Below are 57,671 nucleotides of genomic sequence, written 5' to 3'. Positions count from 1 at the left end.
CTGGGCCTGGCGCTGGCCGGACTGGTGGCGCTGCGTCAGCTCCCCGTCTCCTCCATGCCGCGGGTCGATATCCCGACGCTCTTCATCAGCGTCAGCCAGCCCGGCGCCAACCCGGAGACGCTGGCGGCGACGGTGCTGGCGCCGCTGGAGCGGCGCATCGGCGAGGTGGCGGGCATCACGGAGATGACGGCCTTCGCCTCCAGCGGCAGCGGCAACATCATCGTCCAGTTCGACATCTCGCGCAGCCAGGCGGATGCGGCGCGGGACGTGCAGGCGGCGGTGAACGCGGCGCGCGAGGACCTGCCCTCCGGCATGCCGAGCCCGCCGCGCGTGCGCAAGATCAACCCGGCCGACGCGCCGGTGCTGATCCTGGCGATGACCTCGGACACCCTGCGCTCCACCGCGCTCTACGACGTGGCGGACAGCATCGTGGCGCAGCGGCTCTCGCAGGTTCTGGGCGTGGCGCAGGTGCAGGTGGGCGGCGCCGACCAGCCGGCGGTGCGCGTCGCCGTCAACCCGGACGCCGCCGCCGCCGCCGGCGTCTCGCTGGACGACATCCGCACCGCCATCACCAGCGCCAACGTCACGCAGCCGGTGGGCAGCATCGAGGGGCCGGAGCAGTCGGCCATGCTGTCGGTGAACGATCGCCTCAGCCGCGCCGAGCAGTACCGCACACTAGTGGTGAAGAGCGCGGACGGCGGCATCACCCGCCTCTCGCAGCTCGCCGAGGTGCGGGACGGCACGCGCTCCAGCCGGCAGGCGGCCTGGTTCAACGACCGCCAGGCCATCCTGCTGATGGTGTTCAAGCAGGCCGACGCCAACGTGCTGGACGTGGTGGCGGGAGTGAAGGGCCTGCTGCCGCAGATGCAGAAATGGGTGCCCGGCGGCGTGCACCTCTCCATCATGAGCGACCGCTCCGGCACCATCCATGCCAGCGTGGAGGAGGTGGAGTTCACGCTGCTGGTCACCATCGCGCTGGTGGTCGGCGTGGTGGCGCTGTTCCTGCGCCGGCTCGGGCCCACGCTGGCGGCCTGCGCCACCGTGCCGCTCTCCCTGCTCGGCACGCTCTTCGTCATCTGGCTGCTGGGCTACTCGCTCAACAACTTCTCGCTGATGGCGCTGATCATCTCGGTCGGCTTCGTGGTGGACGACGCCATCGTGATGATCGAGAACATGGCGCGGATGCGCGAGCGCGGCATGCCCGCCTTCCAGGCGGCGCTGGAGGGGGCGCGGCAGATCGGCTTCACCATCGTCTCGATCACCGTCTCGCTGATCGCGGTGTTCATCCCGCTGCTGGCCATGCCGGGGCTGGTCGGCCGCTTCTTCCGCGAGTTCTCCGCCACGCTGGCCATCGCCGTCGGCATCTCGGCGGTGCTGGCGCTCACCCTCACGCCGATGATCGCCGCCTATCTCGACCCGCCGCCCGGCCCCTCGGGCAAGGAGAAGCCGCCCGGCCGCTTCGGCCGCGCCTTCGAGGCGGCGATGGGCGCGGTGGTGCGCGGCTACATGCGCTCGCTCGGCGTGGTGCTGCGCTTCCGCTGGCTGATGGTGCTGGCCAATCTCGGCTTCGTCGCGCTCACCGTCTGGCTCTACGTCGTGGTGCCCAAGGGCTTCTTCCCGGAGCAGGACACCGGCCTGCTGGTCGGCAACGCCCAGGCGGCGCCGGACACCTCCTTCGCCACCATGGAGCGGCTGACCAAGGCGGTGACGAGGATCATCCAGCGCGACCCGGCGGTGGCCAGCGTCGGCGCCTCGATCGGCACCAGTTCCTGGAATGGCGGCACCAGCTCGGCCAGCTTCTACGTCGCGCTGAAGCCGCGGGAGGAGCGCGACGCCTCGGCCAACGAGGTGATCGCCCGGCTGCGCGCGCCGCTCGGGCGCATCCCCGGCGTCAACGCCTTCCTGCGCGCGCAGCAGGACATCTATATCGGCGGGCGGCCGGGCAACGCCTCCTACTCCTACATCCTGCTCGGCACCGACCTCGACGAGCTGCGCCAGTGGACCAACACCATGGTCGAGAAGCTGCGCACCGTGCCGGGCCTGGCCGACGTCTCCAGCGACCAGGAGCGTTCCGGCCTGGTGAACCGCGTGGTGATCGACCGCGACGCCGCCGCGCGGCTCGGCGTCGGCATGGACGACGTCAGCACGGCGCTCAACAACGCCTTCTCGCAGCGGCAGGTCTCCACCATCTACGGCAGCCGCAACCAGTACAAAGTGGTGCTGGAGATCGACCCGGCGCTGCAGCAGGCCTCCACCCAGCTCAACCGCCTCTTCGTGCCGGCCAGCGACGGCACGCAGGTGCCGCTCGGCGCGCTGGCGCATGTGGAGCGGGACGTGGCGCCGCTGCGCGTCACGCATCGCGGGCAGTTCCCGGCCACCACCATCACCTTCAACCTCGGCGAGGGCATCGCCCTCAGCGACGCCACCGCGCTGGTGCAGCAGGCCGAGCGCGAGGTGCTGCTGCCGGGCTCGATCCGCTCGCAATACGGCGGCAACGCGGCCGCCTTCAACGACTTCAGCCGCTCCCAGCCGCTGCTGATCCTGGCCGCGCTGGTCTCGATCTACCTGGTGCTCGGCATCCTCTACGAGAGCTTCATCCATCCGCTGACCATCATCTCAACGCTGCCGACCGCCGGGCTGGGCGCGCTGCTGGCGCTGCTGGCCACCGGCACCGCCTTCTCGGTGATGGCCTTGATCGGCGTGATCCTGCTGATGGGCATCGTGAAGAAGAACGCCATCATGCTGGTGGACTTCGCCCTGGAGCACGAGCGTACCGAAGGCCTGGGCAGCGCCGCCGCCATCCTCGCCGCCTGCCGCGACCGCTTCCGGCCGATCCTGATGACCACCCTCGCCGCGCTGTTCGGCGCCGTGCCGCTGGCGCTCGGCACCGGCACGGGGGCGGAGATGCGGCAGCCGCTCGGCATCACCATCATCGGCGGGCTGGTCGTCTCGCAGTTGCTCACGCTCTACACCACCCCGGTCATTTTCCTGATGCTGGACCGGCTGCGGCGACGCCGGACGTCCGCCCTTCCGGCGGCGGCGGAGTAGGGGAGAAAGGCCGGGAAAGGGGTTCCCCCGGCCCCTCCACCCTTCTTCTGCCCGCCCGGTCTTCCCGCCTGGGTCTTCTGCCCGCCTGGGTCTTTTGCTGCCGGGCACGGGCAGGGCGAGGCACCGCCGCCGGGCGGCTTTCCGTCCCCATGATTCTCAACCAATGCGTGGGTCTCCGATTCGGCCGGCTTGCGGTGCGCTCCGGCCCGCCGCAGCGCCGAATGCAGTCCCCTCGCGCAAGGTCCGGCCCTTCAACACCCGCCTTCCGCCACCAAATGATCCAGGGAGGCGATTTTCCCCAAGATTCGGCCTCGCGGAAACGTGCGCGACTTGGTAAATTCCTGGTGAAAGCTGCCCCGCACCCAGAGGTCTGCCTGGATGAGCATCGCTTCGGAAAGGCCCGCCATGACCATCGAGCTGAAGGAAGACCGTATCATGCGGCCTGTGCCTCTTGCCGAGACGTCTTCCCGCAGCGGCGGGCACGCGGCGGCGACTCCGCTCGCGGAAATGGTGCGGCAGGCGCGGCGCTTCGCCGAGGGGCGCCCGTCGCCGGCCCGCGGGCTGCTGTTCGGCCTGTTCTTCTCGCTGCTGCTCTGGGCCGCCATCATCGGCTTCCTGCTGGCCCTCTGAGCCGCCGCCCGGGCTGTCCAATCTGTGACGGCCCGGCGCCGGCTTTCCGACAAGCCCAGGCTGGCCCTGGAAGGGACTTGTCCGGTAGAGCCTCCCGACCAGGAGTCAGACCGACCATGTCCGTCGCCACACCCGCGCAGGCGCGCGAGCTCATCACGCTGGCCGTTCCCGTCCTGAACGAGGAACACTACATCGGCCCCTGCCTGGAATCCCTGCTGACGCAGGGCGATACCTTCCGGCTGGAGATCCTGGTGCTGGACGGCGGCAGCCATGACCGCACCGCCGAGATCGTGCATGCCCTGGCGGCGAGGCATCCGGAGATCCGTCTCGTCGAGAACCCGGCGCGCCTGCAGTCCGCCGCCGTCAACCTGGCCGCCCGGGTCGCCGCGCGCGAGTCGCGCGTCATCCTGCGCGCCGACGCCCATGCCTGGTACCCGCCCGGCTTCGTCACCGGCGTGGTCGCGGGCCTGCGCGCGCAGGATGCGACCTCGGTGGTGGTGCCCATGCTTACCGTCGGCCATCAGGGCATGCAGCGCGGCATCGCGGCGGCGCAGAACAGCCGGCTCGGCAATGGCGGCTCGGCGCACCGGCTCGGGCTGCGCTCGGAGTGGGTGGACCACGGCCACCACGCCGCCTTCGACCGGGCCTTCTTTCTCTCGATCGGCGGCTACGACGAAAGCTTCACCCACAACGAGGATGCCGAGCTGGACCAGCGCGCCCGCGCGGCGGGCGGCCGCATCTGGCTCTGCGCCGACCATCCCGTGACCTATTTCCCGCGCAAGGACCTGGCCTCGCTGGCGCGGCAATACGTGAAGCACGGGGCCGGGCGGGCGCGCACCCTGCTGAAGCACCGGCTGCGGCCGAAGCCGCGGCAGATGGCGCCGGTGATCGCGCTGCTCGGCAATGTGGCGGCCCTGCTGGTGGCGCCCTTCTGGCTGCCCGCCCTGCTGGTGCCGGCCCTCTATGCCGCGCTGTGCCTGGGCTGGGGTGCCGCGCTCGCCTTCCGCAAGCGCGATCCCTGGCTGGCGGCGGCGGGGCCGGCGGCCATGGTCATGCACATGGCCTGGGGTGTCGGCTTCCTGCGCAGCCTGCTGCGGAACCGCGGGCAGCGCGGCTTTGCGGTGCCGGCCTCGGCCAGCTGAGGCAGGCGGCGGGCGGCGCCCTCAGGAACCGGGCGCCGCGCCGGGAAGGGCGGGCGCGCTGGAAGCCGCCTCCCCGCGCAGGTCGAGCGTGACGCCCAGCCCGCGGCCGCCCGGCCCTTCGCCCAGCGTCACCTGGCCCCCATGCAGCCGCGCCACGGCGGCCACCAGCGCCAGGCCCAGCCCGGTGCCGGGCGTGTTGCGGCTGCGGTCGAGCCGGTAGAAGCGGCGCAGCACGCGCCCGCGCTCCTCCGGCGGAACTCCGGGGCCTTCATCCGCCACGCTCAGCACGGGGCCGGGCCGCAGCACCACATGGACCGTGCCGCCGCCATGGCCGAGCGCATTGTCCAGCAGGTTGGCCACCGCCTGCCGCAACAGCGCCGCGCTGCCCGGGATCGCCTGGCCCGGCGCCACCTCGGCGCGCAGGGCACGCCCGGCCTCCTCGGCCACCGGCCCATAGACTTCCGCCACTCCCTCCACCAGGGCGGAAAGGTCCACCGGCACGAAGCCCTCCCGCCCCGCTCCCGCCTCGGTGCGGGCAATGCGGAGAAGCGCGGCGAAGGTGGCGAGGATCTGGTCCAGCTCGGCCACGGCGCCTTCCAGCATGGCGGCATCGGCTTCCGCCGCGCGCGGCCGGGCCAGCGCCGCCTCCAGCCGCTGGCGCAGGCGGGAGAGCGGCGAGCGCAGGTCATGCGCCACGTCGTCCGTCACCTGCCGCACCTCGGCCACCAGCGCCTCGATGCGCGCCAGCATGGCGTTGATGGTGTCGGCGAGGCGGTCGAACTCGTCGCCCGTGCCGCTTTCGGGCAGGCGGCGGGCCAGGTCGCCGGCCATCACCGCACGGGCGGCGGTGCTGATGCCGGCGAGGCGCCGCTCCAGCCGCCGCGCCACCAGGAAGCCCAGCACCAGCGCCAGCAGCGCCGCCAGCCCGCCGGCGATCGGCGGCGTCCAGGCCAGGGCGGTGGCGGCCCGGTCCACCAGGGCGAGGTCGGTGGCGACGATCAGGTTGCTGCCGTCCGGCAGGATGGCGCCCAGCGCGCGCAGGCGGCTCTCCCCTTCCTGCGGCGACAGGGTGGCGAAGCCGCGCAGCCGCGCCGGGGCGCCGGGCAGCCGGCCGGCGATCGGATGACCGTTCGGCGCCAGCAGCAGCACGCGCAGCGGCCCGCCGCGCCGCGCATAGACCGCCGCCGCGTCCGCCAGGCCGCGCAGGCCATAGGTCTCGTAGTCGCGCAGCAGCCCCTCGGCATCGGCGGCCAGCACGAGATCGAGCTGCCGCCGCAGCGCTTCCTGCGCGCGCAGCCAGCCCCAGCCGGCGCCCAGGAAGGAGGTCACCAGCACCACGACGCCGACCAGCAGCGCCACGCGGGGCGCGAAGCTGCGCGGCCCGGGCAGCCGCAAGCTCAGCCGCCCTCCGGCGCGGGCGGCGCCAGGACGTAGCCGGCGCCGCGCACGGTGCGGATCATCGGCGCCTCGCCGCCGGCCTCCAGCTTGCGGCGCACCCGGCTGACATGCACGTCCACGACGTTGGTGGTGGGGTCGAAGGAGAAGTCCCAGACCTTTTCCAGCAGCAGGGTGCGCGTGAGCACCTGGCCGGGATGGCGCATCATGAACTCCAGCAGGCGGAACTCGGTGGGCAGCATCTCCATCGCGCGACCGCCGCGGGCCACGGTGCGGCGCAGCAGGTCCATCCGCAGGTCGCCCACCGCCAGCTCCGTCACCTCCGCCTGCGGCGCCGGGCGGCGGGCCAGGGCGCGGACGCGGGCGCGCAGCTCGGCGAAGGCGAAGGGCTTGGCGAGATAGTCGTCCGCCCCGGCTTCCAGTCCCTCGACGCGCCGGTCCACCTCGCTGAGCGCCGTCAGCATCAGCACCGGCGTGGCGATGCCGGAGGCGCGCAGCGCCCGCAGGATGGCGAGCCCGTCCGGCCCCGGCAGCATGCGGTCGCTGACGATGACGTCGAAGGGCTCGTTCAGGGCGAGGTAGAGCCCGTCCCTGCCGTTGCGCGCGACGTCAACCACGTAGCCCTCCTCGCCCAGGCCCTTGGCGATGTAGTCGGCCGTCGCGGCATCGTCCTCGATCACCAGGATGCGCATGCCGCGGCCTCAGGCGGCGAGGCTTTTGGAGACCTTCTCATAGGTCCCCTTGGAGAGGCCCGGCCGGGCCAGGATGCGCTCCAGCCCGGCGCGCATCAGGGCGCCGCGCGCCGCGTCCTGCCGCTTCCACAGCCCGAGCGGCGAGACCAGGCGCGCGGCCACCTGCGTGTTCACCGCATCCAGCGCGATCACCATCTCGGCCAGGAAGCGGTAGCCGTCGCCCGAGGCGTCGTGGAAGCGGGCCGGGTTGCCGGCGGCGAAGGCGCCGATCAGGGACCGCGCGCGGTTGGGGTTGCGCAGGTCGAAATCCGGGTGCCGCGCCAGGGCGCGAACGGCCTCCAGCGCGTCCGGCCGCGCGGCGCTGGCCTGGATGGCGAACCACTTGTCCAGCACCAGGTCGTCATGCCGCCATTTCCCGTGGAACGCATCCAGCGCCGCCTGCCGGGCCGGGCTGTCGGAATCCGCCAGCACCCGCAGGGCGGCGAGCACGTCGGTCATGTTGCGGCCGGCCTCGAACTGCTGCTCGGCACGGGCCAGGCCCTCGGCGCCCGCCGCTCCTTCGGCCCGCGCGAGATAGGCGAGGCTGGCATTGCGCAACGCCCGGCGGCCGATCGAGGCGCCGTCGATGCGATAGGGGCCGGTCTCCTCCAGTGCGCCGTGCAGCGCGGCGAGGCGTGGCGAGAAGCGGGTGCCGAGCGCGCCGCGCAGGAACTGCCGCATGGCGTGGATCGCCTCGGGATCGGCCACCGCCATCTGGTCGGCGACGAAATCCTCCGAGGGCAGCACCAGCGCCTCGGCGGCGAAGGCGGGGTCCTCCATGGCGCGGTCCAGCGCGGCGCCGAAGATGGCGGCCAGCCCTTCCGGCAGGGCGAGCGGCTTCTGGCTGCGAACCTCCTCGACCAGGCGCAGCATCTCGGCGGTCGCGTATTGCTGCGCCGAATCCCAGCGGACGAAGGGGTCCGTGTCATGCGCAGCGAGAAAGCCGAGTTGCTCCAGCGAAAGGCCGGAAAGCTTCACCGGCGCGGAATAGCCGCGCAGCAGCGAGGGCACCGGCTTCGCCGGCAGCCCCTCGAAGGTGAAGCCCTGCTCCGCCTCCTCCAGCAACAGCAGGCCGGCGCCGGGGAGTTCCGCGCCATCGGGACCGATCAGACCCATGGCGACGGGGATCGGCACCGGCTGCTTCTCCGGCTGGCCGGGCGTCGGCGGGGTGGATTGCGCCAGCGTCAGGGTGTAGCGGCCGCTGGCCTTGTCGAAGGCGTCGCGCACGCGCAGCGCGGGCGTGCCGGCCTGGGCGTACCAGCGGGCGAAGCGGGAAAGGTCGGTCCCCGAGGCGTCCTGCATGGCGCGGACAAAGTCCTCGATCGTCACGGCCTGGTTGTCGTGCCGGGCGATGTAGAGGTCCATGCCCTTGCGGAAATTGGCCTCGCCGATCAGGCGGCGCATCATCCGCACCACCTCGGCGCCCTTCTGGTACACCGTGGCGGTGTAGAAGTTGTTGATCTCGACGTAGGAATCCGGGCGCACCGGATGCGCCATCGGCCCCGCGTCCTCGGGGAACTGGGCGGCACGCAGGCGGCGCACGTCGCCGATGCGCTTCACCGCCGCCGAGCCCTGGTCGGCGCTGAAGTGCTGGTCGCGGAAGACGGTCAGCCCCTCCTTCAGCGAAAGCTGGAACCAGTCGCGGCAGGTGACGCGATTGCCCGTCCAGTTGTGGAAGTACTCGTGCGCGACGACGGTCTCGATGCCCTCGTAGTCCGCATCGGTCGCGGTTTCCGGCCGCGCCAGGATGTATTTGGTGTTGAAGACGTTGAGTCCCTTGTTCTCCATCGCCCCCATGTTGAAGTCGGAGACGGCGGCGATGTTGAAGACGTCGAGGTCGTATTCGAGGCCGTAGGTGTCCTCGTCCCAGGCCATCGAGCGCTTCAGCGAATCCATGGCGTGGCCGCAGGCGTCCTCGTCGCCCTTCCGCACATAGATGCCGAGCGCGACCTTGCGGCCCGAGCGGGTGGTGAAGCGGTCCCGCATGGCGACGAGATCGCCGGCCACCACGGCGAACAGGTAGGAAGGCTTCGGGTGCGGATCGACCCAGCGGGCCCAGTGGCGGCCGTCCGGCAGTTCGCCGGCGCCGTCGGGGTTGCCGTTGGAGAGCAGCACCGGGCAGGCGGCGCGGTCGGCCTCCAGCGTGGTGGTGTAGCGCGCCATCACGTCCGGCCGGTCGGGGAAATAGGTGATGCGGCGGAAGCCCTCGGCCTCGCACTGGGTGAAGTAGTTGCCGCCGGAAAGGTAAAGGCCGGAAAGCTCGCTGTTGGCCTCGGGCGAGATCCCCACCTCGGTCTCCAGCGTGAAGGCCGCCGGCACATCGGCGACGCGCAGCCCGCCGCCGGGCAGGTGGGCCAGGCGGTCGGCGCCGAGGGGGGCGCCATCCAGCCGGGCGGCGAGCAGTGTCAGCGCCTCGCCATCCAGCTCCAGGTCGGCCGCGGGCGCGGCGGCGGGATTGCGGCGCAGCGCCAGCTTCGCCTTCACCCGCGTCGCGGTGGGGTGCAGGGCGAGGTGCAGGTCCACCTGATCGACCAGAAAGGCGGGCGGGCGGTAGTCCTCGCGGCGGATGGTGGGCGGCGGGGATTGCGGTTCGGTCTCGGCCATGGCTCGCCCTCCGGAGATACGCGGGAAGGCCCGCAATATGGCCCCGCCGGCCCCGCAAGCCCAGGGGCGGGCGGGCGGGACTGGCGGGCGGGCGGGACTGGCGGGCGGGCGGGACTGGCGGGCGCGCGCATTCACCCTTCCCGCAACGGGGCCCGGCATGGCACCGTTTCCATGGTGGCCTGCGGAGAGCTGCGATGTCGCGCCTGCACGATTTCCGTGTTCTGACCTTCGACTGCTACGGCACCCTGATCGACTGGGAGAGCGGCATATACGACGCCCTGCAGCCGCTGCTGCGGCGTGGCGGCCTCGACCTCCCGCGCGACGCGGTGCTGGAGGCCTTCGCACACCATGAGTCGGCCCAGCAGGCCGAGACGCCGGCCATGCGCTATGCCGAGTTGCTCAGCCAGGTGCATCACCGCCTCGCCGACGAATGGGGCATCGAGCCAGACGAGGCGGGCGCCGTGCGCTTCGGCGCCTCGGTGCCGGACTGGCCGGCCTTCCCGGATTCCGCCGGGGCGCTCGCCTACCTCAAGCGGCACTACATGCTGGTGATCCTCTCCAACGTGGACCATGCGAGCTTCGCGGGCAGCCGCAAGCGCCTCGGCGTGGCCTTCGACGCCGTCTACACGGCCGAGGAGATCGGCAGCTACAAGCCCGACCCGCGCAACTTCCGGTTCATGCTGACCAAGCTCGGCGCGCAGGGGTTCGGACGCGGCGAGATCCTGCATGTGGCGCAGAGCCTGTTCCACGACCACGCGCCGGCCAAGCGGGTCGGCCTCGCCTCCGCCTGGATCGACCGGCGGCACGGCCAGGAGGGCTGGGGCGCCACCATGCCCCCGCCTTCCGGCGCCGGCTACGAGTTCCGCTTCGCCTCGCTGGCGGAGATGGTGGCGGCGCACCAGGCCGACGCCCTGGCCTGAGGGGTGGGGGGATTCTGTCCCCCGCCCCTTCCGCCTATGCTCCGGCCATGTCCCTCCCCGACAGCAGCGCCCAACTGGCGCAGCGCCTGAAAGCCGAGCGCGAGGCCCGCAACTGGTCGCTGGCCGAGCTGGCGGAGCGTTCCGGCGTTTCCAAGGCGATGATCAGCAAGATCGAGCGCGACGAGGTCAGCCCGACCGCGGCACTGCTCGGCCGGCTCTCGGGCGCCTTCGGCCTGAGCCTGTCGCAGATGCTGGCGCGCGCCGAGCAGGGCGGCGGCCAACTGGCGCGCGCGGCGGAGCAGCCCCTCTGGCGCGACCCGGAAACCGGCTTCACCCGCCGCGCCCTCACCCCCGCCGGCGGGCCGCCGACGCCGCTGGACCTGGTCTGGGGCGAGCTGCCGCCCGGCCGGTCGGTGGACTACCCGGCCGCCGCCTTCGCCTTCATCCAGGACCAGCAGATCGTGCTGCTGGAAGGGGTGCTGCACTTCACCCAAGGGGCGGCGCTGCACGAGATGGGCGCCGGGGACTGCCTGCGCCTCGGGCCGCCCGAGGCCTGCCGCTTCCACAATCCCGGGGATGCGCCCTGCCGGTATCTGGTGGTGCTGTTGCGGCGATAGCTCGAGGCCCGGCGGCGGAGCCGGGGGAGAATGAATTCTCCCCCGGAACCCCCTCTTCTTTTTTCTGTCCGTTTTGTTGCTCCGGCCGCACGCGCCCGCGCCGGGGGCTGGAGCAGCCCCGGCGACTGCGGCCGCGAGGCCAACTGGCAGAAAGAAGCTGGGGGTCTGGGGGAATTCCTTCCCCCAGCCTTCCCGTCACTTCAGCGGAAAGCCGAGATCCCGCAGGGCCGCCTTGAGCCCGTCCCGCCCGTGCAGCGCGGAGACGCGGCCGAGCCGCGCCATGACGCGGTCGGTCCAGCGATAGGCCTTCATCTCGTTGCGGGCGCTGAACTCGGCCAGCGCGGCATCGTACAGACCGCGCGCCCCGGGCTCGGCGCCGGCGTCGTACTGCTCGCGGTGCAGGATGGTGTTCTGCGGCAGGCGCGGCTTCACCTCCGCGCGGGCCTCGGGGTCGGCATAGCCGACGCAGAGGCCGAACATCCCCACCACGCCCGGCGGCAGCGCCAGCTCCGCCGCCACGCGCCGCACGTCGTTGCGCAGCGCGCCGATATAGACGGTGGAAAGGCCCAGCGACTCGGCGGCCACCGTGGCGTTCTGCGCCGCCAGCGCGGCATCCAGCGCCGCCACCAGGAAGGTCTCGAAATAGGGCAGCGCTTCCAGCGTGGCGCCCTCGGCCTCGGCCAGGCGGGCGTTGCGCGAAAGGTCGGCGAGCCAGACGAGAAAGAGCGGGCATTGGGTGATGTGGCGCTGGTTGTTCGCCACCTCGGCGAAGACCGCCTTGCGCGCCGGATCGGTCACCGCGACGACGGACCAGGTCTGCATGTTGGAGGAGGTGGCGGCGGATTGCGCCGCCGCCACCAGGGTTTCCAGGGTCCCCTCCGGCAGCGGGTCGGAGCGGTAGGCGCGGACGGAGCGGTGCTGCATCAGCGCCGCGATCACGTCGTTCCAAGGGCCGGCGGGCGGCAGGGCGGCCGCGCCGTAGCGGGCCAGGAGGGCATCATGCTGGTCGGTGCTCATGCCCGCCATTCTGCGGCCATTCCCGCCCCCGCCGGAAGGCGGCCTCAGACCGCCGGCGGGTTGAGCCGGGCGAAGGCCGCCTGCCGCCGGTAGGGAAAGGAGGAATAGGGCGCGGTGACGGCGCTCGCCGCGTCCGGCCGGGCGCGCTGGGGCAGCGAGCGGCAGGTTTCCTCGGCGACGGCATCGAGCGCCTCCACCACGCGGAGGAGCTGCTCCTCCTCGACCGGCGGGCCGAAGGCGGCGGTCTCGTGCAGGCGGCTGCCGGCGGGCAGCGGCGCGCCGCGCCGGAGCTTGGTGGCCTCGCCCAGCACCCGCCCCGAGGCGTCGTTGAAACAAACATCGGCGGCGTCGAAGAGGTTGACGCCCGCCTCCAGGCAGAGGTCCACGAGGCGGCGGGCCTCCTGGCTGTCGGAGCGGCCCCAGTGGCCGAGGAGCGGGCCGGCGCCGCCGAAGGTGCCGGCGCCGAAGCTGGGCGCGACGCCGATGGTGGTGGTCGGCGCGCCCGCCTCTCTCCAGCGCTTCGGCACGCCCGGAACGATGGCCGCGCTGGCAGGCCATGTGCGGCTCGGCTTCGGCTATGCGCGCGCGGTGGATGGCTGGCCGCTGCGCGAGGAAGGCGGCGGGAGGGTGGTGGTGCCGGCTTCCGGCCGCATCCAGGCTAGCGACGGCGAGGCGCTCCGGCACCTCGCGATCGATGGTGCCGGCCTTGCCCGGCTGGCCGCCTTCACCGTGCGGGACGACGTGGCCGCCGGCAGGTGGGTGCCGGTGCTCGAACATCTGAACCCCGGCGACCGGGAAGACTTCCACGCGGCCTTCCTCGGCCAGGGCGGCCCCCTTCCCGCGCGCGTCCGCGCCCTGCTCGACTTCCTGGCCGAGGCAGGCCGGGTCGGCTGACGGCGCGCGGCGGGCAGCCGCGCCGGAACAGGCTACTCGATACGGATGCCCGCGCGCTCCACCAGGGCGCCGTAGCGCTCGGCCTCCTGGCGCACCAGCGTGGCCGCATCCTCCGGGCTGCCGCCGCCGGGAAGGAACCCCGCCTCCTCCAGTCGCTGGCGGATGCCGGGCTCGGCCAGGGCCTCGTTCATCGCCGCGCTCCAGCGCTCCACGATGGGCTTCGGCAGGCCGGCCGGGCCCAGCAGCATGTACCAGACGGTGATGGCGTAGCCGGGGAAGCCGCTTTCCGCCACCGTCGGCACCTCCGGCAGGGCGGCGACGCGCGCTGGCGTGGTCACCGCGAGGGCGCGGGTGGTGCCGGCGCGGACATGCGGCAGGTGCGAGGGCATGGTGTCGATCGCCAGGTCCAGCGTGCCGGCGATCAGGTCGTTCACCACCTGGCCGGTGCCGCGATAGGGCACGTGCGTCATCTCGACGCCGGCGGCCTGGGACAGCATCTCCGCCGCCAGGTGCTGCTGCGTGGCCACGCCGGAGGAGGCGTAGTTCAGCTTGCCCGGGTTGTTGCGGGCGAACTCGATCAGGCCCTTCAGGTCCTTGTAGGGCGCCTTGGCCGGCACCAGCACCACCAGCGGCACGGTGCCGGCGAGCGCGACGGGGGTGAAGTCGCGCATCTGGTCATAGGGCGGGTTGCGCATCAGCGGCGCGACGACGGCCTGGGTGCTGACCGTGCCCATCACCAGGCTGTAGCCATCCGGCCGCGACCGCGCCACCGCCGCGGCGGCAAGCGTGCCGCTGGCGCCCGGCCGGTTGTCCACCGTCACCGGCTGGCCCAGCTTCGCCTGCAGGGAGGGAGCCAGCAACCGGGCGATGATGTCCGTTCCGCCGCCTGGGGCGAAGCCCACCAGCAGCGCGACCGGGTGGTTCGGGTAGTCGGCCTGCGCCCGCGCGGCGCGTGGGGCGAGGCCGAGCGCGGGGCTCGCCGCCAGTGCGCCAAGCCAAGTGCGGCGTGTCAGCATGAACTTCCTCCGGCGCGGGGTTATTGCCCCGCCGCATTGTTAACAGTGAACAACGGAAGCCTGCCCCCAAGCCGCACCAGGCGCCAAGAGGTTTTCTTTCCGGGCCGCGCCTTCGCGGGGTGAAAAAGATCGCATCGTTACAGCCGGGCCACGCCGGGCGGCCCGGCCGATGCCGGCGCTCAGCCCGCCCGTGGCAGGATGCGCCGGCGCATCAGGCGGCGACCCGTTTCCTCGAACCCGGCCTGCCGGTAGAGGCGATGGGCACGGGGGTTCTCGGCCTCGACCTCGAGATGAAGCGTGTTGATGCCGAGCCGCGCCGCCTGCTCCAGGGCGAAGCCCAGCAGGTGCCGGCCCGCCCCCTGACCGCGCAGCGCCGGCGCGAGGTAGAGGTCGTCGATGAAGCCGTCCCTCCCGCCATACTCGACGCTGTAGCCGAGGGTGAGGATGAGGTAGCCAAGCGCCTCGCCGCCCCGGCGCAGGATCCACGCGCGCGCCAGCGGCTCGCCCGCCGCCACCGCCAGGACGGCCGCCTCGCCGGCTGCGTCGAGCGGATGGCCGTCCTCGGCATGGAAGGCGCGCGCCAGGGCCAGCAGAACCGCTCCGTCCGCCGCGCCGGCCAGGTCAATGCGCAGTTCGGCATCCATGATCCGCTCCTCCAGGGGGAAGGCCCGGGGGAAAGCCCGGGGAAGGCCCGGGGAAGGAAGGCCCCCAGCTCCCCGCCTTCGCTGGTTGGCGCAGCCCCGGCGCGGGCACTGGAAAGCGAACCGAGAATAGAAGAGGGGGTGGATGCCGGGGGAGAGCGAATCCCCCCGGATTCACCCCCAGGCGGCCTGGCGCCGCGCGGCCGCCGGATGCGGCGCCGCCAGGAGCGGCCCGGCGCCGAACAGCTTCTCGCGATAGGTGCCGGGGGCATAGGCGCGCTTGTAGGCGCCGCGCTCCTGCAGGCGCGGCACCACCAGCTCCACGAAGCGCTCCAGCCCCTCGGGCATCACCGTGCGGGACAGGTTGAAGCCGTCCACATCCGCCTCCTCGGACCAGGAGATCAGCGCATCCGCCACCTGCTCGGCCGAGCCGAGAATGGGCGGCTGGCGGCTGCCGAGCACGAAGCGGTCGATCAGCCAGCGCTTGGTGAACACGCCGCCGGCGGCACGCTTCATCGCCTCGATGTTGGACTGGATCGCCTGCGATTCGCCGCCCTCGATCGGCTCGTCCATGCCATGGCGGGCGAAGTCGATGCCCAGCGAGGCGCCGGCATGGGCCAGGGCACCCTCGACGCTGGCATGGCGGCGATACTCCTCCAGCAGGTCCCGCGCCTCGGCCTCGGTGCGGCCGACAATGGCCGTGGCGCCGACGAAGACCTGGATCGGGCGCGGCGCGGCGCGGGTGCGCAGGTCCGCCACCAGCCTGGCCACATGGGCCTTCGCGCCGCCGTTGACGAAGACGCATTCCGCATGGCGCGCGGCGAACTGGCGCCCGCGGTCCGAGGCGCCGGCCTGGTAGAGCACCGGCGTGCGCTGCGGCGAGGGCTCGCAGAGGTGGATGGCGTCCATCCGGAACTGGCGCCCCTCGTGGCGGAAGGGGCGCACCCGCGCCGGGTCGGCATAGATGCCGGCGGCACGATCGGCGCGCACGGCGTCGGGCGCCCAGCTCGCCTCCCAGAGGCCGTAGACGAGGTCCATGTACTCGTCGGCGAGGTCGTAGCGGTCGTCATGCGCCATCTGGCGGCTGAAGCCCATGGCGCGGGCGGCACTGTCCAGGTAGCCGGTGACGATGTTCCAGCCGACCCGCCCCTGCGTCAGGTGGTCCAGGGTGGACATCCGGCGGGCGAAGAGGAAGGGCTGCTCATAGGCCAGGTTGCAGGTGATGCCGAAGCCGAGATGGGCCGTCGCCGCCGCCATGGCGGGCACCAGCATCGCCGGATCGAGCAGCGGCACCTGCACGGCGCTGCGCAGCGCGGCATCCGGGCTGCCGCCATGGACGTCGTAGATGCCGAGCACGTCGGCCAGGAACAGGCCGTCGAACAGCCCGGATTCCAGGGTACGGGCCAGCGAGACCCAGTGGTCCAGCCGGTTGTAGTGCAGGCTGGTGTCGCGGGGATGCGTCCACATCCCCTGCTGGATATGGCCGATGCAGGCCATGTCGAAGGCGTTCAGGCGGATCTCGCGCGGCATGGGCGCCTCCTGCGGCTTTTGTCCACCATCCGAGATTTTTCTTCACTATGGAAGATGAATTCGCCGCCCCTCCCTCAGGGCCTGCCGGTTGCAATCCGCCGGCCCCGGGTGTTTCTCGGCGGCCGAAACAACCAAGGGCCGAGAACACGATGCAAGGCTTCCTCCAATTCCGCCGCCGGCGCATGCCATCGGTGGCCATGGCGCTGTTCGCCGCCGCCGCCATCGGCCCGGCGCTTGCCGCCCGCCCCGCCGCGGCGCAGACGCTGCGCATCGCCATGGCGGGGGAAACCACCTCGGCCGACCCGCACAACTATGCCCTCGGCCCGAACACCACCCTCTCGCAGCACATCTTCGAGGCGCTGACGGAGATCGACGCCGACCTGAAGGTGGCCCCCGGCCTGGCCACGCGCTGGGAGCGGCAGGACGACCGCACCTGGATCTTCCACCTGCGCGAGGGCGTGCGCTTCCAGAACGGCGACAGCTTCGGCGCGCCGGACGTGGTCTACAGCTACTGCCGCATCCTCAACAATCCGGGCGAGGTGGTGCAGTCCTTCTCCCGGCTGGTGCGGCGGATCGCCAGGCTCGAGGTGCTGGACGAGCACACGCTGCGGCTGACCACCAAGGTGCCCGAGCCGCTGCTGCTGAGCGACATCAGCAATCTCTCCATTCTGCCGCGCCGGCTGGCCGGTGAGGCCAAGCCCGACTTCAACGCCGGTGAGAGCTGCGGCGTCAGCGGCCCCTGGCCGACCCCCGCGCAGTTCAACGACGGCACCGCCGCCATCGGCACCGGACCCTACCGCCTGGTCAGCTACACGCCCGGCGGCGCCATCATCCTGGAGCGCAACGACGGCTACTGGGGCACGAAGCCGGACTGGAAGACCGTGCGGCTGACCCCCGTCACCGCGGCCGGGCCGCGCCTCGCCGGCCTGCTGGCGGGCGACCAGGACATGATCGAGGCGCCCGCCACCGGCGACCTGCCGCGCCTGCGCCAGAACGCCGACTTCAACCTGGCCAACAAGCAGACCACGCGGCTGATCTTCATCCAGCTCGACACCGCCCGCAGCCCCAGCCCCTTCGTGCAGGGCGGCGACGGCCCCAACCCGCTGCAGGACGCCCGGGTGCGCCAGGCGCTCTCCCTGGCGATCGATCGCAAGGCGATCGAGCAGCGGGTGATGGACGGCGTCGCCACGCCCGCCACGCAGTTCCTGCCGCTCGGCATGGTCGGCACCATCCCCGACCTGCCGGTGCTGCCCTACGATCCGGCCAAGGCCAAGGCGCTGCTGGCCGAGGCCGGCTACAAGGACGGGTTCAGCCTGACCTTCCACGCCACCAACAACCGCTACATCAACGACGCCCGGCTGGCCCAGGCCCTGGCGCAGTACTGGAACCGCGTCGGCGTGAAGGTGGAGCTGGACACCATGCCGAGCGCCGTCTTCTTCGGCCGGCGCGGCAAGCGGGACTTCAGCGCCTCGATGGGCGGCTGGTCCACCGACGCGGACGAGACGATGCTGTTCTTCCGCTCCTGGCTGATGAGCACCGACCGCGAGCGCGGCCTCGGCACCAGCAACTACGGCGGCTGGTCGGACCCGAAGTTCGATGACCTCGCCGGGCAGGCCATGCGCACCATGGACCAGCCGGCCCGCGCCGAGCTGCTGCAGCAGGCCGGCCGCGTGGCGCTGGAGCAGATGCCGGTGATCCCGGTGCAGTTCGAGAACGCCGTCTGGGCCTTCCGCAAGGATCTCACCTATGAAGGGCGGGTGGACCAGACCACCAACGCGGCCGAGATCCATCCGGCGAAGTGAGAACAAGGCCGGGGGAAGGAATTCCCCCGGACCCCCATCTTTTTTCTTCAAGTCCGGGGCGGAATAACCCGCCCCCCTGGAGAGCGTCCCCGATGAGCTTCACCGAAACCTTGGCGCAGGCCCTCGCCCAACCCGGCCGCCAGGCCATTCCCTTCACCGACGAGGCCGGCGACCCGACCCGCCCGCTGGTGCTGCACACCTACCGCCCGGCCAGCTTCACCCCGGACAGCCCGGTGGTGATCGTGCACCACGGCATGAAGCGCAACGGCGACGAATACCGCGACTTCTGGATCCCGGCCGCCGACAGGCACGGGCTGCTGATCGTCGCCCCCACCTTCAGCGACGCCGCGTATCCCGGCGCCGAGCTGTACAACAACGGCCATGTGCTGGCCGAGGACGGCACGGTGCGCCCGCGCGCCCAATGGGGCTATGCGGTGCCGGCGCGGGTCTTCGCGCTGCTGCGCGAGGCGGGCGTCACCCGCCGGGCGCGCGCGCATTTCTTCGGCCATTCGGCGGGCGGGCAGTTCGGCCACCGGATGCTCTCCACCCAGGCGTCCGACGCCTTCGAGGCGATCGCGGTGGGCAATCCCGGCTGGTACACGCTGCCGACGCTGGAGAAGAACTTCCCCGAGGGGCTGGCCGGCATCGGGCTGGGCGAGGCCGAGCTGCTGCGGCTGCTGGCCTATCCGCTGCTGATCCTGGCGGGCATGCAGGACATCGAGACCTCCGGCCCCAGCCTGCCGGCGCAGCCCGCGGCGGTGGAGCAGGGCCCGCACCGCTTCGCCCGGGCCCGCAACTACCTGGCCGCCGGCCGCGCCGAGGCGGCGCGCCGGGGGGTGGCCTGCGACTGGCGCCTCGTGGAGGTGCCGCATATCGGCCATGACGGCGCGGCGATGTCCCGCGTCGCCGCCAGCCTGTGGTTCGAGGGCCGGATGCCCGAGGACTCGCTCCTGGCCTCCTGGGGCACCGGCCAGGGCGCCCTCTGACCAACGGCGAGGCCCGGGGTGGCACGGCTCATCCCTTGGGCACCCCGGCGGAGGGGGCGCGGGCGAGGCGGCGCCTCCCCCGCTACGGGTGCCGTTCCCCGAAGATGGCGGTGCCCACGCGCACATGCGTGGCGCCGGCCGCGATGGCGGCTTCGAAATCGCCGCTCATGCCCATGGACAGCGTGTGCAGGCCGAGCCGCGCCGCCATCCCGGCCATGCGGGCGAAATGCGGCGCCGGGTCTTCCCCGGCGGGCGGGATGCACATCAGCCCTTCCACCGGCAGGCCGTGCGCCTCGCAGCATTCGGCGACGAACTCCGCCACCGCGTCGGGGTCGATTCCGGCCTTCTGCGGCTCGCGGCCGATGTTCACCTGCACCAGCAGATGCGGGCGCCGCGCTTCCTTCGCCATCGCCTCGGCGAGCGCGACGGCCAGCTTCGGGCGGTCCAGGCTTTCGATGATGTCGGCGATGCGCACGGCGTCGCGCGCCTTGTTGGTTTGCAACGCACCGATGATATGCAGCCGCAACGCGGGATGTTCCGCGCGCAGCGGCGGGAACTTGGCCGCCGCTTCCTGCACGCGGTTCTCGCCGAAGCTGGCGTGCCCGGCGGCGAGGGCCTCCCGCACCGACTCGGCGGGATGGAACTTGGAGACCGCCACCAGGGTGACGGAGGCCGGGTCGCGGCCGGCGCGGGCGCAGGCGCCGGCGACTCGCTCCCGGACGCGCTGCAGGTTTTCGGCAATGGAGGACATGGTGTGCGGACCGTAGAAGCGGCGGCGATGCGGCTCAAGCCAGGGCGCTTTCCGAGTCGAACGCCACTGCCCCGGCTCTGGCTGTTCAGCGACCCCGCCCGCCTGCCCGATCCGCGCCGGGCGCTCGCTGCCTTGCCGCGCGGCAGCGGCCTGGTGGCGCGCGGGGTGGCGGCGGCGTTGCGCCCGGACCTCGCGCGGCTGCAGCGGCGCCGCAGGGGCGTGCTGCTGATCGGCGGCGAGGCGCGGGCGGCGCTTGCCCTGCGGACCGGGCTGCACTGGCCGGATCGGGCCACATCTCTGGAAATGCTGCCTTTTCTTCGGGCCCGCCGGGCCGGGGCGCCCTGGGCGCGGCTTTCCGTGGCGGCGCATGGGCGGGCCGGGCTGGCGCGCGCGGCGCGGCTGCGCGCCGACCTGGTCTTTCTCTCGCCGCTCTTCCCGACCCCGAGCCATCCCGGCGCGCCGGCGCTCGGCCCCTGGCGCTGGGCGGCCCTGGCGCGGCGGGCGGGGCGGCCCGTGGTGGCGCTTGGCGGCATCGTCGCGGCCACAGCGGGCCGGGTGCCGCCACCGGCCTGTGGCCTGGCGGCCATCACGGCCCTGTTGCACCGGAGCCACAGTGTCTCAAGGAAGTCGCGATCACCACAAGCGGAGCATTGCCCGTCTCAATATGCCTGAACCATAGTCCGCCGCAGGCCTGACAGCCCTGTGAGCATTGTTCTACAGGGCCCTGCCGAGGGGGGCAGACAGGCCGCGGGACCAGCCGGGACGCCCCGGCGCGTGAGGAGGACTAGGGATGCGCAAGATTCTGTTGGCGACCACCGCCGTTGCCGCGGCCGCCGTGTTTGGGGCGGCCCCGCTGGCGGCGCAGGAAGCCCCGACCGTTCGCGTCGGCGGCTATTTCCGCTTCAACTACGCTTTCACCGACCAGGATGGCGTGTCCACCCCGGCCGCGAACCTCGGCAAGTCCGACTTCGCCTCCGACATGGAAATCCATGTGATCGTGCAGGGCAAGGCCGCCAACGGCGTGTCCTACGGCGCGACCATCGAGGTGCAGGACGACTTCAACCGCCAGGCGACCCCGGGCGTCTCGAGCAAGAACCAGCTCGACACCGACGAGATGTACGTGTGGGTGTCCTCGCCGCAGGCCGGCCAGCTGCGCTTCGGTGACGAGGACGGCGTGGTGCTCGGCGCCCTGGCCACGGGCTGGATCACCAGCTTCGGCACGGGTGGTATCGACGGCGACTGGCTCGACAACGTGGTCGGCGGCAACAACCGTCCGTCCTACTTCGTCGGTGGCGGCCTGAACGACAGCACCAAGATCATCTACACCTCGCCGCAGTTCTTCGGCTTCGACTTCGGCGCCAGCTTCGGCTTCAACGACGGCGAAGGCGAGGACAGCGGCTGCGAGGCCGTGGGCGCGAACTGCGACCGCTACGACTCCTCGATCGCCTCCGCCTATACCCTGCGCCGCAAGAACGAAGTGCAGGCGGCGGTCCGCTACCGCGGCTCGTTCGGCGGCGTCGGCATCGCGGGCCTGGCCGGCTATATCGGCTCGGGCGCGACCAAGAACACCACCGGCCTCTCGGGCGAGGGCCTGAGCGTCGGCGTGTTCGGCCTGCAGGCGACCGCCTACGGCTTCACCGCCGGCGCGAACTACGCCTTCGGCCGCTCCAACGCCGGCCTCGGCCTGCTGGCGCAGGGCCCGGGCCTTGACGATCGCGACATGCGGCAGTGGGTGGCCGGCGTGGCCTACACCATCTCCAACCTGACGGTCGGCGCGAACTTCTTCGACGTCCGCAGCGCCGGCAACCAGAACAACCCGAACAAGCGCAAGGACCAGGCCTGGTCGGTCGGCGCCAACTACAACCTGGCGCCGGGCCTGGCGCTGGTCGCCGAGTACACGCAGGGCACGAAGGAGGAGAATGCCTCCAACGCCGCCCGCACCAACGGCGTCGACACCGAGGCCAAGGTGTTCATCCTGGGCACCCGCATCGCCTTCTGATCCCCCGGGGATCGGTTCGCGAAGGGGCGGCGGGGCAACCCGCCGCCCTTTTTCGTTTTTGCGCTTGCCTGGGCTTGCCAGCCGCCTACTGTGCGGCCGCCATGCGCAAGCTCCTCGCCTTCGGGCTGATCCTCACCGTCACCGCCTGCGGCTATGGCCGCGAGGTGAAGAACGACGAATACTACGACGACAGCAAGCGGGCCCGTGTCCAGGGCCGGCTGACCGGGTCGGACGGCATCCTGATCTTCGGGACCGACCGCTCCTCCCAGCAGGCGGATTCGCAGGAGGGCGGCCTCGGCGTGAACGCCTATCTCTGGCGGGCCACGCTGGACACGCTGTCCTTCCTGCCGCTCTCCTCCGCCGATCCCTTCGGGGGCGTCATCATCACCGACTGGTACTCGCCGGCGGCCACGCCCACCGAGCGCTTCCGCGCCACCGCCTATATCCTCGGCCGCCAGCTCCGCTCGGACGGGGTGCGGGTCTCGGTGTTCCGCCAGGAGCTGCACAATGGCGGCTGGGTGGACGCGCCGGTTGCGCCCACCACCAACACGGACATGGAAAACCAGATCCTGGCCCGCGCCCGCGAGTTGCGCAGCCAGACCGCCGCGCGCTGAGGCGCCGGCCGCCCATGGCCGCGGGACCGGGCGCAGGATGAACAGGGGCCGGGCGGATGGCAGCCATCCGCCCGGCCGCCCTTTCCTTGCGGGCGCCAAGACCGTATCCCTTCCCTGGAACTTCTGATCGCCCCACCCCCTGATCGCCGGGTCCGATGAACGACGCTGCCACACCTGCCCGCTACGACTTCGCCAGTGCCGAGCCGCGCTGGCAGCACGCCTGGGACGACGCCCGCTGCTTCAGCGTGCCCGACGTGCCGGATGGCAGCCGGCCCAAGTACTACGTGCTGGAGATGTTCCCCTACCCCTCCGGCAAGATCCACATGGGGCATGTGCGGAACTACACGCTGGGCGACGTGGTGGCGCGCTACAAGCGCGCCCGCGGCTTCCAGGTGCTGCACCCGATGGGCTGGGACGCTTTCGGCCTGCCGGCCGAGAACGCCGCCCGCGAGCGCGGCGTGCACCCGGCGGCCTGGACCTACCAGAACATCGACACCATGCGCGCCGAGCTGAAGCGCATGGGCCTTTCCCTGGAATGGGACCGCGAGTTCGCCACCTGCGACCCCTCCTACTACGGGCAGCAGCAGAAGCTGTTCCTCGACTTCCTGCGGGCGGGCCTCGTCGAGCGCAAGGAAAGCTCGGTCAACTGGGACCCGGTGGACCACACCGTGCTGGCCAATGAGCAGGTGATCGACGGGCGCGGCTGGCGCTCGGGCGCGCTGGTGGAGAAGAAGCGGCTTTCCCAGTGGTTCCTTTCCATCACCAAGTTCGCGCCGGAGCTGCTGGAGGCGCTGGACGGGCTGGACCGCTGGCCCGAGCGCGTGAAGCTGATGCAGGCCAACTGGATCGGCCGCAGCGAGGGCGCGCGCGTCCGCTTCGCGCTGGAGGAGCCGGCCGCCGGCATGGAGGAGGTGGAGGTCTTCACCACCCGCCCCGATACGCTGTTCGGCATGAGCTTCCTGGCCGTGGCGGCCGACCACCCGCTGGCCGCCGCCGCCGCCGCGCGCAGCCCCGAGGTCGCCGCCTTCGTCACCGAGGTGCGCAGCCTCGGCACCTCCGAGGCCGCCATCGAGCAGGCCGAGAAGCGCGGCATCGACACCGGGCTGCGGGTCAGGCACCCCTTCATCGAGGGCGCCAGCTACCCGGTCTGGATCGCCAACTTCGTGCTGATGGAATACGGCACGGGCGCCATCTTCGGCTGCCCCTCGGGCGACCAGCGCGACCTCGACTTCGCGCGGAAATACGGCCTGCCGGTGCCGCCGGTCATCCTGCCGCCGGGCGCGGACCCCGCCAGCTTCAGCATCGGCGACACCGCCTATACCGAGGACGGCACGCTCTACAATTCCGGCTTCCTGGACGGGCTCGGCACCGCCGAGGGCAAGCGGGCCGCCATTGATGCGCTGGAGAAGGCCGGCGCCGGCAACGGCGTGGTGAACTGGCGCCTGCGCGACTGGGGCGTCTCCCGCCAGCGCTACTGGGGCTGCCCGATCCCGGTCATCCACTGCGATTCCTGCGGCGTGGTGCCAGTGCCCGACGAGCAGCTTCCGGTGACGCTGCCGGAGGACGTGGACTTCGCCAGGCCCGGCAACCCGCTGGACCACCACCCCACCTGGAAGCACGTCGGCTGCCCGCGATGCGGCGCGGCGGCGCGGCGCGAGACCGACACCTTCGACACCTTCGTGGACAGCTCCTGGTACTTCGCGCGCTTCACCGCGCCGAAGGCGGGCACGCCGCTGGTGGCGGCGGCGGTGAACGGCTGGCTGCCGGTGGACCAGTATATCGGCGGCATCGAGCACGCGATCCTGCACCTGCTCTATTCGCGCTTCTTCACCCGCGCGCTGCACAGCATGGGGCAGGTGGGCGTGGCCGAGCCCTTCGCCGGCCTGTTTACCCAGGGGATGGTGCAGCACGCCTCCTACAAGTCGCAGGACGGCCGCTGGCTGGCGCCGGACGAGGTGGAGGTCGCCGCCGACGGCACCAGCGCCACCGACAGGGCCACCGGCCTGGCGGTGACCGTCTCGCGCAACGACAAGATGTCGAAGTCGAAGCGCAACACCATCGACCCCGGCGCCATCATCGACCAGTACGGCGCCGATACCGCGCGCTGGTTCATCCTGTCCGACAACCCGCCGGACCGCGACATGGAGTGGACGGCGGCGGGCGTCGCCGGCGCCTCCCGCTTCAGCCAGCGCCTGTGGCGGCTGGTGAACGGCGCCGCCGCCGCCCTGCCGCCGCCGGGCGCCGCGCCGGCCGAGGGCGCCGCGCGCGACCTGCGCCGCGCCACCCACCGCACCATCGCCGCCGTCACCGAGGCGCTGGAGAGCTTCGCCTTCAACGTCGCCGTCGCGCGCATCCACGAGTTCGCCAACGCCATCGAGGCGGCGGGCGAGGCGGATGGCGCCGCGCGCCGCGAGGCGCTGGAGGCCGCCGCCCGGCTGATCAGCCCGATGATGCCGCACCTGGCGGAGGAGCTGTGGTCCCTGCTGCGCCCCGGCGCCGGGCTGGTGGCCGGGCTGCCCTGGCTGGAGTCGGATGCCGGCCTGGCGAAGGCCGACAGCGTGACGCTGGCCGTGCAGGTGCTCGGCAAGCTGCGCGGCACCATCGAGGTGCCGGTCGGCGCCGACGAGGCCAGTGTCTTCGCCGCCGCCGAGGCGGAGGAGAATGTCCAGCGCGCCATCGCCGGGCGCCCCATTAGGAAGCGCATCCATGTCCCGGGCCGGATCGTCAACTTCGTTGTCTGAGCAAGGGCCCGCTTCCGCCGCCCGCCGCCGCCTGCTGGTGCTGGGCGCGGCGGGGCTGACGCTGGCCGGCTGCGGCTTCCGCCCGCTCTACGCGCCGCGGGACGGCACCGCCTCGGTGACCGATCCCGGGGTGCGCGACGTGCTGGCCTCCACGGGGGTGGCGCTGATCCCCGAGCGCGGCGGCCAGTTGATGCGGCGGGCGCTGCAGCAGCGGCTGGGACGCTTCGGCGCCGCCACGCCGACGCAGGAGCTGCGCGTCAGCCTGTTGCTCGGCGCGGAGGCGGAGGGCTTCCGGCGCGACGGCACCGCGACCCGCACACGCCTCACCGCCACCGCGGGCTGGCTGCTGGTTTCGCTCAACACCCCGCCGGCCCAGCTGGCGCAGGGCACGGAGCAGGCCTTCGACGCCTTCGACATTCCGGACAACCAGTTCTTCGCCGCCGACTTCGCGCGGGACGCCACCGTCCAGCGGCTGATCGACCAGCTGGCGGAGGATATGGTGCTGCGGCTTTCCGCCCAGTTGCGCACGCGGCAGAGTACCTGAGGCAGGCCGCGAAGGGGTTTTCGCCGCCTTGGCCAAGCTCGACCAGCGCCGCATCGCCGCCTTTCTCGCCCAGCCCGGCGCCTGCCGCGTGGTGCTGTTGCACGGCGACGACGCGGGGCTGGTCCGCGAGCGCGCCGAAGCCTTGCAGCAATCCGTCATCGGCGGGGACGACCCCTTTCGCCTGGCCGACCTGCCGCGTGAGGCGGCGGCGAAGCCCGGGGCGCTGGCCGGCGAGATGGCCGCGCTCGCCATGACCGGCGGGCGCCGCCTGGTGCGGGTGCGCGACGCCGCCGACGGCCTCGCCGCCGCCGTGAAGGAGGCGCTGGCCGGCCCCGGCGAGGCGCTGCTGGTGCTGGAGGCCGGCGAGCTGCCCGCCCGCGCCAAGCTGCGCGCGTTGCTGGAGCCCGCCCCGGATGCCACCGTCATTGCCTGCTACCGCGAGCGCGGGGCGGAGCTGGCCGGCAGCATCGCGCGGATGCTGCAGGCGGAAGGCGTGGCGGCGGAACCCTCCGCGCTGGAATGGCTGGCCGCCCGCCTCGGCGAGGACCGCATGCTGCTGCGCCGGGAGGTGGAGAAGCTGGCCCTCTATGCCGGCGCCGGCGGCCGGCTCTCCGAGGAGGACGTGATGGCCTGCGGGGGCGACGGCTCGGCGCTCGACCTGGACGAGGCGCTGGTGGCCGCCACCGCCGGCGACGTCGCCTCCGCCGACCGGGCGCTGGATGCCGCCTTCGCCGAGGGTGCCAGCCCGATCATGGTGCTGCGCGCGGCGCTGCGGCATGTGCAGCGGCTGCATCTGGCCGCGCTGGGGATGACCTCCGGGCAGAGTGCCGCCGGCGCGCTGGAGGCGCTGCGGCCGCCGGTGTTCTTCCGGCTGAAGCCCGGCTTCGAGCAGGCGCTGCGGCTGTGGAACCCGGACCTGCTGGCGGCGGCGGGCACGGCGCTGCTGGAGGCGGAGAAGCAGGGGAAATCAGGCTCCGCCAACCGGCCCATCCCGGACATGGTGGTGGCGCGGGCGGCGGTGCTGCAACTGGCGCGGCAGGCCGTCGCGCTGCGCCGGCGGAACGCGGCGTAGAACGCGGCCGAGGGAGAATCCAGGGCGGTCCTCTAAGCCGCCCAGGGAATGTGTATGGGCAGGAGCACGGGCAAAACTGGGGGAGAATGAATGCTCCCCCAGGCCCCCTCCTCTTTCCTTTCTATCCGTCTGTTGCGCCGGTGGGGCGGACCCACGCCGGGGCTGGAGCAACCCCGGCGACTGCCACCGCCGCGCGGATCGTCGGCGGTGTCCTTGCCTCAAGGCAGCCCCGGAAACTGACAGAAAAAGGAGGGGGGATGGGGGAGTTCACTCCCCCATTCTTTCCGCGGTGCTGCCTTTTCAGGCCAGCCCCGCCTGCACCTTCGCGCTGGCCCCCGAGAGATCCCCGAGCTTCGCGCCCTTGGCGACCTTGTCCTGGTTCCCGAGCCCCCGCTCCTGCCGCGCGATGGCGGTGCGCGCCTCGGCTTCGGCCTCGCCGGGGGGCAGGATCAGCACGCCGCTGTCGTCGCAGAGCACGGCGTCGCCCGGCATCACCACGGTGCCGCCGATGGAGACCGGCACGTTCAGCCGGCCGCCCAGGTCGTAGATGCGGGTGGTGATGGGGGCCATGCCGCGGCACCACATCGGGAAGTCGGAGGCCTCGATCTCCTCGATGTCGGTGCAGGGGCCGTCCACCACGCCGGCCTTGGCGCCGGCCGCCTTGGCGGCGACCGTCACGCCGCCGCCCCAGCAGGCGTGGCGGTCATCGCCCAGCCGGTCCACCACCAGGACGTCGCCCGGACGCAGCAGGCCAAGGGCGTGGTGCAGCAGGGTGGAGTCGGGGCCGGGGATCTGCAGCGTCACCGCCGTGCCGGCGACACGCCGGCGCAGCACGCCCTGGATGCGGCGGTCCACGAAGCCCCAGTGGCGCCAGTGGCCCACGGTCGCGGTTTCCGTCTGCTCCAGCAGGGCGACGACCTCGGCGCTGATCGGCGCGGGCATCGGCTCGACAACGTATTTCGGCATCAGTCACGTCCCATGGCACGGGTGAAGCCCATCAGCCGCTCGACGACGGCGACCATGAGCAGGGCAAAGACGATCAGGCTCATCGCCAGGGCGGCGATCAGCGGGTCGGTGGTGCGCTCGGCGTAGCGGAACATCTCCACCGGCAGGGTGGTCAGGCGCGGCCCCACCAGGAACAGGCTGATCACCGTCTCGTCGAAGCTGACGAGGAAGGTGAGCACCCCGGCGGCGATGGCCCCCGGCGCCGCATTGGGCAGGGTGACGCGCAGCGCGGCGCGCAGCGGCGTCGCGCCGAGCGTCCAGGCGGCGGCCTCCAGCTCCTTCGGCACGGCGGCGAAGGCGGTGGTCATGATCCGCACGGCGAAGGGGATGGCCACCAGGCTGTGCCCCAGCATCAGCCCCGGCCAGGTGGCGACGAGGCCGAGCGGCTGCAGCACCAGCAGCAGCCCGAGGCCGAGCACCAGGGTGGGCAGCAGCAGCGGCGCCATCAGCAGGGTGGCGAGCACGCCGCGGCCCGGGAAATCCAGCCGGGCGATGGCATAGGCCGCCGGCGCGCCGACCAGCAGCGCCAGCGCCGAGACCGCCGCCGCCAGGAGAGCGCTGGTGGCGAGCGCCGACATCAGCCCGGCATGGGTGAACAGCGCCTCGTACCAGCGCAGCGAGAAGCCGGGCGGCGGAAAGGTGAGGAAATCCCCGGCGCTGAAGCTGACCACCAGCACCAGCGCGCCGGGCGCCAGCAGCACCAGCAGGCCGAAGGCGGCGAAGAGGCGCAGCATCCAGCTCGGCCTCATGCGCGCCCTCCCGCGAACTTCGCCACCGCGGCACGCAGCAGCATCAGCAGCACGAGCCCGCCGAGCAGCAGCATCGCCAACGCCGAGGCGGCCGGCCAGTTCACGTATTCCAGCGCCTGGTCGTAGATCTCGGTTGCCAGCACGAAGACGCGCCCGCCGCCCATCAGCCGCGGCGTGATGAAGGCGGAGATGCCGAGCACCAGCGCCAGCAGCCAGGCGGCCAGCAGCGCCGGGGCGGCCAGCGGAAGCGTCACGCGGAAGAAGGTGCGCACCCGCCCGGCGCCCAGCGTCGCCGCCGCCTCCTCCAGGCGCGGGTCGAGCCGGCCCAGCCCGGCGATCAGCACCAGCACGGCATAGGGCATCAGGCTCTCGACGAGGCCGATGCGCACGCCGGTCCAATTGTTGATCAGCGGCCAGGGCGTCTCGCGCAGGCCAAGGCCCATCAGGAGCGCGTTGATCAGGCCGTTGTCGCCGAGGATGGCCATCCAGCCGATCAGCCGCGCCGTGCCGGAGACCAGCAGCGGCGCGATCGCCATCAGCGCCAGCGGGCCGCGCCAGCGGGGCGAGGCGGCGCGCACCATCAGCGCCACGGGAAGCGCCAGCGCCACCGCGATGGCGGCCGAGCTGCCGGCCAGCACCAGCGTGTTCCAGACCAGCTCGCGGATGAACTCGTCGCCGAGCAGCTTGCCGTAGCTCTCGGTGGTCAGCGCGGTCTCCATCGCGCCGGTCTCGGTGGTGCGGTTCAGGCTGATGCGGAACAGGCCCGCCATCGGCCAGAGGAAGGCGAGCGCCAGCACGGCCAGCGCGGGGGCGGCGAGCAGCCAGCCGATCATGGCGCGGGAAACACCGCGAGGTCGGCGGCGCGGAAGGCGAGGCGCAGCGGCGCGCCGGGGGCGAGGCCGCGCCAGGCCTCGTCGGTGCCGGCATGCAGCTCCGCCATCACCGGGCCGGCGGCTGTCTCGGTTTCCAGCGCGATCACCTCGCCGGTATAGGTGCGGCGGGCGAGCGTGGCGTCGAGCAGGTTGTCGAAGCCGGGCGGCGGCGCCTCGGCGGGCGCCAGCAGGCGGACGCGGTGCGGGCGCAGGAAGGCCTCCGCCGGGCCGGGCGCCAGGCCGGAGGCGCTGCGCAGCGCGAGGCCTCCGCCGCAGCGGAACACGCCGCCCGGCTCCAGCCTGCCGGCGAGCCGCGCGGCGCGGCCGACGAAAGTGGCGACGAAGCGCGTCGCCGGCCGCTCGAAGATCTCTTCCGGCGGCGCGAGCTGCTCCACCCGGCCGGCATCCATCACCGCCACGAGGTCGGCCATGGCCAGCGCCTCGGTCTGATCGTGCGTGACGAAGACGGTGGTGGTGCCGAGGCGCTGCTGCAGCGCGCGGATCTCGTCCCGCACGCCTTCGCGCAGCTTGGCGTCGAGCGCCGAGAGGGGTTCGTCCAGCAGCAGCAGCTCGGGCTCGATGGCGAGCGCCCGGGCGAGCGCCACGCGCTGCTGCTGCCCGCCGGAAAGCTGGCGCGGGCGGCGGCCGGCCAGCGCGCCGAGCCCCACCATCTCCAGCGCCGCCTGGGCGCGGCGGGCGCGCTCGGCCCGGCCGAGTCCGCGCATCTCCAGCCCGAAGGCGGCGTTGCCCGCCGCCGTCATGTGCGGGAAGAGCGCGTAGGACTGGAACACCACGCCCATCTGCCGCCGGTGCGGCGGCAGCGCCGTGACGTCCTGGCCGCCGACCAGGATGCGGCCGCCATCCGGCCGCTCCAGCCCGGCGATCATGCGCAGCGTGGTGGTCTTGCCGCAGCCGGAAGGGCCGAGCAGCGCCAGCAGGGCGCCGCGCGGCAGGTCCAGCGAGACCGCGTCCACCGCCGGGGCGGGAGCGCCTCCGTAATGGCGCGTCAGGCCCTCCAGCCGCAGGTGCGGTGCCGCCCCGCTCATCGCGGCGCGGCCGAGATCACCTCGCGGCGCCAGCGCTGGTTCCAGTTGTCCCGCAGCTTCAGCATCTCGTCCCAGTCCAGGCCGATGACGCGCGCGCGGTATTCCGGCGCCAGCGCGGTGCGCTGCATGGCCTCGGGCGAGACCTGCGCCTTGGTGTTGGTGGGGCCGTAGAACATCCGCTCGGTGAAGGCCTTCTGCGCCTCCGGCGAGAGCGCGTGCCGGATGAAGGCCAGCGCCGCGTCGCGGTGCTTGCTGTTGGCGACGAGGTTGATGGTGTTGATCTGGAAGGCGGTGCCCTCCTCCGGCAGCACCACGCCGAGGCGGCCCTTGGACTGGTCGTGGTAGAGCTGCGCGCGCGCGTTCCAGCCGGTGGCGAAGCGGATCTGGTCGTTCAGGATCATGCTGTAGCCGTCGGGCTTCGGGTCGAAGGTCTGGGTGTTGGCCGCCATGGCCTTGAGCGTGGGCAGGGCGGCGGAGATGTCCTTCCAGTCCTTGCCATGCGCCTTGGCCAGGATGGCGGTGAGCGCCAGGCCCTGGATGTTGGGCGGCGCGGCGAGGCCGACGGCACCCTTCTGCGCCTTGTCGGCCATGGCCTCGAAGCGGGTCGGCGCCGGCTTCACCGACTGGCTGTCATAGACCATCACCAGATGATCGAAGGTGACGCCGGGGCCGCACTCCCCGCCGGCCTGCCGTGCCTGCGGGTCGAGGTCGTTGAGCACCGGCAGGGTGCCGGGCGAGAGCTTCTCCACCAGCCCCTCGGCGCAGGCGAGCGCGGCGGTGGTGACGTCCATGACCACGACGTCCACCTGCGGGTCGGCCTTCTGCGCGCGCAGCGTGCCGAGCATCTGCGAGCTGGTGCCGCCCTCGAAGTACTGCACCCGCGCGCCGTTCGCGGCTTCGAACGGCTTGACGACGGCCTCCGCGTAGTTCTCGCGGAAGATGCCCGCATAGGCCATCAGGGTCAGCGGGTTGCCGTCCTGCGCGGCGGCGGGCAGGGCGGTGGCGGCGAGCCCGGCGAGGCCGAGCAGTGCCTCTTTCCAGCGGATCATTGTGAAGCCCCTTGTTCTTCGAGGCCTTGCATCATGAACAGAGCCCGTGAAGGCGGCAACCCGGAGAGGGATGGCTTGCGAGGCACAGGTTTTGCACCCAGGCTAGGCACGGCGGCCAGGCACGGCGCCCCACGCCGCCGCTCCGCAGACCGCAAGCAGGACTTGGCCCAGGAATGACCAGCAAGATCGTTGTGCTCGACCCCATCAGCGCGGAGACCGCGCGCCGCATGCGGGGCCTGCTCCCGCCCGGGCTGGTGCTGGAGCATGCCGAAGGGCGCGACCGTGCGCACCTGCTCGCCATTGTCGCCGAGGCCGATGTCATCATCTCCGGGCAGATCCCGGTGGATGCCGAACTGCTGCGCGCCGCGCCGCGGGCCCGGCTGCTGCACAAATGGGGCGTCGGCGTGGACAACTTCGACCTGGAGGCGGCGCGCGCCCAGGGCGTGACGGTGGCCCGCACCACCGGCAGCAACGCCATGCCGGTGGCCGAGTTCACGCTCGGCTTGATGATCGCGCTGCTGCGCAACCTGGCCTGGGGGCACTGCTCGCTGCGGGGCGGCGAGTGGCGCAACACCACCATGCCGAAGCCGAGCTTCATGCTCTCGGGCAAGACGGTCGGCATCATCGGCTTCGGCGCCATCGGCAAGAACGTCGCGAGGCTGCTCGCGCCCTTCGGCGGCATGATCCTGTACAACAAGACCAGCCGGCTGGACCCGGCGGAGGAGAAGGCGCTCGGCGTCCGCCACGCCACCGTGCCGGAGCTGCTGCGGGAGGCCGACGTGGTCTCCCTGCACTGCCCGCTGACGCCGCAGACCCAGAACCTGATCGACCGCGCCGCGCTGCAGAGCATGAAGCGCAGCGCCGTGCTCATCAACGTGGCACGCGGCGGCGTGGTGAACGAGCAGGATCTCGCCGAGGCCCTGCGCGCCAGGGAGATCCTCGGCGCCGCCACCGATGTCTATGAGACCGAGCCGCCGCCGGCCGGCCATCCGCTGCTGGCGCTCGACAACGTGGTGGCAACGCCGCACATCGCCGCCATGGCGGCGGACAACTTCGAGAAGACGATCAACCAGATGTTCCGCAACGTCGCCCTCTTTGTGCGCGGCGAGGGCGTGCCGCCGAGCGACTTCGTCGGCTGAGGAAGCGGCCGGGGAATGCCGCGCGGCTCCCCGGGCCCGGCACCGGACGGAACCGGGGGAGAGCGGATGCTTCCCCCCCGGCCTCGCTTCAGAACAGGCGCACCAGGCGCTCGGCGGTGTGCCGGATGGCCGGCTCGGCGTGCAGCCTTTCCCCGTGCATCAGCACGGCCACCGACAGGACCGCCATGGCCAGCGCGACCCGCGAGACCGTGCGCGGCGCCGGCGGCGTCAGGCGGAGCAGCACCACGACGCCGGCCAGCCCCACAAGGCCGCCCACCGCCACTTCCGGCAGGCTATGGTGGCGCAGCAGGAGCCGCGTCATCGCGATCACCAGCGCGATCCCGCAGGCGATCAGCAGCGCCAGGGCACGACGCTCCAGCAACAGCGCCGCCAGGCCGCCATACAGGATGGCCGCCGCCGCGACATGGCCGCTCGGACTGTGCAGGCCCCAGCCGGCGAAAGCGGCAGGCCAGACATAGGCCGCCAGCTTGAGCACCAGCATCAGGCCGAGCGTGGCGGTCACCACGAGGCCCCAGCACAAGGCGCCCCGCCGCCAGTCGGTGGCCATCAGCGTCAGCATCAGGGCCAGGGTGGCGGGGAGGACGACCGCCTGGTCCGCAAAGTCGGTGAGGAACTGCATGATGCGCCAGCATAGCGCGGCCTCGGGGGCGGAACGTATCAAACTGTGCCTGGGCCGTGACATGGCGGCCCGGGCCAAGGGAAGGAGGAACCGGCGATGAGGAAAGTCATGAAGGGGCGGGCGCTGGCCGGCGGGGCGCTGGCGCTCTGCCTGCCGCTGGCGGCCGCGGCGCAGACGCGGGTGGGCGAGGTGAGCACCACCTTCCGGCTGGTCGGGCCCAACGACAAGGTGGTGGTCGAGCGCTACGACGATCCGCGCGTGCCGAACGTCTCCTGCTACGTCTCGCGGGCCGACACGGGTGGCCTTTCCGGCTGGGTGGGCCTGGCGGAGGACCCATCCCGCTTCAGCATCGCCTGCCGCGCCACCGGGCCGGTGGGCCTGCCGGGCGGCCTGCCGCAGACCGAGTCGGTGTTCCGCCAGTCCGCCTCGCCCTTGTTCAAGGCGCTGACGGTGACCCGCATCGTGGACACGGAGAAGCGCGTGCTGGTCTATCTGGTCACCAGCACCAAGCTGGTGGACGGCTCGCCCTTCAACAGCGTGACCGCCGTGGCGCTGGGCGCGCCGCCCGGCTGAGGCTGGCGGAAGCGAAGGGAACGGATGGGGGTCTGGAGGAACTCCGCCCCCCCCAGCCTTCACTCGCCAGCCTTCACGCGCCAGACTTCACGCGCCCATCTTCTCCGGCGCCAGCCGCAGCACCGTGCCGAGCAATCCCGGGAACCGCTCCTCCAGCTCGGGGCGCAACGCGACGATGCAGCGCGTGCCGTCCCGCCGATGGGTCACCAGCCCGGCCTGCCGCAGCACCTTCATGTGATGCGAGAGGGTGGAGGGCGCGACGGGCGCGTCGAACTCCCCCCAGCCGCGCTCCTCGCCCGCCGCCAGCGCCGCCACGATGCGCAGCCGCAGCGGGTCGCTCAGGGCATGCAGGACCTCGGCGAGTTGCACCGTCTTCATCTCCGGGTGCGGATAGTGCTCTTGCATCCGGTTTCCTTCCTCCCCACACCACGGTCATTCGATATTCATCGAACAACGCCCGGCGCGCCGCGCCGGCGGCCGATCCAGGAGACTAGTGCCCATGGCCAGCCTGTTCGACCCCATCAAAATGGGGGCGCTGGAACTGCCCAACCGCGTCGTCATGGCGCCGCTCACCCGCACCCGCGCCACGCCGGATACCCGCGTGCCGACGCCGCTGATGCGGGACTATTACGTGCAGCGCGCCTCCGCCGGACTGATCCTGTCCGAGGCCACCTCCGTCACGCCGATGGGCGTGGGCTACCCGCGCACCCCCGGCATCTGGTCGGAGGAGCAGGTGGAGGGCTGGAAGTCCATCACGGCGGCGGTGCATGCCGCCGGCGGGCGCATCATGCTGCAGCTCTGGCATGTCGGCCGCATCTCCGACCCGGCCTACCTGGACGGCGCGCTGCCGGTGGCCCCCAGCGCCATCGCCGCGCAGGGGCATGTCAGCCTGGTGCGGCCGCAACGCCCCTATGTCACGCCGCGCGCGCTGGAGACGGAGGAGATCCCCGGCATCGTCGCTGCCTTCCGCAAGGGCGCCGAGAACGCGCTGCGGGCCGGCTTCGACGGCGTGGAGATCCACGGCGCCAACGGCTACCTGCTCGACCAGTTCCTGCAGGATTCCACCAACCGCCGCAGCGACGCCCATGGCGGCCCGGTGGAGAACCGCGCCCGCCTGATGCTGGAGGTGACGGACGCCGCCATCAGCGTCTGGGGCGCCGACCGCGTCGGCATGCACCTGGCGCCGCGCGCCGACTCCCACACCATGGGCGACAGCGACCTTCCCGGCACCTTTTCCCATGTTGCACGCGAATTGGGGCGCCGGCGGATCGCCTTCCTCTTCGCCCGCGAGCACGCGGGGCCGGACCGCATCGGGCCGCGGCTCAAGGCGGCCTTCGGCGGCCCCTTCATCGCCAACGAGCGCTTCTCGCCGGAGGCGGCGGCGGCGGATGTGGCGGAGGGCCGGTCGGACGCCGTCGGCTTCGGGCTGAAGTTCATCGCCAACCCCGACCTGCCGCGCCGCCTGCGCGAGGGCGCGCCGCTGAACGAGGTGGATACCACGACCCTCTATGCGGAGGGGCCGGCGGGCTACACCGACTATGGCTTCCTGCAGGCGAACGCCGCCTGAATCGGGCCCGCCCGGCAACCCGGGCCGGGCGCCCCGCTTTCCTCTCGCGAAGGTCGGGAAAAGGGAGGCGGGAACGACATGGCCGAGAACAAGCCGGCACCGAGCGGCAACACGGCGCGGATGAACAGCGCCGATCCGGAAAGCAAGCGCACCGCCGCACAGGTGCAGCAGGGCGGCACCACCCGGAACCCGGACGCCAAGGTGCCCTCCGACCTTTATCCGAACCCGCCCGGCGTTTCCGACAAGGTGCGGGGGGCGCCGGACGACTGAGGCGGGCCGGGCGAAACTCTCGCGCCGTCCCGGCGATGCGCCCGCCCGATCTTTTGCGTTCTTCCCGCTGAGGCCGCGGGGGTTGAATGGGCCGCAGCGGCACCGGACCGGCAGCGGCGGGCCCGCGGAGATGTCGCGCCCCGGCCGGCCGGACCGTCGTGAGGCCAGCAGAGATTGGAGGTGGACCATGGTGCAGCCAGAACGGGACGAATCCGTCCCGCCTTCCCTCCAGCCGCGGCCGGAGGATTACGGCTACGACCTCGACCGGGCGCTGCGCGCCGTGGTGACCCTGCGCGCCCGCGTTCCCGACGACGCCTTCACCGCCGGAACGCTGGGAACGGAGCGGGTCGGCCATGCGGTGCTGATCCGGGACGACGGGCTGTTGCTCACCATCGGCTACCTCATCACCGAGGCGGAGGAAGTCTGGCTCACCACGGCGGAAGGGCGCGTCGTTCCCGGCCATGTGGTGGGCTACGACCAGGTCACCGGCTTCGGCCTGGTCCAGGCGCTGGGCCGGCTCGGGATCCCGCCGCTGGCGCTCGGGAACTCCGGCGCGGTGCGGCCGGGCGAGCGGATCGTCTTCGCCGGCGCGGGCGGCCAGGCCGGAGCGCTGGCCGGGCAGGTCGTCTCCCGGCAGCCCTTCGTGGGCTACTGGGAGTATCTCCTGGAGGACGCCATCTACACGGCGCCCGCCCATCCGCTCTGGGGCGGCGCGGCCGTGATCGGGCCGAAAGGAGAGCTTGTCGGCATCGGCTCGATCCAGCTGGGGCACGACCCTGGCGACGGCAAGCTGCGCGTGCTCAACATGAGCGTGCCGACCGACCTGCTGAAGCCGATCCTCGACCAGATGCTGGCCCTGGGCCGGCCCGACCGCCCGCCGCGGCCCTGGCTCGGCGTGTCCGCCGTCTCGGAGGAGGGGAAGGTCATCCTGATCGGCGTCGCCCGCAACGGGCCCGCCGCGCGGGCCGGCCTGCGGAAGGGCGACCTCGTCCTGGCCGTCGGCGAGCAGCCGGTGACCGACGAAGCCGAATTCTTCCGCGCCCTCTGGGCGCTGGGCGAGGCGGGGGTGGACGTTCCCCTGGTGCTGGAGCGCGATGACGACCGCTTCGAGGTCAACGTGACCTCCGGCGACCGCCAGCGCTTCCTGAAGGCCGCCCCGCTGCACTAGAGCATCTTCCATTCGCTCCGGCTCACGGGAAATGCTCTAGCTGTTTGTTTTGACAAGCATTTTCACCTGTCCCGATGATGCCAGCGGAACGGGATCCGCTCGGGCGGGCCGGCGCGGGAGAAGGCCGCCAGGAGCGGAAGCGCCCGCGGTCAGGCGCTTCCCTCGCCCGACCGTCCGTGGTGGGCCGCGGCCAGCGCCATCAGCGCCGCCGCGGCCGTGTCGAACACGTGGTCCCAGTCCTCCTCCGCGCGGGGCCGGAACAGCCGGAGGGAAGGATACCAGGGGCTGCCCTGGCCCTGCCCGCTCCAGAGCCAGTGCGCGTTGCGTCCCAGCAGCACCCAGACCGGCCTTCCCAGCGCGCCCGCCAGATGGGCGACGGCGCTGTCCGTCATGATGACGAGGTCGAGCTGCGCGACGGCGGCGGCGGTATCGGCGAAGTCATTCAGCATCGGCGCGAGATCGATGATCCCGTGGCCGTCGAGCTGCGCCAGCTCCGCCTGCGGCGGACCCATCTGCAGGCTGTAGAGCTGCACGCCCGGCTGCTCGAAGGCGAGGCGGAAGCGCGAAAGCGGCTGCGCACGCTCCCGGTTGCGCCGGAAGGTGGTGCTGCCCGACCAGACGATGCCGACCCGCAGCGCATCCGCCGTGATGGCGGCGCCGAGACGGGCGAGGCGGGCGGGCTCCGGCGGCAGGGCGGGGAGCGGCGGGATGGCGGCCGCGTCCGGCGTGAAGAGGGCGGGCAGGCTGCACTGGTGGATGTGCCAGTCGGCGGCGGGCGGCGCGGCGCCAAGCGGCACCACCTCGTCCACCCCGTCAAGGCGGGACAGCAAGGGCGCCAGCTCGGGCTGGCATTCGAGCAGCACCCTGCCGCCCCTCGCCTTCACCAGCGGCGCGTAGCGGCAGGCCCAGATGGTGTCACCGAAGCCCTGTTCCGAGACGACCAGCAGCCGCTGCCCATGGAACGCCTGCCCGGCCCAGCGCCTGCCCGGCAGCGGGCGGGGCGCGACCAGCCCGTTCTCCAGCCGCACCTCGTAATCCGCCCAACCCTCGGCCAGGCGGCCGAGGTGGAGCAGGCTGCGCCCGCGGTCCCAGCGCGCCATGTCATGCCCGGGCTGGCGGGCGAGCGCCGCCGTGAAGGCCTGCACCGCCTCGGCATGGCGGCCGGCTTCCGCCAACGAGATGCCATGGTTGTAGCGGTGGCCGCCGTTGCCGGGCGCCAGGGCCAGCGCGTGGGCATGGCAGGCGAGCGCCGTCTCGTGCTGGCGCAGGAGGGTGAGCGCGTTGCCGAGATTGGTCCAGAGCGCATCCATGCCGGAGACACCGCGCATGGCGCGCCGGTAGCACGGCACCGCTTCCGCCGGACGCCCGAGGCCCGCCAAGGTCACGCCTAACGCGTTCCAGAGGAAGGTGTCCTGCGGCCGTTGGTCAAGCGCCTCGCGGAGAAGATACTCGGCACGGTTGAAATCTCCCTCCCGATGCAATCGAACAACATCCTCAAGCAGTTGAGCGACGGTGATTGTGCGAGCGGTAGCAGGAGGTGCGCTTGGAAAAGGCAAAGCTTTAGTTCTTTTATTTCAACAGAAAATTGTTTGTGAGAAAGAGCGGCAGGCGCATTTCTGGAATCCCCTTCAACGTCTTGATACCTTTGAATCCTCCGATATGCATACAAAATGCCTCGCAAACTGTTGAGAGGGACGGTAGAAGAAAGGCACACAGTGATAAACCATGGCGATCTCGCCATGCGCTGAAGGTGGTAGCGGGTGCCGACACTGATCAACCGTCTTTCACGTTCGCTCCGCGCTTCCCGTACAACCCAGGGGTTCTCCGCACCACAACTCCCGGTCGTGGAGGGCTTGGAGCCCCGCCTTCTCCTTTCAGGCACCGCCGTGAACGCGGCGGCCCTGCAGGCGCTGCACGACAACCTCCTGCACCTTGAGGGTGTCCTGTCCGGGATGGAGGGCGAAGGCGTCTTCGCCCAGGCCATCCCGCTGATGAACATCAACGACAGCCATCTCGCCGGCGAGATGCTCGCCTTCTCGAAGGTGTTCGAGAGCGACATCGCCGACCCGGTGAAGGCGCTGATCAACGCGGTTCCGGCGGATTCCGGCGCCCTGGCCTCCGCCCTGCAGTCGGCGATCACCGATCTCGCCGATCCCGACGCGGGGCACCACGTCACGGCGCAGGTCACCGACATCTCCGCCGGCTCGGTCCTCGGCCTGACCATCCAGGTCGCCGACCTAGCGACGCAAAGCTTCTCCATCGACCTGGGCGATGCGGCGAGCCCCTACGGCATCCACTTCCCCACCGTCACCGGCACCGCCGACCTTAGCTACGGCTTCACCTTCACCCTTCGACTCGACACCGCCGCGCTCGGTGCCTCCCCCACCGACGCGCAGGAAGCGGCCGCCTTCGACCTTTCCGGCGCGTCCTTCACCACCGGCTTCCACGCCAGGGCGGACCTGGCCGGCAGCAATTTCAGCTTCGGCCTGCTGACCCTGACCGTCGCCCCCGGCGCCCCCGGCATCGACCAGGGGGCCAGCTACGAGGGCACGGTCGCCGACCTTTCCGGCACCGAGCTGCGCACCGCCGCCAGCGCCATCGAGGGCGGCGACCGTTCCGCCCTGCGCGGCGCGGGCGCGCTGGCCACGGCCGGCATCGCCAGCGAGACCGACGGCACGGCGACTCCGCTGCTCGACCTGCCGGTGATCCTGACCGCGGACCACGTCATCCCCGGCATCACGCCCTTCGGGACGCCGGCGCACCTGACGGTGACGGGCCATGCCGCCTCGGGCGATGCGGTGCTGGACCTGGAGCCGCTGCTGGGGGCGATCCGCGACGCCGTGGGTGACCCGGACTTCGATCCGCGCAGCCTCAACACCTTCGCCGCCAAGGACCTGGTCACCCAGCTCGCCAAGGTCGGCACCTATCTCGGCTATCTCTCGGGCGGCGAGGACCTCGCGGTCGAGCTTCCCTTCACCGACGGGCTGACCATCGGCGACGTTATCAACGTCGCCACCCGCTTCAAGGGCGACATCATCGACCCGCTGCAGGCGGTGGCGGGCGTGCTGGGCTTCACCGAGGGCCAGCACAACGCGGACGGCGCGAACTTCCTGGAAGGCGCGGCGCTGACCGCCGCCAACCTCGCGCACCTGCCCGACCAGATCGCCCTGATGGTGACGCTGGACAACGGCAAGTCGGCCGCGCTCAGCTTCGCGCCGACCTATCTCGACAGCGGCAAGGTCTCGCACAAGGTCGGGACGGTGGACGAGCTGGCGCTCGCCATGAACCAGGCGATCGCCGCGAGCGCCCTGGCCGGCTACCTGCAGGCCGGCAACGATGCCGGCCGCATCGCCCTCACCCTGACCACCCCCTCCTCCGGCACCGCCGCGACCAAGGTGACGGTCTCCAGTCCGCAGGGCGCCACCGTCTTCTCCAACCTGCGCGACTTCGGCATCCTGCTGGCCAGGACGCTGCGCCTGCCGGGCTGGGACGACACCAGTTCCGACCAGACCGAGGTGGGCGACCGGCTGCTGGAGGCGCTCGGCCTCGCCTACGACGCCGGCACCAACGCCATCACCCTCAGCATCTCGAAGGAATTCGAGCTGCCGGACGTGATGGCCGACGTCTCCTTCGACCTCGACCTCAGCGGGGTCGCGGGCCTGTCGGTCAGCAATGCCAGCTTCCACCTGACCAGCAGCGTGCTGCTGAACCTGACGGTCGGCTTCAGCCTGGACCCGCTGGGCAGCCACGTGAACCAGCCGGGCGGCCCGCAGATCGGCGATGGGCAGAACGGCACGCCGAGCACCACGGTGGGCGAGCTGCCCGTCTATGCCGCCGCTTCCAACGGTGGCAGCGTGCCGATCACCGCCAACGAGATCGCCGACGCGCGCGACCCCTCCACCCCGCACACCAACCTGGCCGACCTGCAGATCATTGGCCGCGACGGCGTGGTGAACACCTTCGTCATCACCCCCGACATGACGTTGGCGAACCTGGAGACCGCCATCGCCAACGCCTTCGGCCGGGAGATGGAGGTCCGCTTCAACGCCCTCGGCCATGCCGAGCTGGAGATCATCGACACCGAGCAGGCCTATGCGGGCCCCTCCCCCGCCTCGCTCGGCCTGACGGTCGGCTCCCTGGCGCAGGCCAATGCCGTCAATGGCAGCAGCACCAACTACCAGGCGGTGCTGGAGGGCACGCCGGCGGAGGACGCCGACTACTCGGCGGCCTCCAAGTTCATCCTGACCGTCGGCAAGCTGCCGCCCGTCGTGGTGGACGTGGCGGCAGGCTCGGGCAGCGCCGCCGCCTATGCCAACGCCATCAACGCGGCACTGGCGCAGCTTTCGCTCAACCCGTCGCTGATCGGCCTCGCCGGCGGCGCGCTGCACTATTCCGACATCGTGCATGCCAGTCTCGGCAGCAACGGCGCGGTGCAGCTCACCACCACCATCTACGACGCCATTGTCGGCGCGCAGCACGAGGCGCCCTACCTTTCCACCCAGCGCAGCGCCGTCCGCTACGGCCTGCAAGTGGACGCGGTGCAGCTGACCGTCTCCGCCCTCAACAACTCCCTGCTGCCCGGCCTGCTCGGCCTGATCGGCAAGGACGTCAACGACGGTGCCGGCGAGCAGGCGCTGGTCATCGGCGCGCCGCTGCATGGCGAGACGCTGGCCGACCGCCTCTTCCTCAAGGACACCGGCATCTCCGCGACCATCGACATGGCGCTGGAGCCGACCGACCCCACCCGGCCCGTGGTGATCACCGGCACGCTGGGCGGCTTCGAGTTCGGCGCCCTGCTCTACGATCCGGAAGACCCGGAGGCCGATCTCGGCGCCTATGTCTCGCTGCGCGCCGCGCTGCTGCTGAACTACGACGGCAACGCCGAGCCGAACACCATCACCTTTGGCCAGCTCAGCGATTCGCTGTCCAACGGCGGCTTCGGCGACGTCTGGGCCTTCACCCTCGGCTCGGGGCGCGGGGACGCGCCCTTCGCCATGCTGGACATCAAGTCCGTCAGCCTGAGCGCGGGCGGCGTGGACCTTGCCTCGGTGGCCAGCCCCGAGGTGATCATCACGCTCGACGACGCCTCGCAGCTGCTGGAGCTCTCGGTGCCGGCGCCGCAGGTCGAGGTGATCGGCCTCGACAGCAAGCTCGTCGTCGCCGACGTGGTGGAGGCGGTGCGGCAGGTCTTCCAGAGCATGAACGCGGACCTGGCGAACCAGGCCATCCCGCTGGTCAATGTCAGCCTGGACGACATCCTCGGCTTCAGCAGCAAGTTCCTGGTGGCGCTGAGCGAGGCGGAGCAGAATCCGGACGCGGCGCTCGGCTCCATCCAGACCGCGATCAACGACGCGCTCGGCGGCGACTACGTCCATTTCAGCCTGCAGGACCAGGACCACCTGATCCTCTCGATCGCCTACACGCCGGTCGACGTCCACACGCAGCTTCCCTTCAGCCTCGACCTCGACAGCCTGGCCGACTTCCTGGGCAGCGACGGCGGCGCCCTGCATGACCTGGTGGACGCCATCGGCAGCATCGCCAGCCTGAGCGCCAGCGGCAACCTGGACGTGAGCGCGGGCGTCAGCCTGGCGCTGACCCTCGGCATCAATCTCGGCGACAACGCCCATGCCGCGGCGCTGAACGAGTCGCTGGCGGCGCTGAACGGGCGCAACGGGCTGCGCACCGGCACGGCCGGCAGGCCGGACCTGCAGTTCACCCTGGGCAGCGGCCGCGTCTTCACCGTGAGCGTCGGCGCGCTCGGCGCCCATGCCACCGTGCAGGACCTGCTGGACGCCATCAACACCGCCGCCGGCGAGGCCGACTTCGCCAGCTACGACGAGACGACCGGCGCCATCGTCTTCCACGACAGCAGCACCAGCCCGGCCAGCGGCCTCTCCGACCTCGGCTTCGGGGACGGCCAGACCAGCACCGACACCGGCTCCACCTCCATCATCACCGCCGCCTCGGCGGTGACCGACCCGCGCCAGGCCTACAGCTTCGCCATCTCCATCGGCACGGAGGTGACGGCGGAGATCTCGGTGGAGGCCGATGCCGGCCGCACCACCCTCGCCGGGCTGGTGAGCGCGATCCGCTCCGCCCTCGCGACCACCCTGGTTTCCGCCGCCGACCTGCTGCACGAGAACGTCCGCCTGCCCGGCGGCGGCGCCGCCATGGAAGGCGACTTCGACGTCGCGCTCGGCCAGATCATCGCGGTCACCGGCAAGAACGGCAAGCTGGCGTTCAGCGCCAAGGACTCCGTGCTGGGCACGGACGCCGGCGGCAACCTGCTGAACACCTTCCGCCTCTCGGAGGCGCAGCCGAAGCTGACGCTGACCGTGTCGTCGATCAACGGCTCCCACATCGCCGAGGATCTCGGCCTGGGCGGCAAGCTGGTCGCGCAGGACGAGACGGTGGATGGCGTCCGCACCATCGCCGGCCGCCTTGCCGCCCCCAACTCGACCAGCGAGCGCTTCTTCATCGAGACGGGCGAGGACCCGGACACCCACGAGCTGCTGACCGGCATCCGCGCCACGCTCGGCATCGAGGCCACCAACCTCAGCTTCACCGCCGCGCTCGGGCCGCTGAGCGCCACCATCGTCGCCGGCCATGCGGTGCTCGGCGCCGATGCCGGAATGGTGGCCGCCGGGGAGGAGGGCTTCGCGGTGGGCGAGATCTCCGTCGCGCCGGCGACCTTCCTCGTCACGCTGAACGACGGCTTCGGCGGCGCGACCGCCGGCGGCGGCATCCTGACCTTCGCCAACCTCGCCAAGCTGGGCTCGGCCGGCAACGGCCTCGCCGACCTGATCCATTTCTCGGCCGATGCCGCGCTGGAGGTTTCCCTCCCCGTGGTGATGCTGGGCCAGCAGCTCGGCCCGGTCGAGTTGCAGATCGGCAACCTGTTCGACACCACGGGCGTGGACGGGCTGCCGGAGCGCAGCGTTCACACGGCCTTCCCGAGCCTGGACGGCATCTCGGTCGGCAGCATCCTGAACGATCCGCAGACGGTGATCGACGGGCTGGACGCCTTCCTGTCGAACATGGCCTATGGCAGCTTCGCGCAGGCGCTCTACGGCCTCGACCTGCCGCTGATCGGGCCGGCCTTGCAGGGCATCGGCAGCTTCTTCGCCACGCTGCATGACAGCGTGGTCGGCACGCTGCAGTCCCTGCTGGACGACTTCAAGACCGCGCATCCTGGCCAGCCAGCCACCACGCAGAACATCATCACGCAAGGCCTGGAATACGTCCTCACGGACCTTTTGCACCTGCCGGGCGACGTCTATTCCTTCATCGACAGCATCGACAACCCGACGGAGATCTCCTTCGTCTGGCATTTCGACGTCACGCTGCTCGACACCATGGTCAATCTCAGCGCCGACCTCGGCATCCCCGGGCTGGGGCTGCAGATCGAGAACGGCCTGGTGAACCTGCTGGCCCAGCTCGATTTCACGATCGGCTTCGGCTACCTGAAGGACCAGGGCTTCTTCGTCTACGACATGGGCGTGCCGGGCGCGCTGGCGCACTTCGAGTCCAACAACGACCCGGACGACGTCTTCGTGGCCGATTTCCGCGAGCTGCACGCGGTGGAGCTGCTGGTCGCCGTCTTCATGCCGACCGACCCGGCCTTCAGCGCGACGCTGAACCTCGGCTTCCTGCGGATGACGGCAACCAACGGCTCGACGCTCTCCTCCACGCTGGGTGGGCGCGAGTATCTCGGCACCAGCCTCACCGGCAGCATCTACGTGGACATCGGGCCGGCGGACCACACCGGCCGCCTGCTGTTCAGCAACTTCGCCAAGGGGCCGATCATCCGCTCCGGCATGGAGATGACGCTCAACGTCGACCTCCTGCTCGACTCCGGCTTCGGCTTCAGCAGCACCTCCGCGGCGCTGCCCTCGGTCTCCACCGAGCTGCTGTTCTCCTACGCCTTCAACAAGGTCTTCACCGGCGCGATCGGCGACGAGCCGGAGAGCGGAATCGTCACGCCGCTGACCTTCCTCGACGTCACGCTCGACGTCGGCAGCTTCCTGAACACCATCCTGAAGCCCATCCTCGACACGATGGGCGACGTGATCGAGCCGATCCAGCCGATCCTGGACTTCCTGACCGCGCCCATCCCCGGCATCTCGCAGATCGTCGGCCCCACCTCCGTGCTGGATCTGGCGCAGCAGTTCGGCGGCCCGAAGGTGCAGGACGCCGTGCGCTTCATCCAGATCCTCGACGACGTCGCGGGGCTGGTGCGCTCCCTGCGGTCCATGCAGGATTCCGGCGGCATCAAGGTCAACTTCGGCACCTTCGTCTTCGGTCAGACCGACGACCCGGACGCCACCTCGCTGAGCGGCAGCAATCTCGACCCCTTCGCGAGCAAGGTCGCGAAGGCCGATGTCAGCGCCGCCGCTAATTACTTCCAGAACAGCTCCGCCGGCTCGGCGGCGGCCGACGCCGCGCTGGCGCGCCTCTCCGCCCAGAGCCACAGCAACATCGGCAACCAGCTCCACTCGCTGGAGAACGCCAAGGGCGCCGGCGGCAAGGCGGTCTTCGACTTCCCCATCCTCCATGACCCGATGTCGGTCGTGAAGCTGCTGATGGGCCAGGTGAACCCGGTCGACCTGGTGCACGTCACGCTGCCGACCTTCGACTTCAACTTCAGCAAGGAGCTGCCGTTCCGCTTCCTGATCGGGCCGGTTCCGGTGACGGTCACCTTCTATGCCTCGGTCGGCGTCGAGATCAATCTGGCCTTCGGCTACGACACCACCGGCATCATCAAGTTCATGTCGAACAACAACCCGCTGATGCTGATGGACGGGTTCTATGTCGACAACACGATCGGCCCGCAGCTCGACTTCTACGCCACCTTCGGCGTCACCGCGGCGGTGAACCTCGCCCTGGTGGCGGCCGGCGTCGGCGGCGAGATCAGCGGCCACGTGACCTTCCAGCTGCACGACGCCAGCGGCGACGGCAAGCTGCATGCCTCCGAGCTGCTGACCGCGCTGCTGGACAACCCGCTGCACCTGTTCGACATCGCCGGCGAGCTGGACGCGCTGGTCTATGCCTTCGTCTGGGTCGGCATCGACCTGCCGATCGTGGGCAAGATCACGCTGTTCGAGGCGAGCTTCGACATCATCGACGTCACGCTGCTCTCCTTCAGCTACAGCTACTCCGACGTCCACTCCACGCCGGCCCTGGCCCACCAGGAGGCCGACGGCACGCTGACCCTGAACATGGGCAGGAACGCCGACCGCCAGGAGGTCGGCTCCAACCTCACCAACCCGAGCCAGACCTACGAGATCGCCCATGTCGGCGGCGTGGCCGGCAACGAGGACATCGCGATCACCGCCAACGGCGTGACCACGGTGTACCACGGGGTGAAGGTGGTGGTGGCCGATGTCGGCGACGGCAACAACGTCATCCGCTTCGGCAACGGCTATGTCGGCAACGTCACCATCAGCGGCGGCAGCGGCAACAACATCATCGACCTTGGCGGCGTGGACGGCGATCCGCTGATCACCCTGGGCGATGGCGACAACGTCGTTTTCGGCGCGAGCATCGACACCACCATTGTCGCCGGCAACGGCAACAACACGATCTTCGGCGGCAATGCCCGCAACACCATCACCGTCGGCAATGGCCGCAACACCATCGTCGGCGGAGCGGCGCAGGACACGATCACCGCCGGCACCGGCAACAACACGATCTACGGCGGCGCCGGGGACGACGTGATCGTCGCCGGCAGCGGCAGCAACACGATCTGGGGCGGTGAGGGCGCGAACGTCATCTCCATCTCCGGCGGGGCGGGCGACAACATCATCTTCGGCCATGGCGCCAACTCGCCGGACGACGTGACCAGCACCACGGTCACCGCCACCCGGGTCTCCGCCAACGCCGCCAGCGCCAACGACCTCAGCAGCACCATCACCGGCGGCAGCGGGCGCGACATCATCTTCGGCGGCGGCGGCGACAACACCATCAGCACCGGCGCCGGCGCAGATATCGTGTTCGGCGGCCTCGGCAGCGTCGTCCGCACGGCGACGGGGCAGCTCATCCAGGCCTCGAACACCAGCGGCGTGGGCGGGCACAACGTCATCACCGGCGGCGCGGGCGACAAGATCCTGTTCGGCGGCGGCGGCGACAACACCATCACCAGCGGCGGCGGCAACGACATCATCCTGGCCGGTGGCGGCAGGGTGGATGGCGTCGCCGGCGGCACCGGTGGCCGCTTCACGGTTTCCGGCCTGGCCTTCGGCAACCACAGCGTGATCGATGGCGGCCTGGGCAACGACCTGATCCTCGGCTCGGGCGGCAGCAACGTCATCACCGGCGGCGGCGGCGACGACATCATCGGCGGCCATACCGCCATCGTGGTGCGGGATGCGGCGATCGGCCGCTCCGCCCACCTGATCAGCGTGCAGACCAGCCTTGAGGGCGCGGGCGGCAACAACATCATCTCCGGCGATGCCGGCAACGACATCATCCTGGGCGGCGCCGGCAGCCACACCATCGACGCCGGCACCGGCAGCGACGTGGTGATCGGCCATTACGGCCAGGTGGTCGCCACCAACGCCGGCCAGAACCTGACGGTCGAGGGCTGGCACGGCGCCGCGGCCGGCAATGGCGACAACACCATCACGGCGAGCCACAGCGCCGTGATCATGGGCGGCGGCGGCAACAACCGCATCACCACCTTCGACGCCACTGCCCCAGCCGATCCGGCCAACAACCTGCCCGCCATCACCGCGGCGGACCGCCAGATGCTGGTCTTCGGCGCCAACGGCTTCGCCAAGGTGGACCTGCTGCTGGCCGGCGGCATCAGGATCCACCAGGCCTACACCGTGGCGGGCGAGGAGAACGCCGGCGGCAACAACCGCATCACCGTGGGCGCCGGCAACGACATCGTCTTCGGCGGCGCCGGCACCAACATCATCGCCGCCGGGAACGGCGACAACATCATCCTCGGCCATACCGGCTTCGTGGATCTCGACCGCCTCGCCCATCCCGACACCACCGGCCGCTCGCCGGACGTGATCGGCTACGTGCTCGGCCAGGACGGCTCCGTGCTGCGCGGCACCGGCTCGACCATCGCCTCCGGCACCGGCAACAACGTCATTCTCGGCGGCACCGGCCACAACACCATCACCACCACGGGCGCCGGCAACAACATCATCTTCGGCGCGGCCGGCGCGGTGACGCGGGACGGCACCGCCGGCAAGGCGCTGCTCTACGCCGAGACGCTGGAGGAGAGCCTGGCGGGCAACAACACCATCACCGCCGGCATCGGCTTCCGGGGCAACAACGTCGTGTTCGGCGGCCTGGGCAACAACCGGATCGCGGTGGGCGACGGCACCAACCTGGTGCTCGGCCACCTGGGCGTGGTCAACAACGTGGTGTTCTCCGCCTTCACCGACGCCGCGCGCGCCGACGGGGCCCGCCCCGACGTGCTGGCGCGCACGGTGCCGGAGCGCGGCACGCTGGATCGCAGCCCGCTCTGGCCAACCTGGTCGCTCGACCATGCGGTCTCCGCCACCGGCGCCGTCATCACCGCCGGCCGGGGCGACAACGTCATCCTCGGCGGCGCGGGCGACAACACCATCACGGCCGGGGACGGCAACAACATCGTCTTCGGTGCCGCCGGCTCCGTGACCCGGTATGCGGCGAGCAAGCAGGTCGCCTTCGCCACCACGGTGGAGGAGAGCCTGGGCGGCGACCATGTCATCACCCTGGGCGACGGCGCCAACCTGGTCTTCGGCGGCGCCGGCTACAACCAGATCACCGTCGGCAACCGCGACAACCTCGTCTTCGGCCATCTCGGCCAGGTGAACCACTCGGTTCTGACCGACTTCAGCACCGCGCAGCGGGCCACCGGCAGCTACCCGGACCTGATCGGCCGCGTGCTGCCGGCCATCGGCAACAGCCAGCCCTACACCACGGCACCCTTCGGCGGGCTCGACCGGCCGATGGCCGAGGCGGGCTCGGTGATCCATGCCGGCGACGGCGCCAACATCATCTTCGGCGGGGCGGGCGACAACACCATCGTCGCCGGAACCGGCTCCAACACCATCTTCGGCGCCGGCGGCGCGGTGACGCGGGACACGCAGGCCCGCGCCGTGCTTTTCGCCGAGACGGTGGAGGAGGCCCAGGGCGGCAACAACACCATCTATGCCGGTGACCGCTCCACGGCGACGCAGGTCGTCTTCGGCGGCCCGGGCTTCAACACCATCCGCCTGGGCGACGGCGCCAACCTGGTGCTGGGCCATCTTGGCTACGTCGATCTCGGCGCCATGCTCTACTACGGCTCGGCGCAGCGCGCGGACGGCTCCCACCCCGACGTGGTCGGCCGCATCGTGCCGGAGCGCGGCAACATCTCGCCCATCACGCCGAACGGCAGCCTGGGGCTGGATCAGGTGCCGCTCGGCGGCGGCAGCGACATCCGGGTGGGCGGCGGCAGGAACGTCGTCATCGGCGGCGCCGGCGACAACCACATCTACACCGGCCACGGCAACAACATCGTCTTCGGCGCCGCCGGCGCGGTGACGCGCGACGCCCGCAGCCTCAGCCTGCTCCACGCCACCACCGTGGAAGAGACCCTTGGCGGCAACAATTTCCTGGAGCTGAGCCTCGGCGGCACCGGCAGCGCGGTCGCCTTCGGCGGTCCGGGCAAGAACCTCATCCTCACCGGCTACGGCAACGACATCGTCCTCGGCCATCTCGGCACCGTCGTGGCGAGCGTTCGCTCCACCGGCGCCGGGCCGCAGGATTTGGTGATCGGCGAGCGGATCACGGTGACCGGCCGCACCGTGCCCATGATCGGCAACCTCAACCCCTCCACCACCGCCCCCTATGCCGGGCTTGGCCAGTTGCTGCCCAACAGCGACGCGGTGATCAAGGCCGGCGCGGGCGACAACCTCATCATCGGCGGCGTCGGGGCGAACGCCGTCCCGGCCGACGATGGCAGCAACCCAGCCTTCGGCGCCTCCGCCACCGTCCAGCGCGACCGCGGCGGTGCCCTGCTCTCGGCACAGGTGCTGGAGGCGGCGCGGGCCGAGCGCGCCGAGCTGATCCTCGGCGGCGGCGTGAACACCGTCTTCAACACGGCGCCCGCGCCCAGCTTCGCGCCGGCGGCGCAGGCGGCGGCGGTGCCGGCCGCCGGCGTCTTCCTCGTGGCGGGCGGCGAGACGCTTTCGAGCGGCTCCAGCCTCGCCGACCTTGCCGCGGCCGCGCAGGTCCAGCGCGACCAGGCCGCGGAGGTCACCGCGGCGGAGGCACCCGCCGCCGTCCCGCGAACCATGACGGTGGGCGCCGAACCCTCCGCCACCCCGACCGGCTACGTGCTCGACGAGCTGACCGGCACCTGGGTGGCGGATGACGGGGCCGACCCGATGCTGCTCCTGCTGCTCGCCGCTGGCGCGGCGCCGGAGCTGACCGTGCAGGGGGGCTCCACCGCCGGCACAACGCGTCCGCGCCTCGCCGCCTGATCCTGGCGGGGCATGATCCCTTCAACGTCGACCAGGGCTGCAAAAGTGGCCCTCCTTCACTGGGACTAAAAATTATGTCCGACGACCGCAGCGGCCTGAAGACCACGATCTCCGGCCAGACCAAGATCAAGTGGGACGACAGCAAACTCCGCACGACCTACGCGAATGTCTGCAACGTCGCGACCACGCGTGAGGAGGTGATGGTGCTGTTCGGCACCAGCCAGGCCTGGATGGGCGCGACGGAGGAGGTGACCGTCGCCCTCACCGACCGCGTCCTGCTGAACCCGCACGCGGCGAAGCGCCTCGCGGCGATGCTGAACAAGACGATCGAGGAGTTCGAGAAGGCCTACGGCAGCCTCGGCTGAGCCCCACCGGATCTTCACCGGGCAAACCAGTCCCATGGCCGAGCCTCTCGCGAATCCCGATGCTCCTTCCCCTGCCGGTCCGGCACCCGGCCAGCCATCCTGGCGCCTCCTGCTTGGCGCCGGCGATGCGAGGCTGGCGTCGCAGGCCTGGCTCGACCTCGCCGTCACGCTAGTCGCCCAGGCGGTGCCGGATGGCGCCGCCCCGGTGCAGGGCGCCTTCGTGGCGCTGCGGCAGGACGGTGCGCGCTATGCCCGCGCCGCCAGCTTCGGGGAGGGCGCCGTCAGCTTCCTGCTGGCCAAGGCGGCGGAACGCTGCCTCCAGCTCCAGCGCAGCGTCGTGCAGAACGACGAGGCGGCCGGCGGCGCCTGCCAGCTCGCCCTGCCCATCATGGCCGGGGAGACGCTGGAAGGCGTTGTCGCCTTCGAACTGAGCCGCAGCGTGCTGCCACAGCTCGACCGCGTCACGCGGCTGGTGCAATGGGGCCTGGGCTGGTTCGGCCGGGCCGGGGCGGCCAATGCCGCGCCCGGGCAGGCGACGGAATGGCTTGGCCTGGTTGCCGCGCCCGGCGACGCGGATACGGCGTTCGAGGCCCTTTGCAGCATGCTCGCGGCACAGTGGGCGCTCACGCGGGTAAGCCTCGGTCTCGGCGGCGCCGGGAAGATGCGGCTGCGCGCCACCTCGCGCGGCCGGCTTTCCACCTTGCAGACGGATTTCGTCATCGCCCTCAAGGCGGCGATGGAGGAGGCGGTGGAGGCCGGCACGGCGCTGGCCGTGCCGCCGCAGGCAGGGCAGCTCGCGGCCATCGGCGCGCATCAGCGCCTCTGCCGCACGCATGACGTGGCCTGGGCGGTCACCCTGCCGGTGCGCCTGCCCGGCCATGCCGGCTGGGTGGCGATGACGCTGGAAGGCGACGGCGGGGCGCCGCAGCCGGAACAGATCGCCGGCTGGCAGGCGGTCGCCGCACAGGTCGCGCCCCTGCTGGCGCTGCGCCTGCGGGCCGAGCGTGGCCTGCTCGGCCATGCCGGCGCGCTGGTGCGGGAGGCCGGCACCGGCCGCGCCGCCTGGAAGCCGGTTGCCGCCCTGGTCGCCGCGGCGGCGCTGGTAGGCATCGCCCTGTTCCCCGTGCCCTTCCGGGTGAATGCGCGCGCGACGCTGGAAGGCGCCGTGAAGCGCAGTGTCGCCGCGCCCTTCGACGGCTATCTGGCCGAGGCCGCGGTGCGCCCGGGCGACCGGGTGGCCGCCGGCACCGTGCTGGCGCGCATGGACGACCGCGAGCTGCGCCTGCAGAAGCTCGACTACGAGGGGCGCATCGCGGAAAGCCGCCGCCAGGCCGACGAGGCGATCGGACGGCGCGACATGGCCGCCGCCGGCATCGCCACCGCCCGCCGCATGCAGGCGGAGGCCGAGCTGCGGCTGATCGACGCGCATCTCGCCCGCACCAGCTTCGTCGCGCCCTTCGACGGCATCGTCATCTCCGGCGATCCCAGCCAGTCCATCGGCGCGCCGCTGCGCCGGGGCGAGGTGGTCTATGAGCTTTCCCCGCTCAACGGCTACCGCGTGGCGCTGGAGGTGGAGGAGAGCGACTTCGCCGCCGTCCAGCCCGGGCAGGAGGGGCGCATGGTGCTCGCCTCCCTCCCCTATGCCTCCTGGCCGGTCCAGGTCACCGGCGTGACGCCACTCGCCACCGCCCGGGATGGCCGCAACGCCTTCCGTGTCGAGGCGCGGCTGGAGCAACCGGACGCGGCGTTGCGCCCGGGCATGCAGGGCATCGGCAAGATCGAGGCCGGCACCGCGCCGCTCGCCTGGGTCTGGGTGCGCGGCGCCGTCGCCTGGGCGCGCCTGAAGCTGTGGGCCTGGATGCCATGAGCGCCGCCACCGGCACGGGGGAAGCCACGCTGGGCCGGATGGCCCATCTGCGCCCCCGCCTGAAGCCGCATGTCGAGGCCTTCCGCCACGTTTACCGGGGCCTGCCCTGGTACGTGTTCCACGACCGCGCGGCGCACCGCTTCTATCGCGTCTCCCGCAGCGGCGCCGAGATCGTCGGCGCCATGGACGGCCGCCGCAGCCTCGGCGAGATCTGCGAGGGGCTGGACGAGGCCGGCCGCCAGCCAGTCGATCCGCAGGCCGCCGCGGGCTTCGTGATGCAGCTCGGCGCACTCGGGCTGCTGCAGCGCGACGGCACGCCGGATCCCGAGGCGATGGCCGAGCGCAAGGCGCGCGAGCGCCGCCGCCTGCTCGCCGCCCAGCTCCGCACCCCACTCTCCTTCAAGCTGCCGCTGTTCGACCCGACCCGGCTGGTGGACGCCATCCTGCCCTGGTGCGGCTGGATGTTCGGCCCGTTGGGCGTCGGGCTCTGGCTCGCCGCCGTGCTGCTGGGCGCCGTGCTCGGCGTCATGCACTGGGGCGCGCTGACTGCCGACTTCACCGACCGCATGTTCTCCGCGCAGAACCTGATGCTGGCCTGGCTGGTCTACCCGGTGGTGAAGACGATGCACGAGATGATGCACGCCATCACGCTGCGCCGCGCGGGGGTGGAGGTGCGGCAGGTCGGCCTGCTCTTCGCCGCCTTCATCCCGGTGCCCTACGTGGACGCCACCGCCTCCGCCACGCTGGAGCGCAAGTGGGACCGCATCCTGATCGACGCCGCCGGCATCCTGGTGGAGCTGTTCCTCGGCGCCGTCGCCCTGGTGCTGTGGAGCAGCTCGGAGCCCGGCCTGCTGCGGGCGATCTGCTACAACATCATCATGATCAGCGGGTTCTCGACGCTGCTGTTCAACGGCAACCCGCTGCAGCGCTACGACGGCTACTACATCCTGGCGGATCTCATCGAGATCCCCGGCCTCGGCACCCGCTCCGCCGCCTATCTGGGCTATCTCTTCCAGCGCCACCTGCTCGGCCGCGCCGAGGCGCGCGCGCCGACGGCGACGCCGGGCGAGAAGGCGTGGTTCGTGCTCTACGGCCCGCTTTCCTTCATCTACCGCTTCGGCCTGATGCTGGTGATCGCGCTGCACGTGGCGGAGCAGTACCAGGCCATCGGCATCCTGCTCGCCGCCTGGTCGGTGGCCGGCTATGCCTGGCCGATGCTGGCGGGCGCCGCCAAGGGTGTCGGCGGCCAGCAGCCGCGCGCGCGCCGCTTCCGGGCCATGGGCGGCATCGGCGCGCTGGCCGCGCTGATCCTCGCGGTGCTGTTTCTGCTGCCGGCGCCGCACCGGCTCGTGGTGGAAGGCTTCGTCACCGTGCCGGAGGAGAGCGTCGCCCGCCCCCAGGTGGGCGCGATGGTCGCCCGCCTGCTGGTGGAGGACGGCGCCACCGTGGCGGCCGGGCAGCCCGTCGCGCAGCTCGCCGATCCCGCCGTCCCGGCCAAGGTGGAGCGCATGCTCGCCCGCCAGGCCGAGCTGGAGGCCCGCTACACCCGTGAGCTGAGCAATGACCGCGTGCGCGCCGCCATCGCCGGCGAGGCGCTGGCCCAGGCCGGGCGTGAGCTGGCCGACGCGCGCCGCGACGAGGCGGCGCTGCTGCTGCGCAGCCCGGCGGCGGGGCGGCTCGTTCTCGCCACCCCGGCCGGGGACCTGCCCGGCCGCTTCCTGGTCAAGGGCGAGCAGTTCGCCCTGATTTACCGCCCCGAGGCCGCCCTGCTGCGCGCCCTGGTGCCGATGAGCGCGATCGACGCGCTGCGCCACCGGCTGCAGGCGGTCAGCCTGCGACCGGCCTACGACACCGGTGCGGAGGTCCCGGCCACGCTGCTCCGCATCGTACCGGCCGCGACCGACATCCTGCCCAGCCCGGTGCTGTCGCTCGATGGCGGCGGCCCCTTCGCCGTCACGCGCGACGGCGGCGACCAGCTCCGGATGGAGGAGCCGGCCTACGAGGTCCAGCTCCGCCCCGATCACCCTCTTCCCGTCACTTACCTGAACGGCCGGATCCATCTCCGCTTCGACCTGGGGACCGAGCCGTTGGCCTGGCAGCTCTGGCGCGAGCTGCGGCTGGTGTTCCTGAGGCATTTGCATGCGTAAGCGTCATCTTCCCGCGGTGGTCCTGGGCTGGCTGGCCGGCACCACCCTCGCGTCCGCGCAGGACGCCGCCGCGCGTCCCGAGTTCCCCTGCCAGGTCTTCTCCGCGCAGCGCGTCGAGCTGGCCAGCCCCGTCCCCGGCGTGCTGGCGGAACTGAAGGTGGAGCGCGGCGACCGCGTCACCGCCGGCCAGGTCGTCGCGCAGCTCCGCACCGAGACCGAGCAGGCGCAGCTCGCCCTGGCCGAGGTGCGCGCGGGCGCCGACGCGCAGCTCCGCCTCCGCCGTGCCCGCCTCTCCCTGGCCGACCGCACCCTGCGGCGCAACCAGGGCCTGCAGGAGGCGCGGATGATCTCGCCGCAGGACCTCGACCAGATCAGGACCGACCGCGAGGTGGCGGCGCTGGAGGTGGCGACCGCCGCGGAGAACGTCGCCATCGCGAAGGCTGAACTGGAACAGGCGCGCGCGGCGCTGGCCATCCGCACGCTGCGCAGCCCCATCAGCGGCATCATCACCGAGCGCGACCTGCAGGTGGGCGAGCAGGTGCGCGACAAGCCGGTCATGGTGATCGAGAACGTGGACAGCCTGCATGTCGAGGTGGCGCTGCCGGCCTCGCTGTTCGGCCAGGTGCGCAAGGGCGCGCGCGGGCGGTTGAGCTTTCCCGGCACCGGCCTGGCCTCGCTTGTGGCGCCGATCACCCTGATCGACAGCGTGGTGGACCCGCGCAGCGACATGTTCGGCGTGCGGTTCGACCTGGACAACCGGCAGCTCCGCATTCCCGCGGGGCTGAAGTGCCGCGCCGAAATGGAGCTGGCGCCGTGACCCTGCGCCAGATACTTCGCGCCGGCGCGGTGCTCTCCTGCATCGCCGTCCCGGCCCATGCCCAAGCGCCCTCCGGCGGCTGGCGCACCCAGCTTGCCGCGCCGCCCGCGGGCCCGGCCATGGCGCAGGCCATGACCGGCCGCGGCGAGGTGCCGGCCACCCGCAGCCCGCGCGATGCGAGGCCCGCGGTGGGCCTGGCCGAGCTGGCCGACCGCGCCAACGCGGCCCATCCGCAGGTTCTGCAGGCGGCGGCAGGCAAGGACGCCGCGGGCCACAGCCTGCGCGACGCCTATCTCGGCTTCGCGCCGCGCGCCAACATCATTTTCGACAAGGGCAAGGAGCGGCTGAACGTCATCCGTTCCGACAACTTCCTCTACCAGCTCGGCGTCAACAACTTCCGCAACCAGGGCTACACGCTGGAGGTGGTGCAGCCGATCTTCGACCCGCGGCTCTTCGCCCAGCTGCATGGCGCCTATGCCACGCTGCGCCGCGCGCGGGACGAGCTGACGGCGGCCCGCCAGCGCACCCTCTTCGACCTGATGCAGGGCTACCTCACCACCCTGGCCGCCTATGACGGCTATCAGGTGGCGCGGGCGGAGGAGGAGACGCTGGCGCGCCAGATGGCGGAGGCGCAGACGCGCCAGCGCCTCGGGCTGGTGAGCGAGGGCGACGCCGACGAGGTGGAGGCGCGGCTGCGCGCCGCCGAGGCGCAGCGCATGGCCGCCGCCGCCACGCTGAACGAGAACTTCGCCTCGCTGGAGCGGCGCGCCGGCTTCCGCGTGGGGCCGCTGGCGCCGCTCGCCGCCCGCATCCCGATGTCGCCGCCCAGCCCGGCGCGCGCCGACGACTGGGTGCGCGAGGCGCAGGCGCACAACGCCGATCTCCGCGCCATGGAGAGCGCCACCACCGAGGCGCGCGCCCAGGCGGAGACGCAGGCGGCGGCGCTGCTTCCGCGGCTGGACCTGCGGCTGACGCAGGACCGTTCCGACACCGGCGGCACCGTCTATGGCGGCGGCTCGACGATCAACGACCGCACGCTGCTCTTCCGCCTCACCGTGCCGCTCTTCAACCCGGACGGCGCGGGCTACCCGCTCTTCGCGGCGCGCGCGCGCTACCGGGCCTCGACCTACCGGCTGGAGGACCAGCGCCTTGAGGTGGAGGAGAAGGTGCGCACCGCCTTCGAGGAGGTGGTCGCCAACACGCGGCGCGACCGCAGCCTGGTGAAGGCATTGGAGGCGCAGACGCGCATCGTGAGCGGCAAGCGGGCGCGCTACGCCGCCGGCACCCTGCCGATCAAGGACGTGCTGGACAGCGAGCGGGACCTCTACCAGGCGCAGCGCAACCTGCTGGCGGCCCGGTACAACTACCTGCTCAACCTGATGATGCTGAAGCGGCTGGCCGGCGACTTCACCGAGGCCGACCTGCTCTACATCGATTCCGCGCTCGATCGTCACGCGACGCCGGTCCGCCGGCTCGTGGGGGATGGGCAGGATGGCTGATCCGAACACGCGCCTGCCGAAAGGCAGTCGCGCACTGGAACTGACGACGCGGCGCGGGGCGCCAGGGGACATGCGAGAAATGACGATGCGGGGGAGTCAGATGGGGCTTGATCGGCAGCGCGAGAAGCGGTCGCGTCCGGTGGGGCATGGGCGTCGCCTGGCACAGTGGCTGGTGCTGTTCACCGCCCTGACGCCGATCGGGCACCTCGCCGCTGCGCCGGGGCCGAGCGGCACCTATGTCGTGACCCAGGCGTCCGACGGCGGCAACACCGGCGCCGCGGGCACGCTGAGCTGGGCGATCGCGCAGGCGAACGCCAATCCGGGTTCCACCATCGCCTTCGCCTCCTCGCTGGCGAGCCAGACGGTGACGCTGTCGGCGCCGCTGCCGGTGATCAGCAGCAGCGTCACCATCGACGGCAGCGGCGCCGCCGGCCTGACGATCAGCGGCAACAACCAGAACCGCGTGTTCTTCGTCAACGGCGGCCGGGTGACGGTGGCGAACCTCACCATCGCGAACGGCAGCGCGCAGGGTGGCGCGGGCGCCTCGGGCGGCGGCGGCGGCATGGGCGCGGGCGGCGCGATCTTCGTCAATGCGGGCGCGGTCGCGGTTTCCAACGTCAGCTTCGCGAACAACACCGCGGCGGGCGGCGCCGGCGGCAACGTCACGCGCGGCCCGGGCAGCTCCGGCGGGGGCGGCGGCGGCCTCGGCGGCGCGGGCGGGCGGCCGATGGACGGGGC

At 71.8% G+C, this 57,671-nt stretch carries 42 protein-coding genes and 1 pseudogene (1 of these 43 running past the window's edge); 26 read left to right on the top strand and 17 right to left on the bottom strand.

The window, feature by feature from the left end:
- The 3 genes from E0493_RS15010 to E0493_RS15000 form a co-directional block, all read left to right on the top strand.
- Positions 1 to 3,048, top strand: the 3' portion of a protein-coding gene (locus E0493_RS15010; RefSeq protein WP_160937998.1) for an efflux RND transporter permease subunit. Its footprint begins 57 nt before the window's first position; only the last 3,048 of its 3,105 coding nucleotides appear in the window; its start codon lies beyond the left edge, outside the window; the stop codon is at positions 3,046 to 3,048.
- Positions 3,049 to 3,453: 405 nt separating this feature from the next.
- A complete protein-coding gene (locus tag E0493_RS15005; protein WP_160937996.1) occupies positions 3,454 to 3,678 on the top strand; it encodes a hypothetical protein in 225 nt (74 codons plus the stop codon).
- Positions 3,679 to 3,794: 116 nt separating this feature from the next.
- Complete coding sequence (locus E0493_RS15000) at positions 3,795 to 4,820, top strand: glycosyltransferase family 2 protein (RefSeq protein WP_160937994.1); 1,026 nt, start codon at positions 3,795 to 3,797, stop codon at positions 4,818 to 4,820.
- Between the two features lie 21 nt (positions 4,821 to 4,841).
- Here the strand turns inward: E0493_RS15000 and E0493_RS14995 are convergent, their stop codons facing one another.
- The 3 genes from E0493_RS14995 to pepN are packed head-to-tail and all read right to left on the bottom strand — an operon-like array spanning position 4,842 to position 9,550.
- A complete protein-coding gene (locus E0493_RS14995; RefSeq protein ID WP_160937992.1) occupies positions 4,842 to 6,215 on the bottom strand; it encodes a sensor histidine kinase in 1,374 nt (457 codons plus the stop codon).
- A gap of 2 nt (positions 6,216 to 6,217) precedes the next feature.
- On the bottom strand, positions 6,218 to 6,907 hold the full coding sequence (locus E0493_RS14990) for a winged helix-turn-helix domain-containing protein (RefSeq protein WP_160937990.1): 690 nt from the start codon (positions 6,905 to 6,907) through the stop codon (positions 6,218 to 6,220).
- 9 nt (positions 6,908 to 6,916) lie between these two features.
- Positions 6,917 to 9,550, bottom strand: a complete 2,634-nt coding sequence (gene pepN, locus E0493_RS14985; protein WP_160937988.1) for an aminopeptidase N — start codon at positions 9,548 to 9,550, stop codon at positions 6,917 to 6,919.
- A gap of 194 nt (positions 9,551 to 9,744) precedes the next feature.
- On the opposite strand from pepN, the gene E0493_RS14980 reads away from it, so the two are divergent.
- On the top strand, positions 9,745 to 10,470 hold the full coding sequence (locus tag E0493_RS14980; protein ID WP_160937987.1) for a haloacid dehalogenase type II: 726 nt from the start codon (positions 9,745 to 9,747) through the stop codon (positions 10,468 to 10,470).
- A 47-nt stretch (positions 10,471 to 10,517) separates the two neighbouring features.
- Positions 10,518 to 11,087: a helix-turn-helix domain-containing protein gene (locus E0493_RS14975; RefSeq protein WP_160937985.1), complete on the top strand. Its 570-nt coding sequence runs from the start codon at positions 10,518 to 10,520 to the stop codon at positions 11,085 to 11,087.
- A 195-nt stretch (positions 11,088 to 11,282) separates the two neighbouring features.
- On the opposite strand, the gene E0493_RS14970 is transcribed toward E0493_RS14975, so the two are convergent.
- Together E0493_RS14970 and E0493_RS14965 are read right to left on the bottom strand one after the other, a co-directional pair.
- Positions 11,283 to 12,104 (bottom strand): nitroreductase family protein, encoded by an 822-nt coding sequence (locus E0493_RS14970; protein ID WP_160937983.1) that lies wholly within the window; start codon positions 12,102 to 12,104, stop codon positions 11,283 to 11,285.
- Positions 12,105 to 12,148: 44 nt separating this feature from the next.
- Positions 12,149 to 12,631 (bottom strand): aldo-keto reductase family protein, encoded by a 483-nt coding sequence (locus E0493_RS14965; protein WP_202397148.1) that lies wholly within the window; start codon positions 12,629 to 12,631, stop codon positions 12,149 to 12,151.
- Here E0493_RS14965 and E0493_RS14960 point away from each other — a divergent pair.
- Positions 12,588 to 12,998: a LysR substrate-binding domain-containing protein gene (locus E0493_RS14960; protein WP_160937981.1), complete on the top strand. Its 411-nt coding sequence runs from the start codon at positions 12,588 to 12,590 to the stop codon at positions 12,996 to 12,998. The two genes, E0493_RS14965 and E0493_RS14960, sit on opposite strands and share 44 nt — an antisense overlap.
- A gap of 32 nt (positions 12,999 to 13,030) precedes the next feature.
- Here the strand turns inward: E0493_RS14960 and E0493_RS14955 are convergent, their stop codons facing one another.
- The 3 genes from E0493_RS14955 to E0493_RS14945 all read right to left on the bottom strand — a co-directional run bounded on the left by E0493_RS14955 (position 13,031) and on the right by E0493_RS14945 (position 16,185).
- The gene (locus tag E0493_RS14955; protein WP_160937980.1) at positions 13,031 to 14,014 is read right to left on the bottom strand and encodes a Bug family tripartite tricarboxylate transporter substrate binding protein; all 984 of its coding nucleotides are present in this window, start codon (positions 14,012 to 14,014) and stop codon (positions 13,031 to 13,033) included.
- Between the two features lie 179 nt (positions 14,015 to 14,193).
- Positions 14,194 to 14,658: a GNAT family N-acetyltransferase gene (locus tag E0493_RS14950; RefSeq protein WP_160937978.1), complete on the bottom strand. Its 465-nt coding sequence runs from the start codon at positions 14,656 to 14,658 to the stop codon at positions 14,194 to 14,196.
- 171 nt (positions 14,659 to 14,829) lie between these two features.
- The gene (locus tag E0493_RS14945; RefSeq protein WP_160937976.1) at positions 14,830 to 16,185 is read right to left on the bottom strand and encodes an LLM class flavin-dependent oxidoreductase; all 1,356 of its coding nucleotides are present in this window, start codon (positions 16,183 to 16,185) and stop codon (positions 14,830 to 14,832) included.
- A gap of 149 nt (positions 16,186 to 16,334) precedes the next feature.
- On the opposite strand from E0493_RS14945, the gene E0493_RS14940 reads away from it, so the two are divergent.
- Both E0493_RS14940 and E0493_RS14935 read left to right on the top strand, forming a co-directional pair.
- A complete protein-coding gene (locus E0493_RS14940) occupies positions 16,335 to 17,987 on the top strand; it encodes an ABC transporter substrate-binding protein (protein WP_160937974.1) in 1,653 nt (550 codons plus the stop codon).
- A gap of 92 nt (positions 17,988 to 18,079) precedes the next feature.
- A complete protein-coding gene (locus E0493_RS14935; protein ID WP_160937972.1) occupies positions 18,080 to 18,973 on the top strand; it encodes an alpha/beta hydrolase in 894 nt (297 codons plus the stop codon).
- An 82-nt stretch (positions 18,974 to 19,055) separates the two neighbouring features.
- Here the strand turns inward: E0493_RS14935 and E0493_RS14930 are convergent, their stop codons facing one another.
- Positions 19,056 to 19,724: a YggS family pyridoxal phosphate-dependent enzyme gene (locus E0493_RS14930; RefSeq protein ID WP_160937970.1), complete on the bottom strand. Its 669-nt coding sequence runs from the start codon at positions 19,722 to 19,724 to the stop codon at positions 19,056 to 19,058.
- 27 nt (positions 19,725 to 19,751) lie between these two features.
- Here E0493_RS14930 and E0493_RS14925 point away from each other — a divergent pair, with 27 nt between their 5' ends.
- From E0493_RS14925 to holA, 6 genes are all read left to right on the top strand, one after another.
- A complete protein-coding gene (locus E0493_RS14925; RefSeq protein WP_160937968.1) occupies positions 19,752 to 20,396 on the top strand; it encodes a thiamine phosphate synthase in 645 nt (214 codons plus the stop codon).
- Between the two features lie 118 nt (positions 20,397 to 20,514).
- Complete coding sequence (locus E0493_RS14920) at positions 20,515 to 21,723, top strand: porin (protein ID WP_160937966.1); 1,209 nt, start codon at positions 20,515 to 20,517, stop codon at positions 21,721 to 21,723.
- A gap of 101 nt (positions 21,724 to 21,824) precedes the next feature.
- A complete protein-coding gene (locus E0493_RS14915) occupies positions 21,825 to 22,337 on the top strand; it encodes a DUF3576 domain-containing protein (protein WP_160937964.1) in 513 nt (170 codons plus the stop codon).
- Between the two features lie 155 nt (positions 22,338 to 22,492).
- Positions 22,493 to 25,078 (top strand): leucine--tRNA ligase, encoded by a 2,586-nt coding sequence (gene leuS / locus E0493_RS14910; RefSeq protein ID WP_160937962.1) that lies wholly within the window; start codon positions 22,493 to 22,495, stop codon positions 25,076 to 25,078.
- Positions 25,071 to 25,622 (top strand): LPS assembly lipoprotein LptE, encoded by a 552-nt coding sequence (gene lptE / locus E0493_RS14905; protein WP_160937960.1) that lies wholly within the window; start codon positions 25,071 to 25,073, stop codon positions 25,620 to 25,622. The genes leuS and lptE overlap by 8 nt, the downstream gene beginning before the upstream one ends.
- Before the next feature lie 28 nt (positions 25,623 to 25,650).
- Positions 25,651 to 26,694, top strand: coding sequence for a DNA polymerase III subunit delta (gene holA / locus E0493_RS14900; protein ID WP_160937959.1), 1,044 nt, complete (start codon positions 25,651 to 25,653; stop codon positions 26,692 to 26,694).
- A gap of 300 nt (positions 26,695 to 26,994) precedes the next feature.
- Here the strand turns inward: holA and E0493_RS14895 are convergent, their stop codons facing one another.
- Genes E0493_RS14895 through E0493_RS14875 form a run of 5 tightly spaced genes read right to left on the bottom strand, consistent with a single transcriptional unit; the run spans position 26,995 to position 31,415 of the window.
- The gene (locus E0493_RS14895) at positions 26,995 to 27,660 is read right to left on the bottom strand and encodes an RraA family protein (RefSeq protein WP_160937957.1); all 666 of its coding nucleotides are present in this window, start codon (positions 27,658 to 27,660) and stop codon (positions 26,995 to 26,997) included.
- Positions 27,660 to 28,448 (bottom strand): ABC transporter permease, encoded by a 789-nt coding sequence (locus tag E0493_RS14890; RefSeq protein ID WP_160937955.1) that lies wholly within the window; start codon positions 28,446 to 28,448, stop codon positions 27,660 to 27,662. Before E0493_RS14890 ends, E0493_RS14895 begins: the two co-directional genes overlap by 1 nt.
- Positions 28,445 to 29,281 (bottom strand): ABC transporter permease, encoded by an 837-nt coding sequence (locus tag E0493_RS14885; protein WP_160937953.1) that lies wholly within the window; start codon positions 29,279 to 29,281, stop codon positions 28,445 to 28,447. Before E0493_RS14885 ends, E0493_RS14890 begins: the two co-directional genes overlap by 4 nt.
- Positions 29,278 to 30,366 (bottom strand): ABC transporter ATP-binding protein, encoded by a 1,089-nt coding sequence (locus tag E0493_RS14880; RefSeq protein WP_160937951.1) that lies wholly within the window; start codon positions 30,364 to 30,366, stop codon positions 29,278 to 29,280. Before E0493_RS14880 ends, E0493_RS14885 begins: the two co-directional genes overlap by 4 nt.
- Complete coding sequence (locus E0493_RS14875; protein ID WP_160937949.1) at positions 30,363 to 31,415, bottom strand: extracellular solute-binding protein; 1,053 nt, start codon at positions 31,413 to 31,415, stop codon at positions 30,363 to 30,365. Before E0493_RS14875 ends, E0493_RS14880 begins: the two co-directional genes overlap by 4 nt.
- A gap of 173 nt (positions 31,416 to 31,588) precedes the next feature.
- Here E0493_RS14875 and E0493_RS14870 point away from each other — a divergent pair, with 173 nt between their 5' ends.
- Complete coding sequence (locus tag E0493_RS14870; RefSeq protein ID WP_160937947.1) at positions 31,589 to 32,554, top strand: 2-hydroxyacid dehydrogenase; 966 nt, start codon at positions 31,589 to 31,591, stop codon at positions 32,552 to 32,554.
- A gap of 88 nt (positions 32,555 to 32,642) precedes the next feature.
- On the opposite strand, the gene E0493_RS14865 is transcribed toward E0493_RS14870, so the two are convergent.
- On the bottom strand, positions 32,643 to 33,194 hold the full coding sequence (locus tag E0493_RS14865) for a phosphatase PAP2 family protein (protein ID WP_160937945.1): 552 nt from the start codon (positions 33,192 to 33,194) through the stop codon (positions 32,643 to 32,645).
- A 96-nt stretch (positions 33,195 to 33,290) separates the two neighbouring features.
- Here E0493_RS14865 and E0493_RS14860 point away from each other — a divergent pair, with 96 nt between their 5' ends.
- On the top strand, positions 33,291 to 33,767 hold the full coding sequence (locus tag E0493_RS14860; protein WP_160937943.1) for a CreA family protein: 477 nt from the start codon (positions 33,291 to 33,293) through the stop codon (positions 33,765 to 33,767).
- Positions 33,768 to 33,854: 87 nt separating this feature from the next.
- Here the strand turns inward: E0493_RS14860 and E0493_RS14855 are convergent, their stop codons facing one another.
- Positions 33,855 to 34,172 carry an ArsR/SmtB family transcription factor gene (locus tag E0493_RS14855; protein WP_160937941.1) on the bottom strand — a complete coding sequence of 106 codons (318 nt, stop codon included), beginning with the start codon at positions 34,170 to 34,172 and terminating at the stop codon, positions 33,855 to 33,857.
- Between the two features lie 94 nt (positions 34,173 to 34,266).
- Between E0493_RS14855 and E0493_RS14850 the strand changes: the two genes are divergently transcribed.
- From E0493_RS14850 to E0493_RS14840, 3 genes are all read left to right on the top strand, one after another.
- The gene (locus tag E0493_RS14850) at positions 34,267 to 35,334 is read left to right on the top strand and encodes an alkene reductase (protein ID WP_160937939.1); all 1,068 of its coding nucleotides are present in this window, start codon (positions 34,267 to 34,269) and stop codon (positions 35,332 to 35,334) included.
- A 78-nt stretch (positions 35,335 to 35,412) separates the two neighbouring features.
- Positions 35,413 to 35,604, top strand: coding sequence for a hypothetical protein (locus E0493_RS14845; RefSeq protein ID WP_160937937.1), 192 nt, complete (start codon positions 35,413 to 35,415; stop codon positions 35,602 to 35,604).
- Positions 35,605 to 35,791: 187 nt separating this feature from the next.
- Positions 35,792 to 36,772 carry a S1C family serine protease gene (locus E0493_RS14840; RefSeq protein ID WP_160937936.1) on the top strand — a complete coding sequence of 327 codons (981 nt, stop codon included), beginning with the start codon at positions 35,792 to 35,794 and terminating at the stop codon, positions 36,770 to 36,772.
- A 149-nt stretch (positions 36,773 to 36,921) separates the two neighbouring features.
- On the opposite strand, the gene E0493_RS14835 is transcribed toward E0493_RS14840, so the two are convergent.
- Positions 36,922 to 38,253 (bottom strand): tetratricopeptide repeat protein, encoded by a 1,332-nt coding sequence (locus tag E0493_RS14835; RefSeq protein WP_160937934.1) that lies wholly within the window; start codon positions 38,251 to 38,253, stop codon positions 36,922 to 36,924.
- Between the two features lie 279 nt (positions 38,254 to 38,532).
- On the opposite strand from E0493_RS14835, the gene E0493_RS14830 reads away from it, so the two are divergent.
- The 7 genes and pseudogenes from E0493_RS14830 to E0493_RS23755 all read left to right on the top strand — a co-directional run.
- Positions 38,533 to 50,238, top strand: coding sequence for a beta strand repeat-containing protein (locus E0493_RS14830; protein WP_367614520.1), 11,706 nt, complete (start codon positions 38,533 to 38,535; stop codon positions 50,236 to 50,238).
- 74 nt (positions 50,239 to 50,312) lie between these two features.
- Entirely contained in the window at positions 50,313 to 50,603 is a 291-nt protein-coding gene (locus E0493_RS14825; protein WP_160937931.1) for a DUF3467 domain-containing protein, read from the top strand.
- Positions 50,604 to 50,637: 34 nt separating this feature from the next.
- On the top strand, positions 50,638 to 52,470 hold the full coding sequence (locus E0493_RS14820) for an efflux RND transporter periplasmic adaptor subunit (RefSeq protein ID WP_160937929.1): 1,833 nt from the start codon (positions 50,638 to 50,640) through the stop codon (positions 52,468 to 52,470).
- Positions 52,467 to 54,617, top strand: coding sequence for a site-2 protease family protein (locus E0493_RS14815; RefSeq protein ID WP_160937927.1), 2,151 nt, complete (start codon positions 52,467 to 52,469; stop codon positions 54,615 to 54,617). The genes E0493_RS14820 and E0493_RS14815 overlap by 4 nt, the downstream gene beginning before the upstream one ends.
- Positions 54,610 to 55,434: an efflux RND transporter periplasmic adaptor subunit gene (locus E0493_RS14810; RefSeq protein ID WP_160937925.1), complete on the top strand. Its 825-nt coding sequence runs from the start codon at positions 54,610 to 54,612 to the stop codon at positions 55,432 to 55,434. The genes E0493_RS14815 and E0493_RS14810 overlap by 8 nt, the downstream gene beginning before the upstream one ends.
- The gene (locus E0493_RS14805; protein WP_160937923.1) at positions 55,431 to 56,933 is read left to right on the top strand and encodes a TolC family protein; all 1,503 of its coding nucleotides are present in this window, start codon (positions 55,431 to 55,433) and stop codon (positions 56,931 to 56,933) included. The genes E0493_RS14810 and E0493_RS14805 overlap by 4 nt, the downstream gene beginning before the upstream one ends.
- 100 nt (positions 56,934 to 57,033) lie before the next feature.
- A pseudogene (locus E0493_RS23755) lies at positions 57,034 to 57,671 on the top strand (hypothetical protein); the annotation flags it as partial.

The organism is Teichococcus coralli, assembly GCF_009829925.1.
GTDB classification, from domain to species: domain Bacteria; phylum Pseudomonadota; class Alphaproteobacteria; order Acetobacterales; family Acetobacteraceae; genus Pseudoroseomonas; species Pseudoroseomonas coralli.
This window is presented reverse-complemented; position numbering and strand designations above follow the sequence as displayed.

What these genes read in the sequence shown, in the direction of transcription:
- E0493_RS14925 (WP_160937968.1), top strand. Translation starts at nt 19,752, where the DNA reads ATGCGGCTCAAGCCAGGGCGCTTTCCGAGTCGAACGCCACTGCCCCGG.
- E0493_RS14915 (WP_160937964.1), top strand. Translation starts at nt 21,825, where the DNA reads ATGCGCAAGCTCCTCGCCTTCGGGCTGATCCTCACCGTCACCGCCTGC.
- E0493_RS14920 (WP_160937966.1), top strand. Translation starts at nt 20,515, where the DNA reads ATGCGCAAGATTCTGTTGGCGACCACCGCCGTTGCCGCGGCCGCCGTG.
- E0493_RS14930 (WP_160937970.1), bottom strand. Translation starts at nt 19,724, where the DNA reads ATGTCCTCCATTGCCGAAAACCTGCAGCGCGTCCGGGAGCGAGTCGCC.
- E0493_RS14855 (WP_160937941.1), bottom strand. Translation starts at nt 34,172, where the DNA reads ATGCAAGAGCACTATCCGCACCCGGAGATGAAGACGGTGCAACTCGCC.
- E0493_RS15000 (WP_160937994.1), top strand. Translation starts at nt 3,795, where the DNA reads ATGTCCGTCGCCACACCCGCGCAGGCGCGCGAGCTCATCACGCTGGCC.
- E0493_RS14820 (WP_160937929.1), top strand. Translation starts at nt 50,638, where the DNA reads ATGGCCGAGCCTCTCGCGAATCCCGATGCTCCTTCCCCTGCCGGTCCG.
- E0493_RS14970 (WP_160937983.1), bottom strand. Translation starts at nt 12,104, where the DNA reads ATGAGCACCGACCAGCATGATGCCCTCCTGGCCCGCTACGGCGCGGCC.
- E0493_RS14850 (WP_160937939.1), top strand. Translation starts at nt 34,267, where the DNA reads ATGGCCAGCCTGTTCGACCCCATCAAAATGGGGGCGCTGGAACTGCCC.
- E0493_RS14840 (WP_160937936.1), top strand. Translation starts at nt 35,792, where the DNA reads ATGGTGCAGCCAGAACGGGACGAATCCGTCCCGCCTTCCCTCCAGCCG.
- E0493_RS14865 (WP_160937945.1), bottom strand. Translation starts at nt 33,194, where the DNA reads ATGCAGTTCCTCACCGACTTTGCGGACCAGGCGGTCGTCCTCCCCGCC.
- pepN (WP_160937988.1), bottom strand. Translation starts at nt 9,550, where the DNA reads ATGGCCGAGACCGAACCGCAATCCCCGCCGCCCACCATCCGCCGCGAG.
- E0493_RS14825 (WP_160937931.1), top strand. Translation starts at nt 50,313, where the DNA reads ATGTCCGACGACCGCAGCGGCCTGAAGACCACGATCTCCGGCCAGACC.
- E0493_RS14960 (WP_160937981.1), top strand. Translation starts at nt 12,588, where the DNA reads ATGGTGGTGGTCGGCGCGCCCGCCTCTCTCCAGCGCTTCGGCACGCCC.
- E0493_RS14940 (WP_160937974.1), top strand. Translation starts at nt 16,335, where the DNA reads ATGCAAGGCTTCCTCCAATTCCGCCGCCGGCGCATGCCATCGGTGGCC.
- E0493_RS14950 (WP_160937978.1), bottom strand. Translation starts at nt 14,658, where the DNA reads ATGGATGCCGAACTGCGCATTGACCTGGCCGGCGCGGCGGACGGAGCG.
- E0493_RS14990 (WP_160937990.1), bottom strand. Translation starts at nt 6,907, where the DNA reads ATGCGCATCCTGGTGATCGAGGACGATGCCGCGACGGCCGACTACATC.
- E0493_RS14815 (WP_160937927.1), top strand. Translation starts at nt 52,467, where the DNA reads ATGAGCGCCGCCACCGGCACGGGGGAAGCCACGCTGGGCCGGATGGCC.
- E0493_RS14945 (WP_160937976.1), bottom strand. Translation starts at nt 16,185, where the DNA reads ATGCCGCGCGAGATCCGCCTGAACGCCTTCGACATGGCCTGCATCGGC.
- E0493_RS14810 (WP_160937925.1), top strand. Translation starts at nt 54,610, where the DNA reads ATGCGTAAGCGTCATCTTCCCGCGGTGGTCCTGGGCTGGCTGGCCGGC.
- E0493_RS14845 (WP_160937937.1), top strand. Translation starts at nt 35,413, where the DNA reads ATGGCCGAGAACAAGCCGGCACCGAGCGGCAACACGGCGCGGATGAAC.
- E0493_RS15005 (WP_160937996.1), top strand. Translation starts at nt 3,454, where the DNA reads ATGACCATCGAGCTGAAGGAAGACCGTATCATGCGGCCTGTGCCTCTT.
- leuS (WP_160937962.1), top strand. Translation starts at nt 22,493, where the DNA reads ATGAACGACGCTGCCACACCTGCCCGCTACGACTTCGCCAGTGCCGAG.
- E0493_RS14895 (WP_160937957.1), bottom strand. Translation starts at nt 27,660, where the DNA reads ATGCCGAAATACGTTGTCGAGCCGATGCCCGCGCCGATCAGCGCCGAG.
- E0493_RS14980 (WP_160937987.1), top strand. Translation starts at nt 9,745, where the DNA reads ATGTCGCGCCTGCACGATTTCCGTGTTCTGACCTTCGACTGCTACGGC.
- E0493_RS14875 (WP_160937949.1), bottom strand. Translation starts at nt 31,415, where the DNA reads ATGATCCGCTGGAAAGAGGCACTGCTCGGCCTCGCCGGGCTCGCCGCC.
- E0493_RS14935 (WP_160937972.1), top strand. Translation starts at nt 18,080, where the DNA reads ATGAGCTTCACCGAAACCTTGGCGCAGGCCCTCGCCCAACCCGGCCGC.
- E0493_RS14870 (WP_160937947.1), top strand. Translation starts at nt 31,589, where the DNA reads ATGACCAGCAAGATCGTTGTGCTCGACCCCATCAGCGCGGAGACCGCG.
- E0493_RS14860 (WP_160937943.1), top strand. Translation starts at nt 33,291, where the DNA reads ATGAGGAAAGTCATGAAGGGGCGGGCGCTGGCCGGCGGGGCGCTGGCG.
- E0493_RS14975 (WP_160937985.1), top strand. Translation starts at nt 10,518, where the DNA reads ATGTCCCTCCCCGACAGCAGCGCCCAACTGGCGCAGCGCCTGAAAGCC.
- E0493_RS14885 (WP_160937953.1), bottom strand. Translation starts at nt 29,281, where the DNA reads ATGATCGGCTGGCTGCTCGCCGCCCCCGCGCTGGCCGTGCTGGCGCTC.
- E0493_RS14955 (WP_160937980.1), bottom strand. Translation starts at nt 14,014, where the DNA reads ATGCTGACACGCCGCACTTGGCTTGGCGCACTGGCGGCGAGCCCCGCG.
- E0493_RS14890 (WP_160937955.1), bottom strand. Translation starts at nt 28,448, where the DNA reads ATGAGGCCGAGCTGGATGCTGCGCCTCTTCGCCGCCTTCGGCCTGCTG.
- E0493_RS14880 (WP_160937951.1), bottom strand. Translation starts at nt 30,366, where the DNA reads ATGAGCGGGGCGGCACCGCACCTGCGGCTGGAGGGCCTGACGCGCCAT.